This is a genomic window from Pseudomonas sp. FW305-E2 (assembly GCF_058782925.1).
Genome location: NZ_JBYSYE010000031.1, coordinates 1 through 54,216, shown reverse-complemented (window position 1 = coordinate 54,216; position 54,216 = coordinate 1). Strand labels below are relative to the sequence as shown.

General features: G+C 51.3%; 63 protein-coding genes and 3 pseudogenes (1 of these 66 only partly in view). 44 read left to right on the top strand and 22 right to left on the bottom strand.

Annotation, left to right across the window (positions count from 1 at the left end; translation table 11 throughout):
• Together tal and dusA are read right to left on the bottom strand one after the other, a co-directional pair.
• A protein-coding gene (gene tal, locus AC3WLP_RS20205; RefSeq protein ID WP_088513656.1) for a transaldolase crosses the window boundary here: on the bottom strand, positions 1-758 show its 5' portion. Its footprint begins 169 nt before the window's first position; 758 of the gene's 927 nt are visible here — the first part of the coding sequence; it begins with the start codon at positions 756-758; its stop codon lies beyond the left edge, outside the window.
• A gap of 156 nt (positions 759-914) precedes the next feature.
• Positions 915-1,880 carry a tRNA dihydrouridine(20/20a) synthase DusA gene (gene dusA / locus AC3WLP_RS20200; RefSeq protein WP_088513657.1) on the bottom strand — a complete coding sequence of 322 codons (966 nt, stop codon included), beginning with the start codon at positions 1,878-1,880 and terminating at the stop codon, positions 915-917.
• Positions 1,881-2,035: 155 nt separating this feature from the next.
• On the opposite strand from dusA, the gene AC3WLP_RS20195 reads away from it, so the two are divergent.
• Positions 2,036-3,172 (top strand): tyrosine-type recombinase/integrase, encoded by a 1,137-nt coding sequence (locus tag AC3WLP_RS20195; protein WP_088513658.1) that lies wholly within the window; start codon positions 2,036-2,038, stop codon positions 3,170-3,172.
• A 25-nt stretch (positions 3,173-3,197) separates the two neighbouring features.
• On the opposite strand, the gene AC3WLP_RS20190 is transcribed toward AC3WLP_RS20195, so the two are convergent.
• Positions 3,198-3,434: a helix-turn-helix transcriptional regulator gene (locus tag AC3WLP_RS20190; RefSeq protein WP_088513659.1), complete on the bottom strand. Its 237-nt coding sequence runs from the start codon at positions 3,432-3,434 to the stop codon at positions 3,198-3,200.
• A 16-nt stretch (positions 3,435-3,450) separates the two neighbouring features.
• Here AC3WLP_RS20190 and AC3WLP_RS20185 point away from each other — a divergent pair, with 16 nt between their 5' ends.
• Positions 3,451-3,840 (top strand): hypothetical protein, encoded by a 390-nt coding sequence (locus AC3WLP_RS20185; RefSeq protein WP_143516737.1) that lies wholly within the window; start codon positions 3,451-3,453, stop codon positions 3,838-3,840.
• 111 nt (positions 3,841-3,951) lie between these two features.
• Here the strand turns inward: AC3WLP_RS20185 and AC3WLP_RS20180 are convergent, their stop codons facing one another.
• Positions 3,952-5,271, bottom strand: coding sequence for a hypothetical protein (locus AC3WLP_RS20180; protein ID WP_088513661.1), 1,320 nt, complete (start codon positions 5,269-5,271; stop codon positions 3,952-3,954).
• Positions 5,272-5,701: 430 nt separating this feature from the next.
• Between AC3WLP_RS20180 and AC3WLP_RS20175 the strand changes: the two genes are divergently transcribed.
• The 13 genes from AC3WLP_RS20175 (at position 5,702) to AC3WLP_RS20115 (ending at position 17,421) form a co-directional block, all read left to right on the top strand.
• Positions 5,702-7,951, top strand: a complete 2,250-nt coding sequence (locus AC3WLP_RS20175; RefSeq protein WP_178085911.1) for a DEAD/DEAH box helicase — start codon at positions 5,702-5,704, stop codon at positions 7,949-7,951.
• Positions 7,952-8,083: 132 nt separating this feature from the next.
• Positions 8,084-8,776, top strand: coding sequence for a PDDEXK family nuclease (locus AC3WLP_RS20170; protein WP_088513662.1), 693 nt, complete (start codon positions 8,084-8,086; stop codon positions 8,774-8,776).
• Positions 8,777-8,893: 117 nt separating this feature from the next.
• Positions 8,894-9,379, top strand: coding sequence for a RuvC family protein (locus tag AC3WLP_RS20165; protein ID WP_088513663.1), 486 nt, complete (start codon positions 8,894-8,896; stop codon positions 9,377-9,379).
• A 3-nt stretch (positions 9,380-9,382) separates the two neighbouring features.
• Complete coding sequence (locus tag AC3WLP_RS20160; RefSeq protein WP_088513664.1) at positions 9,383-9,892, top strand: hypothetical protein; 510 nt, start codon at positions 9,383-9,385, stop codon at positions 9,890-9,892.
• Positions 9,892-10,461 carry a hypothetical protein gene (locus AC3WLP_RS20155; protein WP_256596071.1) on the top strand — a complete coding sequence of 190 codons (570 nt, stop codon included), beginning with the start codon at positions 9,892-9,894 and terminating at the stop codon, positions 10,459-10,461. The genes AC3WLP_RS20160 and AC3WLP_RS20155 overlap by 1 nt, the downstream gene beginning before the upstream one ends.
• A gap of 37 nt (positions 10,462-10,498) precedes the next feature.
• The gene (locus AC3WLP_RS20150) at positions 10,499-12,025 is read left to right on the top strand and encodes a terminase large subunit domain-containing protein (protein WP_088513665.1); all 1,527 of its coding nucleotides are present in this window, start codon (positions 10,499-10,501) and stop codon (positions 12,023-12,025) included.
• A gap of 69 nt (positions 12,026-12,094) precedes the next feature.
• Positions 12,095-13,405 (top strand): DUF4055 domain-containing protein, encoded by a 1,311-nt coding sequence (locus AC3WLP_RS20145; protein WP_256596072.1) that lies wholly within the window; start codon positions 12,095-12,097, stop codon positions 13,403-13,405.
• Between the two features lie 13 nt (positions 13,406-13,418).
• Positions 13,419-13,736, top strand: a complete 318-nt coding sequence (locus AC3WLP_RS20140; protein ID WP_088513666.1) for a hypothetical protein — start codon at positions 13,419-13,421, stop codon at positions 13,734-13,736.
• Between the two features lie 12 nt (positions 13,737-13,748).
• Positions 13,749-14,300, top strand: coding sequence for a hypothetical protein (locus tag AC3WLP_RS20135; protein WP_088513667.1), 552 nt, complete (start codon positions 13,749-13,751; stop codon positions 14,298-14,300).
• 101 nt (positions 14,301-14,401) lie between these two features.
• Positions 14,402-14,770 (top strand): histone-like nucleoid-structuring protein, MvaT/MvaU family, encoded by a 369-nt coding sequence (locus AC3WLP_RS20130; protein WP_088513668.1) that lies wholly within the window; start codon positions 14,402-14,404, stop codon positions 14,768-14,770.
• A gap of 63 nt (positions 14,771-14,833) precedes the next feature.
• Positions 14,834-15,478 (top strand): 3'-5' exonuclease, encoded by a 645-nt coding sequence (locus AC3WLP_RS20125; protein ID WP_088513669.1) that lies wholly within the window; start codon positions 14,834-14,836, stop codon positions 15,476-15,478.
• Between the two features lie 80 nt (positions 15,479-15,558).
• Positions 15,559-16,974: a DUF2971 domain-containing protein gene (locus tag AC3WLP_RS20120; RefSeq protein WP_088513670.1), complete on the top strand. Its 1,416-nt coding sequence runs from the start codon at positions 15,559-15,561 to the stop codon at positions 16,972-16,974.
• 69 nt (positions 16,975-17,043) lie between these two features.
• Positions 17,044-17,421 carry a hypothetical protein gene (locus tag AC3WLP_RS20115; RefSeq protein ID WP_088513671.1) on the top strand — a complete coding sequence of 126 codons (378 nt, stop codon included), beginning with the start codon at positions 17,044-17,046 and terminating at the stop codon, positions 17,419-17,421.
• A 233-nt stretch (positions 17,422-17,654) separates the two neighbouring features.
• Here AC3WLP_RS20115 and AC3WLP_RS20110 read toward each other — a convergent pair whose 3' ends face one another.
• The 4 genes from AC3WLP_RS20110 to AC3WLP_RS20095 form a co-directional block, all read right to left on the bottom strand.
• A complete protein-coding gene (locus AC3WLP_RS20110) occupies positions 17,655-17,984 on the bottom strand; it encodes a hypothetical protein (protein ID WP_088513673.1) in 330 nt (109 codons plus the stop codon).
• 242 nt (positions 17,985-18,226) lie between these two features.
• Complete coding sequence (locus AC3WLP_RS20105; RefSeq protein ID WP_179198353.1) at positions 18,227-19,153, bottom strand: DUF4238 domain-containing protein; 927 nt, start codon at positions 19,151-19,153, stop codon at positions 18,227-18,229.
• Positions 19,154-19,721: 568 nt separating this feature from the next.
• A complete protein-coding gene (locus AC3WLP_RS20100; protein ID WP_088513676.1) occupies positions 19,722-20,237 on the bottom strand; it encodes a hypothetical protein in 516 nt (171 codons plus the stop codon).
• 45 nt (positions 20,238-20,282) lie between these two features.
• Positions 20,283-20,831: a hypothetical protein gene (locus AC3WLP_RS20095; RefSeq protein ID WP_088513677.1), complete on the bottom strand. Its 549-nt coding sequence runs from the start codon at positions 20,829-20,831 to the stop codon at positions 20,283-20,285.
• A gap of 284 nt (positions 20,832-21,115) precedes the next feature.
• On the opposite strand from AC3WLP_RS20095, the gene AC3WLP_RS20090 reads away from it, so the two are divergent.
• The 8 genes from AC3WLP_RS20090 (at position 21,116) to AC3WLP_RS20055 (ending at position 27,986) form a co-directional block, all read left to right on the top strand.
• A complete protein-coding gene (locus tag AC3WLP_RS20090) occupies positions 21,116-21,505 on the top strand; it encodes a hypothetical protein (RefSeq protein WP_143516738.1) in 390 nt (129 codons plus the stop codon).
• Positions 21,506-21,517: 12 nt separating this feature from the next.
• Entirely contained in the window at positions 21,518-21,853 is a 336-nt protein-coding gene (locus tag AC3WLP_RS20085; RefSeq protein ID WP_088513679.1) for a hypothetical protein, read from the top strand.
• A 98-nt stretch (positions 21,854-21,951) separates the two neighbouring features.
• The gene (locus AC3WLP_RS20080) at positions 21,952-22,746 is read left to right on the top strand and encodes an ATP synthase subunit B family protein (protein WP_088513680.1); all 795 of its coding nucleotides are present in this window, start codon (positions 21,952-21,954) and stop codon (positions 22,744-22,746) included.
• Between the two features lie 126 nt (positions 22,747-22,872).
• Positions 22,873-24,042, top strand: a complete 1,170-nt coding sequence (locus AC3WLP_RS20075; RefSeq protein WP_158249202.1) for a major capsid protein — start codon at positions 22,873-22,875, stop codon at positions 24,040-24,042.
• Between the two features lie 88 nt (positions 24,043-24,130).
• Complete coding sequence (locus AC3WLP_RS20070) at positions 24,131-24,442, top strand: hypothetical protein (protein ID WP_088513682.1); 312 nt, start codon at positions 24,131-24,133, stop codon at positions 24,440-24,442.
• Positions 24,442-26,223 carry an ICP22 family protein gene (locus AC3WLP_RS20065; RefSeq protein WP_103340231.1) on the top strand — a complete coding sequence of 594 codons (1,782 nt, stop codon included), beginning with the start codon at positions 24,442-24,444 and terminating at the stop codon, positions 26,221-26,223. Before AC3WLP_RS20070 ends, AC3WLP_RS20065 begins: the two co-directional genes overlap by 1 nt.
• A 49-nt stretch (positions 26,224-26,272) precedes the next feature.
• Positions 26,273-27,613, top strand: a complete 1,341-nt coding sequence (locus AC3WLP_RS20060) for a hypothetical protein (protein WP_143516739.1) — start codon at positions 26,273-26,275, stop codon at positions 27,611-27,613.
• Positions 27,600-27,986, top strand: a complete 387-nt coding sequence (locus AC3WLP_RS20055; protein ID WP_088513685.1) for a phage tail assembly chaperone — start codon at positions 27,600-27,602, stop codon at positions 27,984-27,986. The genes AC3WLP_RS20060 and AC3WLP_RS20055 overlap by 14 nt, the downstream gene beginning before the upstream one ends.
• Before the next feature lie 172 nt (positions 27,987-28,158).
• Here AC3WLP_RS20055 and AC3WLP_RS20050 read toward each other — a convergent pair whose 3' ends face one another.
• Positions 28,159-28,416 carry a hypothetical protein gene (locus AC3WLP_RS20050; RefSeq protein WP_088513686.1) on the bottom strand — a complete coding sequence of 86 codons (258 nt, stop codon included), beginning with the start codon at positions 28,414-28,416 and terminating at the stop codon, positions 28,159-28,161.
• Between the two features lie 268 nt (positions 28,417-28,684).
• On the opposite strand from AC3WLP_RS20050, the gene AC3WLP_RS20045 reads away from it, so the two are divergent.
• The 8 genes from AC3WLP_RS20045 (at position 28,685) to AC3WLP_RS20010 (ending at position 33,352) form a co-directional block, all read left to right on the top strand.
• Complete coding sequence (locus AC3WLP_RS20045; protein ID WP_256596073.1) at positions 28,685-29,149, top strand: lysozyme; 465 nt, start codon at positions 28,685-28,687, stop codon at positions 29,147-29,149.
• Positions 29,146-29,604: a lysis system i-spanin subunit Rz gene (locus AC3WLP_RS20040; RefSeq protein WP_088513688.1), complete on the top strand. Its 459-nt coding sequence runs from the start codon at positions 29,146-29,148 to the stop codon at positions 29,602-29,604. The genes AC3WLP_RS20045 and AC3WLP_RS20040 overlap by 4 nt, the downstream gene beginning before the upstream one ends.
• Positions 29,604-30,548, top strand: coding sequence for a minor capsid protein (locus AC3WLP_RS20035; RefSeq protein ID WP_088513689.1), 945 nt, complete (start codon positions 29,604-29,606; stop codon positions 30,546-30,548). Before AC3WLP_RS20040 ends, AC3WLP_RS20035 begins: the two co-directional genes overlap by 1 nt.
• Before the next feature lie 129 nt (positions 30,549-30,677).
• Positions 30,678-31,043 carry a phage protein Gp36 family protein gene (locus AC3WLP_RS20030; protein ID WP_088513690.1) on the top strand — a complete coding sequence of 122 codons (366 nt, stop codon included), beginning with the start codon at positions 30,678-30,680 and terminating at the stop codon, positions 31,041-31,043.
• Between the two features lie 3 nt (positions 31,044-31,046).
• Entirely contained in the window at positions 31,047-31,520 is a 474-nt protein-coding gene (locus tag AC3WLP_RS20025) for a phage virion morphogenesis family protein (protein ID WP_088513691.1), read from the top strand.
• On the top strand, positions 31,517-31,963 hold the full coding sequence (locus tag AC3WLP_RS20020) for a hypothetical protein (protein ID WP_088513692.1): 447 nt from the start codon (positions 31,517-31,519) through the stop codon (positions 31,961-31,963). Before AC3WLP_RS20025 ends, AC3WLP_RS20020 begins: the two co-directional genes overlap by 4 nt.
• A gap of 44 nt (positions 31,964-32,007) precedes the next feature.
• Positions 32,008-32,784, top strand: a complete 777-nt coding sequence (locus AC3WLP_RS20015) for a phage tail tube protein (protein WP_088513693.1) — start codon at positions 32,008-32,010, stop codon at positions 32,782-32,784.
• Positions 32,785-32,848: 64 nt separating this feature from the next.
• Positions 32,849-33,352, top strand: coding sequence for a hypothetical protein (locus AC3WLP_RS20010; protein WP_143516740.1), 504 nt, complete (start codon positions 32,849-32,851; stop codon positions 33,350-33,352).
• Between the two features lie 78 nt (positions 33,353-33,430).
• Here AC3WLP_RS20010 and AC3WLP_RS20005 read toward each other — a convergent pair whose 3' ends face one another.
• A complete protein-coding gene (locus tag AC3WLP_RS20005) occupies positions 33,431-34,075 on the bottom strand; it encodes a hypothetical protein (protein WP_143516741.1) in 645 nt (214 codons plus the stop codon).
• 31 nt (positions 34,076-34,106) lie between these two features.
• Positions 34,107-34,451: a hypothetical protein gene (locus AC3WLP_RS20000; RefSeq protein ID WP_088513695.1), complete on the bottom strand. Its 345-nt coding sequence runs from the start codon at positions 34,449-34,451 to the stop codon at positions 34,107-34,109.
• Positions 34,452-34,560: 109 nt separating this feature from the next.
• On the opposite strand from AC3WLP_RS20000, the gene AC3WLP_RS19995 reads away from it, so the two are divergent.
• The 7 genes from AC3WLP_RS19995 (at position 34,561) to AC3WLP_RS19965 (ending at position 44,578) form a co-directional block, all read left to right on the top strand.
• A complete protein-coding gene (locus AC3WLP_RS19995; protein ID WP_088513696.1) occupies positions 34,561-34,968 on the top strand; it encodes a phage pre-tape measure protein in 408 nt (135 codons plus the stop codon).
• Between the two features lie 309 nt (positions 34,969-35,277).
• A complete protein-coding gene (locus AC3WLP_RS19990; RefSeq protein ID WP_088513697.1) occupies positions 35,278-38,049 on the top strand; it encodes a coiled-coil domain-containing protein in 2,772 nt (923 codons plus the stop codon).
• Between the two features lie 35 nt (positions 38,050-38,084).
• On the top strand, positions 38,085-38,957 hold the full coding sequence (locus AC3WLP_RS19985; protein ID WP_088513698.1) for a hypothetical protein: 873 nt from the start codon (positions 38,085-38,087) through the stop codon (positions 38,955-38,957).
• The gene (locus AC3WLP_RS19980) at positions 38,954-39,895 is read left to right on the top strand and encodes a hypothetical protein (protein WP_088513699.1); all 942 of its coding nucleotides are present in this window, start codon (positions 38,954-38,956) and stop codon (positions 39,893-39,895) included. The genes AC3WLP_RS19985 and AC3WLP_RS19980 overlap by 4 nt, the downstream gene beginning before the upstream one ends.
• Positions 39,892-41,424, top strand: coding sequence for a hypothetical protein (locus tag AC3WLP_RS19975; RefSeq protein ID WP_088513700.1), 1,533 nt, complete (start codon positions 39,892-39,894; stop codon positions 41,422-41,424). Before AC3WLP_RS19980 ends, AC3WLP_RS19975 begins: the two co-directional genes overlap by 4 nt.
• The gene (locus AC3WLP_RS19970) at positions 41,381-42,181 is read left to right on the top strand and encodes a phage BR0599 family protein (protein WP_088513701.1); all 801 of its coding nucleotides are present in this window, start codon (positions 41,381-41,383) and stop codon (positions 42,179-42,181) included. The genes AC3WLP_RS19975 and AC3WLP_RS19970 overlap by 44 nt, the downstream gene beginning before the upstream one ends.
• Before the next feature lie 30 nt (positions 42,182-42,211).
• Positions 42,212-44,578, top strand: a complete 2,367-nt coding sequence (locus tag AC3WLP_RS19965; protein ID WP_088513702.1) for a phage tail protein — start codon at positions 42,212-42,214, stop codon at positions 44,576-44,578.
• A gap of 6 nt (positions 44,579-44,584) precedes the next feature.
• On the opposite strand, the gene AC3WLP_RS19960 is transcribed toward AC3WLP_RS19965, so the two are convergent.
• From AC3WLP_RS19960 to AC3WLP_RS19950, 3 genes are all read right to left on the bottom strand, one after another.
• Positions 44,585-45,235, bottom strand: a complete 651-nt coding sequence (locus tag AC3WLP_RS19960) for a hypothetical protein (protein WP_088513703.1) — start codon at positions 45,233-45,235, stop codon at positions 44,585-44,587.
• Positions 45,235-45,558 carry a hypothetical protein gene (locus AC3WLP_RS19955; protein WP_088513704.1) on the bottom strand — a complete coding sequence of 108 codons (324 nt, stop codon included), beginning with the start codon at positions 45,556-45,558 and terminating at the stop codon, positions 45,235-45,237. The genes AC3WLP_RS19960 and AC3WLP_RS19955 overlap by 1 nt, the downstream gene beginning before the upstream one ends.
• 72 nt (positions 45,559-45,630) lie before the next feature.
• Complete coding sequence (locus tag AC3WLP_RS19950; protein ID WP_256596074.1) at positions 45,631-46,602, bottom strand: hypothetical protein; 972 nt, start codon at positions 46,600-46,602, stop codon at positions 45,631-45,633.
• Between the two features lie 176 nt (positions 46,603-46,778).
• Between AC3WLP_RS19950 and AC3WLP_RS19945 the strand changes: the two genes are divergently transcribed.
• A complete protein-coding gene (locus tag AC3WLP_RS19945; protein WP_088513705.1) occupies positions 46,779-47,228 on the top strand; it encodes a hypothetical protein in 450 nt (149 codons plus the stop codon).
• Here AC3WLP_RS19945 and AC3WLP_RS19940 read toward each other — a convergent pair.
• From AC3WLP_RS19940 to AC3WLP_RS19925, 4 genes are read right to left on the bottom strand one after another with little or no spacing between them, the layout of a single operon-like run.
• Positions 47,220-47,639 carry a hypothetical protein gene (locus tag AC3WLP_RS19940; protein ID WP_088513706.1) on the bottom strand — a complete coding sequence of 140 codons (420 nt, stop codon included), beginning with the start codon at positions 47,637-47,639 and terminating at the stop codon, positions 47,220-47,222. The genes AC3WLP_RS19945 and AC3WLP_RS19940 overlap by 9 nt on opposite strands.
• Positions 47,636-47,911 carry a hypothetical protein gene (locus AC3WLP_RS19935; RefSeq protein ID WP_088513707.1) on the bottom strand — a complete coding sequence of 92 codons (276 nt, stop codon included), beginning with the start codon at positions 47,909-47,911 and terminating at the stop codon, positions 47,636-47,638. The genes AC3WLP_RS19940 and AC3WLP_RS19935 overlap by 4 nt, the downstream gene beginning before the upstream one ends.
• Positions 47,908-48,207: a hypothetical protein gene (locus AC3WLP_RS19930; RefSeq protein WP_088513708.1), complete on the bottom strand. Its 300-nt coding sequence runs from the start codon at positions 48,205-48,207 to the stop codon at positions 47,908-47,910. Before AC3WLP_RS19930 ends, AC3WLP_RS19935 begins: the two co-directional genes overlap by 4 nt.
• Positions 48,200-48,484, bottom strand: a complete 285-nt coding sequence (locus AC3WLP_RS19925; protein ID WP_256596075.1) for a hypothetical protein — start codon at positions 48,482-48,484, stop codon at positions 48,200-48,202. Before AC3WLP_RS19925 ends, AC3WLP_RS19930 begins: the two co-directional genes overlap by 8 nt.
• A 63-nt stretch (positions 48,485-48,547) precedes the next feature.
• On the opposite strand from AC3WLP_RS19925, the gene AC3WLP_RS19920 reads away from it, so the two are divergent.
• Positions 48,548-49,015: a 3'-5' exoribonuclease gene (locus AC3WLP_RS19920; protein WP_088513709.1), complete on the top strand. Its 468-nt coding sequence runs from the start codon at positions 48,548-48,550 to the stop codon at positions 49,013-49,015.
• Here AC3WLP_RS19920 and AC3WLP_RS19915 read toward each other — a convergent pair.
• The 3 genes from AC3WLP_RS19915 to AC3WLP_RS19905 form a co-directional block, all read right to left on the bottom strand.
• A complete protein-coding gene (locus AC3WLP_RS19915; RefSeq protein ID WP_088513710.1) occupies positions 49,005-50,159 on the bottom strand; it encodes a relaxase/mobilization nuclease domain-containing protein in 1,155 nt (384 codons plus the stop codon). The two genes, AC3WLP_RS19920 and AC3WLP_RS19915, sit on opposite strands and share 11 nt — an antisense overlap.
• Complete coding sequence (locus tag AC3WLP_RS19910) at positions 50,156-50,449, bottom strand: plasmid mobilization protein (protein WP_088513711.1); 294 nt, start codon at positions 50,447-50,449, stop codon at positions 50,156-50,158. Before AC3WLP_RS19910 ends, AC3WLP_RS19915 begins: the two co-directional genes overlap by 4 nt.
• 356 nt (positions 50,450-50,805) lie before the next feature.
• On the bottom strand, positions 50,806-51,747 hold the full coding sequence (locus AC3WLP_RS19905) for a hypothetical protein (protein WP_088513712.1): 942 nt from the start codon (positions 51,745-51,747) through the stop codon (positions 50,806-50,808).
• Positions 51,748-52,254: 507 nt separating this feature from the next.
• Here AC3WLP_RS19905 and AC3WLP_RS19900 point away from each other — a divergent pair.
• From AC3WLP_RS19900 to AC3WLP_RS19890, 3 genes and pseudogenes are all read left to right on the top strand, one after another.
• Positions 52,255-52,395: pseudogene (locus AC3WLP_RS19900) on the top strand (site-specific integrase); the annotation flags it as partial.
• Between the two features lies 1 nt (position 52,396).
• Positions 52,397-52,562: pseudogene (locus AC3WLP_RS19895) on the top strand (site-specific integrase); the annotation flags it as partial.
• A gap of 83 nt (positions 52,563-52,645) precedes the next feature.
• Positions 52,646-52,954, top strand: a complete 309-nt coding sequence (locus AC3WLP_RS19890; protein ID WP_047604592.1) for a chorismate mutase — start codon at positions 52,646-52,648, stop codon at positions 52,952-52,954.
• Positions 52,955-52,999: 45 nt separating this feature from the next.
• Here AC3WLP_RS19890 and AC3WLP_RS19885 read toward each other — a convergent pair whose 3' ends face one another.
• Positions 53,000-53,617, bottom strand: coding sequence for a LysE family translocator (locus AC3WLP_RS19885; protein ID WP_088513734.1), 618 nt, complete (start codon positions 53,615-53,617; stop codon positions 53,000-53,002).
• Positions 53,618-53,791: 174 nt separating this feature from the next.
• Here AC3WLP_RS19885 and AC3WLP_RS19880 point away from each other — a divergent pair.
• A pseudogene (locus AC3WLP_RS19880) lies at positions 53,792-53,908 on the top strand (IS5/IS1182 family transposase); the annotation flags it as partial.
• Positions 53,909-54,216: the final 308 nt, after the last annotated feature.

The following is a 54,216-nucleotide window of genomic DNA, read 5'->3' as shown; positions in this document are numbered from 1 at the left end:
TGCGGCAATTCACCCTGGTCATCACTCAGCTGCTGCAGCAGCTCGGGGCTGATGGTGAGGCGGTCACAGCCGGCCAGTTGTTCGATCTGGCCGATATTGCGGAAGCTGGCGCCCATGACCACAGTGTTGTAACCATTGGCCTTGTAGTAGTTGTAGATGCGCGTGACCGACTGCACGCCTGGGTCCTCGGCGCCCACGTATTCCTGGCCGGTGCTCTTCTTGTACCAGTCGTAGATACGGCCCACGAACGGCGAAATCAAAAACACCCCGGCATCGGCGCAAGCCTGGGCCTGGGCGAAGGAGAACAGCAGGGTCAGGTTGGTCTGAATGCCTTCCTTCTCCAGCTTTTCGGCGGCGCGAATGCCTTCCCAGGTGGAGGCCAGCTTGATCAGCACACGCTCTTTTGCCACTCCGGCCGCCTCGTACAGGGCGATCAGCTGACGAGCCTTGTTCAGCAGGGCTGGCTCATCGAACGACAGGCGAGCATCCACCTCGGTGGAGATACGCCCCGGGATGACCTTGAGAATGCCTGAGCCTACCGCCACCGCAAACTTGTCGCAGGCCAGGTCGACATTACCCATGGCGTCGGCCTTCACCTGCTTAAGCAGGTCGGCGTAGCCCGGGATGGCAGCAGCCTTGAGCAGCAGCGACGGGTTGGTGGTGGCATCGACCGGCTTCAGGCGGGTGATGGCGTCCAGGTCCCCGGTGTCGGCGACCACGGTGGTGAACTGCTTGAGTTGTTCCAGCTTGGAGGTCATGGGCGTGCTCTGTCCTGTGCATTTACTCGACATTACCCGAGCCCCGACAGCCGCTCAAGGGCCGCCGAAACCCTGCGGACCGGCTGGCCCGCACCGGGCTGTACGAAAGGTGAAGATTCGAGTCGCAAGCAAGCCCGAGGTTCCCTCCCTCTGAGGTCACCGCCCCTGCAACAACTCCACGGCCTGGTCAAACACCGCCAAGGGTTCAGCCGCCTTGTGAATGTCTGCCGACAGCAACTGGCGGAAGCGCCGCGCCCCTTTGAATCCTTGGGCCAGCCCCAGAATATGCCGGGTAACGTGGTGCATCGCACCGCCACTTTCCATATGCGCCACGATGTAAGGCCGCAGTTGCGCCAATGCCTCGCTACGGCTGACCACCGGCGCATCGCTGCCAAACAGTTGCTGGTCCACCTCGGCCAGCAGATAAGGGTTGTGATACGCCTCGCGCCCCAGCATCACGCCATCGAAGGTTTCAAGGTGTGCCTGGCATTCGTCCAGGGTCTTGATCCCGCCGTTGAGCACGATCTCCAGGTCCGGGAAGTCCCTCTTCAACTGCGCTGCGATGTCATAGCGCAGCGGCGGGATCTCGCGGTTCTCTTTCGGCGACAGCCCTTCCAGAATCGCGATGCGTGCATGCACGGTAAAACTCCGGCAGCCGGCCTCACGCACCTGGCCGACGAAGTCGCTCAGTTCGGCGTAGCTGTCACGGCCGTTGATACCAATGCGGTGCTTCACCGTGACAGGCGTCGATACGGCATCACGCATGGCCTTCACGCAGTCGGCCACCAGCGCCGGGTGAGCCATCAGGCACGCGCCGATCATGTTGTTCTGCACCCGGTCGCTCGGGCAGCCAACGTTGAGGTTGACCTCATCGTAGCCCGTTTCTTCAGCCAGGCGCGCACACGCGGCCAGGTCGGCCGGCACACTGCCGCCCAGTTGCAGGGCCAACGGGTGCTCAGAAGCATCGTGGCGCAGGAAACGGTGAGCGTCGTTGTGCAGCAGGGCACCGGTGGTGACCATTTCGGTGTAGAGCAGGGTTTGCCGGGAGAGCAGGCGCAGGAAGAACCGGCAGTGCCTGTCGGTCCAGTCCATCATCGGTGCTACTGAAAATCTTCTGTTCATAAGTCCTTGATTTATAAGGGTTTGAAGGCGAAACCGGATTGGTTTTCGTGTTCAAAAAATGGTGAAAATTCGCTGTATGGGTACACCTGGTGTACACGCCGAGTACCAAAAAGGTATGCTTTGGGTACTGAAAAATGAACACGGAGTGAACACGCATGGCCTCGATTCAACAGCTCCCGAGTGGCAACTGGCGCGTGCTCATTCGCAAAAAGGGTCACAAGACCATCAGCGAGACCTTTGCTGATGTGAAGCTGGCTCGAAAATTCGCTAAGGAAAAGGCTAAGCAGCTGGAGGAGATCAAAGCCACTGGCAAGATCTCTGCGCCCAAGGACTCCACTGTTGCGCATTATATCGACGATTACCTGGAGCACATACAGCCCGGACGAACGCTCCAGCGGAGTGCCTTGTTCATCCTCAAGGCATTGAAGAAAAGGTTCGGCAAGATCGGAATCGAGAAGCTGTCACGCAGCCACCTGGACGCCTTCATTGAAGAGAGGAAGAAAGCAGGTGTTCAGGGACAAACCATCGCCGGCGACCTTTCGATGCTATCGAGCGTGCTGAGGCACTGCTCGGAGACTAGGAAACTGAATATCGACGGCGAGATGGCGGACAACGCACGGAAGTCGATTAAGACAGATCACAAGCTTCGCATTAAGAGCCGTGAAACTGAATGCATTCCAACCCAGGCTGAGATGGATGCGATTCTTCGACAGTACGAAAAAATGAAGCGGCAGCAGATTGATATGCCGGCAGTCATTAATTTCGCGCTGGCCACGTCAATGAGACAGGCTGAAATTTGTGGCTTGAAAATCGAAGATCTGGACTTTGAAAACAAGACCGTGATTATTCGGGATCGTAAGCATCCGACGGAAAAAGAGTACAACGACCAGACTGTGCCTCTTCTTCCCAAAGCGTGGGAGATCGTCCTGGCTGCTGTAGGGACTCGCACAACCGGACAAATATTCCCCTACAAGTCAAAGTCAGTAGGTGTTTCCTATACCCGTGTTCGTAAAAGTGCTGGAATCAAGAGGCCAACCAGGTTCCACGATATCCGGCATAAGGCGATCACTGATTTCTTTGCACTTGGCCTCAACGTACCACAGGTAGCGTTAATGAGCGGGCATAAAGACTGGCAGACGTTGAAGCGTTACACACACGTCAAGGCTGTCCATGTTCATTCCGCCTATGAAGATCTTAGCGCGAAGAACCAAGATGCCAAAACGCTTTCCCAAAATATGGCCTTCCTCGCTGAGCAAATTTCTGAGCTCAAGGCTTTGACGGAGGCGAAATAAAAAAGGGGGCCGTGGCCCCCTTATTTTATTTGATGCATCTCATGATGAAATCATCGTTGACGCTGTCGATTAAGCCAGATATGAACTCGATGACAGCACTCTTCGGATAGAGGTAAGCGTTGCCAAAGTGAATGGCCTTTGGGCCTTTTCCCTTCTTCCTCCAGTATTCCAAGGTCTCAATCTTTACCTTAGCTAACTCGCTGAGATCCTCTGCGGTGTAGCAGTTCACTTCGTCAGCAATCTTTCGTCGCAGGTCACTCATGTCAGGCAGCTCCACCTTGAGTGAACCCAAACCCTTTTACCCTAGCCATCAGAAACGTGCTGATTCCCTGCACAGGGTAAAAAAAGCAATTGCCGGCGTAAGCGTAGGCCGGGCCGGTGCCATGCCTGCGCCAGTTCTCCAGCGTGGGCCGAGTAACGCTGAACAACTGAGCCACGTCGTCTTCAGTCAAAAAGCCCATGGCCTGTGCGATTCCTTTTTGCATATCACTATCTCAGAAGTGCCCGCCGTCATGACCGTCAGCGCTTCCTGCTTTCTCTCTGAGCCCGGCGTCGTACCTGCGGCTTGTCAATACATGAGAAATTATTTTCCGGACAGCCGTCAAGGCGCAAAGCCCATTTATTTCAAAGTATGCGGACAGCATACCCTTAACTATGAGTATGCTTAGAAGAGACTCTGATCGGATCTCGGGACGAAAAAAAGCCCCGCTGGGAGAGAGGCCAGTGAGGGGCTAGGGGGTCATGCTAGGAAGAAAAGGAAGGAAACTTCAAAGCATTACTTATAATACCACATTCTTATGTTGTGTGTGGTTTGTTGTCAAATGCAAATCGCCAATTTCATTTTGAGGTGGGAAGCCGTTAGTTCCTGGGTTTTGTTTAATTCTGGCCAGAACTATATGCCCTTCGGCTTTGATTAAGTCCTTCAGTTGCTGCATGTCGGTTTTTGTAGCTTTGGCGATTTTGTATTGAATCGATTTACTGATCTTGATGGCCGTGGGATGACTGCCTTCTCCGTAGAAGCGGTGCCAGAAATGCCGGCCTGCGTGCTCTCCTGACATCACCTGCAGCTCGACAAGGGCTGACTGGCCACCTTTTCTTGTGAGTTGGCTTTTGACAGACCTAACTTTGATCATCGCATCGTGAGTCGGCATCGGCTCTCGGGACTGCGCCTTCGCGTTGACGATCTGCATGTCTTGCTTGCGGAATTTGCGCTTTAGAGAGTTGATGTGAGACTTCGTGAAGATCTTGCATGACCGCCATGCAGCAGCCTCTTGTGACTCACCTAGGCGCGGGCGGTTTCGGCTGTACTGCCGGTCGCGGAAGTATTCATTGCCGGCATGTTCAGCGTTGTCGTACTCAAACAACCGCTGTGCAATCTCTTCTTCTGTTGATGACGTGATCATGCCGCCGACGATGCGGTTCAGCTGGTATGAACGTCCGCGTGCGCCTGTACCACCTGTGGCTTTTCGAGCGGCACCCGGCTTGTATTCGACATCCAGGCCGTAGGTGGAGTTGTGTAGCAGGTACTCAAGTACGTCTGCTGGCCTGCCAGGATTGTAGAAGCTGATTGCGTATTGCCTGCGGTCAGGGTGTGCGGTGTACACGTAGAAGCAGTGCGAAAGGCTCTTCCAGCATGGGTCTAGAGCTCGCAGCATTCTTCCGCCTAGGAAGTCATCGATCTGTTCGAGGATGGCGGCGTAGAACTGATCATGCTCTTCTGGGAGCACCGGGCGTGATGGCGTGAGGATGATCCGGAAGCGTGGAGCTGCCTGGGTGTGCGAATGGCTGGTGTAGACAATGTGCTCAAGACACAAGTCGATCAGGGCATCCTCAATTTCTTCGAGCTGGATCATGTCGTCGTCGTAGCCTTCGCCCAGCTTCTGGTCAACATCGAATACGACCAGCGTCGAAGAGACGACGTTGTCTGCGTGACGGGTTGGAATGCGGAATAGAGCTGGAACGAAAGTAGATGCTCTTTCTTTATCTTCAAGAACAAGTGGTTCTGCGAAATGCTTTTCGTAGAAAGAGAATAAGTTGCTGGCGTTAGCGGCTGTCAGGCTGTTCGTTGATGCCCAGGATTGTGTTGAATAGTTGATCATGATGACACTCCTTTTTTTCGAGTCTCTCGCTCATCTGCCCCTATTAAACAAATGGAGCAAAGGGTGGCGCAATACTGTTCGTGAAATAATAATTTTGACTGGGTTTTGGGCGTGTCTTTATGAGGTCGTTGATGGGCTATGAGTGTTTATTTTTGAAATGGTGTTGACTGAGAAGTTTCTCTGAATCAATCATGTTGCCAGCCGGGATACCCCTACTACCCATGCTCAACTCTTCTTATTTCTTAAATAGAGAGGTGGTAGTGAGGGTGCTTAGGCCATTTGGTTCAGAAAAACTTTTTCTTTGAATTTCGGTATATCTGGTTAATTTATTTTGGCTAATTTCACAAAGGGGTATTGCAACGCCTTTTGCTCATTTTTAATACTGTGGATACAGAGGCAGGAGAGAGCCTCGCATAAAAGGAAATGTAGTATGAGTAACGCATCAAAGGTGGCTACTGATTCTAATCCAATTGTCATCGAGAATAACGAGGACGCTCTTGAAGTTGCCAGAGAGATTAAAGAGTACGGTAAGCAGAGCCGACTGATCTCAATTGAGGGCGATGTACTGAAAGCTGTATCCGTGGCGTACAAGACTGCTTCGGGGTTGCACAGCTCTAGCGAAGGGCAGATCACAAAGTCGATCTACAACATGTCGAAAATGGCTATTGCTCTGATGATCGTGAAAGCTGACAGCAGTGACAAAGCTTTCGACGCGGCAGCATCCGAAATCGCTCGTGACGTTTTCGTCTCTGGAAAGACCGAAGAGAAAGCTAGGGCACTCGCTGAAGCAACTGGACGCACTCAAGAATCCTGCTTTTCAGCTATCAACGGCAAGCTCGAATTCCTGACTGCCCGGATGAACTCCAAAACGAACACCCTGGCCGACACTCGCACCTCAACAGAAAGCCCGGAGGAAATCCGCGACATCATCCTGTCAGAAGGTGGCAAATACCTGGTTAGCCTGCCCACTGGCGAGGGCAAGTCGACGCTCATCAACGAGCCTGTTATCCAGCACTATCTTGATGCAGGCAAAAAAGTCTTGGTGATCTCTCACCGCCGCTCGATCAACAAGACCCTTGCAAACCTGCCCGGCATAGTGAGCTACGACGAATGCGATCATCCCGACGTTTTGCTCAACGCTAAGGGGCTAAAGATCGTCGTCAACTCACTCAACGCCTTGAAGTTCAAGCGCTTCATCCAGTCAGTCGACCTGGTTGTCATTGACGAGGCATCTCAGGTGCTCTCGCACGTTCTCGGCGGCGAAGTCAAAAACCGGCAATCCGTTTGGGAAGCGCTAAACCTTGTCGTCAAAAACACTACAAACGTCATCATGTCTGACGCTGACATCGACGCACGCTGTGCCGAGATGGTTGGCGCCGGGCACAGGCTGTTCAGAAGGCCTGCATCTCACAGCAAAATCAGCGTGCAGGTTGGTGAGATCAATCACGTGCGCGCACTTGCCATTGCTTCGGCTTGCAAAGTGACCACGCTGATCGCTTGTGATGCGGTCAAAGAAGCGCATGCGTTGGCCAAGGCTATCGCAAAGCAGGGCGGGCCAGAAGCATTGGTGATTACAGCTGATAACGCTCAGTGGCAGGAGCAAGCTGCTTTTATCGCTAACCCGAATGCCTCGTCTCATCGGGTCGTGATTTACAGCCCAGTCATCACGTCAGCTCTATCAATCACCTCCGAGCACTTCAAAAACCATTACGGGATTTTCCAGGGCCAGGTGGTGCCGAGCGATGCGATACAGATGTTGCGCCGCGACCGCACCGCAGACACCTTCACGGTGGGTATCAAGCAGCCACAGTACAGCAAATCTGAGGCCGTCGAGGTCGCTTACAAAATCAAGCCGGTGTGCCTCGAAGATCTCCTGGCCAGTGAGTGCTTCAAGGGTGTCGACAGAGCTAAGGCTGAAGCACAACTTAAGCTGGAGCTGGGCGCTCTACAGTTCAATTTTCTTGAGTATACGCACCGCAGAAACGAAGCCTGGTTGCGCGACAACATTCAAAACACCCTGCCTGCAAGCCTCCTTGCGCGTGGATTCACAGTCGAAGTTCTGAAGCACGACGACGAACTCTCGCGTAGCGGCTCTAGGGCCGACAGCCAGGCAAAAAAAGCGGTGAAGCGTCAGCTTGCTAATGGTCTCAATCACGCCTCCAAGGCTGACTCAGCGACGACACAGCGCGTTAATGAGTACGGCTATACCAATGAGCAGGAGCTACTGGAGGCAATCCGCGCCCGTGCAATCGAGGTTATGCAGGTGTCGGACTTTAACTTGGACGACGCCATGGTATGGGGCCGTGGAGAGGGTGAGTCTAAAATCATCAAGTTTCGCGATCTGTTTAACGCTACAGATGAGCTCAATCCCATGGATGATCGTAATACAAAAAAAGTGATGGCTCTCTTGAAACCAGCTCTGATTGTTATGACTTATAGCAGTGCCTGGACGGGATCTGAAAGTGTCGCGCTGTTTGATAAGCTCAATTCGATGCGCGCGGATGTCCTGGCAATGGGCATAAAAATCAGCTCAGCAAAAAGTGATCAGGCCAAGAAGGCTGATATCGCAAAAATCTTCAGTCAGTTTGGTCTTGTGGTCAAGAGGCATGAGAGGGCAAAAAAACAGTTCTTCTACACGGTTACTGCAAAGTCACTTATTCAAATGACTCGCTACATCTGACACCCTAAGCGCCAGGGAAGGCGCTGCAATATACCCAATATAAATATTTTGACAAACTTGCTCTGCGCTATTGAACGGCCAAAAGCTCATATTTACTATGGAAGGTATAGCAATAAGAAAAAGGAAAAAGCTATGACCGCAGCATTAAATATTCCCGAGCTCATAAACATGGGCGAAGTGATGGAGATCAGAAATCTGTTTATGAAAATGAATGGATACAGGCAGGCTGATCTGGAACTCGTTTACAAGACCGGCCTGGCTTGCAGGTACGCTGGACAGAAATTCAACTGGAACGAGCGCAACGAACAAGTGTTCGGGAGAAAGCCTGTAGCTCTAGAAGACGTATTATTTCCCCCTGAACTACCACCAGTGCCGAAGCCCTTCAGGAGCTGGTTAGAAGTAATGGTGACGCTGTTTGGCGGCCTGAGGGACTGCGACTACGAACCAGAGCATTACAAGCTGAGCTATGTCACTCAGCACACTTATCAGCCAGACTGGATCGATTCGCTCAACGATAGGATTATATGGGAAGGCAAAGGTGTCATCCCTGATCTGGTCGATGCGAGAAAATATAAGTGCGTAGCAAAGCAAAATAATGTTCATTTCATCTTTATTTTCCAGTGTAAAAACATCCATTGCCCCTGGGTGCGTCCTCGCCAAGACGGCACGAAGATGACATTGGAAGAATGGTGTAAGAAGGCTGGCTTCGACTACACCTACGAAGGCGAAGAAGAAGAGTTCCGAAAGTCCAAGCGCTACCTTGATCTGGTCAAGAATTTTGGCAAGTCACAGAGCAGTCTGCTGGAGCAGCTGAATAAGAAGTAACGATCATCAGCAAGATGCAAAGAACACAAAGGGCCACGACGGCTCTTTTTTTGCGCACAAACAAAGCTGTTAATAGTGTTACAATGTCTGCATAAGAATAATAAGAACGAGTGCGACATGCGAAAAATCCTGGGGATTGATCCTGGACTCTCTGGCGGTCTATCTATCATTGACGAGCAATTTAACTTAATTGCTTGCATTCAAATGCCAACCTGCTTTGTTGACGGCAAAAAGCGTCGGGTAGACCCGCGTCCGGTTTTTGACTTCATTGAACTGCACAAACCAGAGCTGGCTGTTGTAGAGCTAGTGGGGGCAAGGCCTGGCCAGGGTGTTACTTCGATGTTCAGCTTCGGTGATGCCTTCGGTGCTGTCAGGGCTGTCGCGGAGTGTCTGTGCCCGACTGTTAGGTACTCCAGGCCCCAGGAGTGGCGTGGCTACCAGAGCCTCTCAGGCCTCTCGAAGGAACAGATAGCTGAAGTGGCTTTCGAGGTTTTCCAAGCTGAGCAGATCTATGGCAAGCCCCGTGGCGGCAAGCGTGCTGTGCGCGACGGTATATCCGACTCCTTAATGATCGCCAAATACGGCGTGCGATTCCTGGAGTGACGGATGAGCCGGACACGCATGCTCGATAAAAAGCTCCTGAAAGAGATCGTAAAGGGCGTCGAAAGGACGTCAACGGTCGAGCTCGCCTGCGCTATCGCAAACATTTCCGAAGCGGCCTTTTACAAGTGGCAAGCGCGTGGCCGTGAGCTCATCGAGGCGATTGAAAACGAGGAGACCGTAGAACAGGCGGACGAGATCTACGTCGAGTTTGTGGAGTCGGTTGAGCGTGCTCGGTACATCTCCTGTCTGCCTGCCGTGGACACCATCCAGAAAGCCATCAAGATGGGCGACGTCAAGGCTGCGGAAAAATTCCTATCCCGTCGCATGCCTGGTCAGTTCGGTGACTACGAGCGCAAAGAAGTCACCATCAAAAGTGATTCCAACGCTGATGACGGCATTGGTATCGCCCTGATTCCATCCATGGGCAGCGACAACGACCTAGATCAGCTCCTCCAGCAGCAGCAATCCGACGCTCTGTTGCTCGCAAAGACAAAAACAAGCGAGCTCAGCTGATGATCAAACAACGCACCCCATTCGACTGCGGCATCGCAACCCTGGCCAATGCCTTGTCGGTCACTTACGAGCGTGCCCTGGAATTGTACGGCCACAACAAACAACGCGATGGCGTAACGATCCAGCACACCGCATCGATCCTATTCAGCCTGGGCTACGCACCTGTGTATACCGCTTTCCCCGGCTTCGTCAAAGCCAGCGGCATCGCCATGTCGACAGCCAGCCCGGACGTCCTTGAAACCCTCGGCCACCCCGCAATCCTGCAAATCCTGACCGCCTCTGGAGTGCTCCACCAGGTCTTTTTTGACGGCAAACAAATCCACGATCCCAGCCCCTCAGTCACCGGCCCCCAAAGCGTCAGCGAGTACGAGTGTGTCGATGCGGTGATCCTCTACAAGCGCTTCCACGCGGGCGGTGTGATCTCCAGCAAGCCAGGAGATGCCATTCCCCAGATCATCAGCACTGACTATCCAGAGCCGCGTAAACGGTTTGTGATCAAACAAGGCCAGGCGCTTGTGCGCAAACAGAGCCTCTCTGTACTGCATGCGGTACAGGGAGGTGCGTTGTGATCCGTATACGGGATATTAACCCCGGCGAGGTGGCTTTATGAGCTCTGCTGGGAACATTAGGCAGATCGCCAAAGCTGTCCGGAATGTCCTGTGGGAACCGATCCCCGGCGCAGGTGGTGGGCTCAGCTCGCAGGGCATGCTGCTCATCACTGGCCAGCCTCGAAATCTGGTCAAGGAGGTTCTGTTCCACGGCTCCAGGGGTAATGGGAAGTCTGAGTGCCTGCTTATGGCATTCGGGCAACACGTTGGCCAAGGATGGGGCAGCTACTGGCGCGGGGTGATCTTGCGTCGTCAGTTCTCATCGCTGAAAGACCTGATCGTCAAGAGTCACAGGCTCTTCCCGAAGCTCTTCCCTGGTGCGACGTACAACAAGTCGATGCGCGAGTGGACTTTCCCGACTGGTGAAGTCCTGATCTTCGATTACATCGAGAAGAAAGAGCAGTACGAAGCGAAGTTTCATGGCCAGGAGTATAGCTTCATCGGATGGGACGAGCTCACGACTTGGGCGACTGACGAAATCTATGAGTCGATGATGTCGACACTCCGGACGTCGTACCAGCCAACAAAGGCCCAACCGCTGATGCCACCCCTGCAGGTCAGGTCGACCACGAACCCGTGGGGCGTCGGCAAGCGCTGGGTTAAGGCCAGGTTCATTGACGGCAAAATCAGTGGTCAGATTGAGTACAAAAACGGCCAGCGCGACAAGTGTGCAATCTTCGGTACGGTCTTCGAAAACCCACACCTGAACGACGAGTACAAAGCCTGGCTGAGCACGATCAGCGACCCAGCGAAACGGGCAAGCTGGTTGCTTGGAGATTGGGAGGCAGTCGATGACAGTGCGATGTTCGCTGCGCTATGGAAAAAGGATGTGTTGCTCATGCAGCCGTTCACGATCCCGGCGCACTGGAAAGTCGAGCGATCCTTCGACTACGGCCAGTCGACTCCCTTCTGTTGCATCTGGACTGCAGAGGCCAACGGCGAGTCAGTCTTAGTCAACGGCAAACCGTTCTGCCCACCAAAGGGATCGATCATTGTTGTCGGAGAGGATTACGGCACACCGCTCAACCCTGATGGCACACAGCAGAAGCGCGACCTGGGCCTTTTCCTTAGTGCCGGCAACATCGGAAAGCGACTCAAGCAGCGCGAGCTCAAGCTTCAGGAAAGCATCCTGAGAAACCACGCCAAAGTCACTCCAGGCCCTGCGGACAATCAAATTTACAACGGCTCCAAGGTTGACCAAGGCAATGCACCTACCGTTGCAAAAGACCTGGCTGCTGAAGGCATGACCTTTGTCACTTCAGATAAGTCGCCTGGCTCACGTGTGACGAGTGCGCAGCTGATGTTCAGCCGTTTGCAAGCAACAGTCGACCAAGACCCCGGTAAGCCACATATCTACTTCTTCACTAACTGCAAGTTCTTGAACTCATCGATTCCTGAGCTGCAGCGAGACGAAGATCAACTGGATAGTGTTGCGAAAGCTGGTGATGACCATGCCTGGGATGCCTTGGCCTATAGGCTTACCTGGAAGCGACCAGTAACTTCAATTCAACAAGGTATTCGGTAACGCCACAAGTTTGCCGTCAAACAAAGTACAATTGTTGTAGCCAAATAATAATAAGAATAGGCGCTAACCATGTCAGTAAGTCAACGCACTTTGCGCTGCCAAAAATATTACGATGATAGAGAGATTATTCGAGACTTGCTTGGTGGCACCAAAGCCATGCGGGCCGCAAGGACTAAATATCTTCCCAAAGAACCCGGAGAGTCTCCTGAGTCTTATAAAAGACGGATTGATAGGTCGTTCCTAGTCAATTTCTTCGACCGTATTGTCAAGAACTTAGCGGCCAAGCCGTTTACCCGACCAGTTGGTGTGAAGAGCGACTCCCATCAAGAATTCGCTGACGAGTATGCCGTTGACGTCGATGGCAAAGGTACGAGCGTCAGCGGCCTGGCCTCGGCAATTCTAGAAGATGCAATCCGGATGGGCACAAGCTTCCTGTGCGGGGACAAGGCAGTGAACGGAGGTAGGCCTTACCTCTACCACCTTTCCGGGGAGCGTGTACTCGGGTATCGAATGGATGAGGACGACAAGCTCACCGAGATCCGAATCAAAGAAGCAGCGGTGGTTGCCGATGGTGAATGGGGCGAGAAAGAAGTGACGCGAGTTCGCGTGTTCAAGCGTCTCGGGGAGGTGGTGACTTGGTCTTTATACGATGGAGACGACGGGTCGCCGATCCTGCTTGAGCAGCCATTTGCTCTCAAAGAAATTCCTGTGGTCGCGGTGCATTCTTCACCTGTCGTCGCGAGTGGAGAGCTCATGGCTGCGCCGCCGCTGATCGACCTTGCTTATGGAAACGTACAGCACTGGCAAGAGAGATCAGATCAGTTGAATATCCTCCGAATTGCCAGGATTCCTGTGCTTTTCGCCTCGGGCGTTGCTGAAGACGCCGCCATTTCCATCGGAGCGGAGTACGCCATCAAAGGCGACATTGGTGCCGACCTCAAGTATGTGGAGCACTCAGGAGCAGCGATTGATGCAGGTCGTGATTCGATTCGTGACCTAGAGATGCAGATGCAATCCTACGGCCTGGACATGCTAGAAAATACGGGCGTTGCTGAGACGGCCCAAGGGCGAACGCTCAGAGCTGGTGAGACGAACAACAGAGTCGCGATGACAACCCTGAACCTCAGTAGCGCTCTCTCCCAGGGGTTTGGATGGCTCGCATACTTCAACCGGATACCCGACGCTGACTTTCATGTCGATATCAATACAGACTATGGCGTCACAAGCGATGCTCAAGAGCTATCGACCCTAAACACGATGCGGACGATGGGTGACATCTCTAGGGAAGATTACCTGCAGGAAATGAAGCGCAGGAGTGTTCTGGGCAACGAGTTCAACCTTTCTGACAATGCTGATAGGCTCTCCACAGAGCTTGCATAGCCAGGAGATGCCTGTGAACGTACATGAGCTGCACGACCGGTACAGCCTTGCGGCTCACAGGCTTGTAGCCAAAAAGCTACTGACTGATCCTGGCCTGCTGGATGTAGCGAAGGCCAATCTCGAAAGGATTGCCGCCGAACTGCCCGAGTCATCGGTGGCCGTCCTGGAATGGGGGATCGTGCTGAAGTGCAGTGTCGAAAGCATTTCCGAATTCATCGTTCAAGACAACGATCACCTTCAGGAGCTCCGGCAGTCATCGCCTTTTTCAGGTCTGATCAGCCAGGCTGAGCGAGCTGCTTTGCGTGAGGCAATCTATCTACGTCACCTCTAAGGAGAGAATCAGATGTCGCAGCTTCCTTCGCACTTCAAGGATCTGGTAGCTCCTCTCGGCCTCAACACTGAAGTGCAGTGGGGGCCGGAGCTGTATAAGCGGCTGCGTACAGCCTGGGAAGAGGTATACACGAGAGCGCGAGAGCTTCAGAAAACACAGAAGCAGCTCACAGCATTCTCTGCGCTTATCGTGTCTTCAGATAGAAAGAGGATGCAGCGGGTTGGCGCCACTTCGGAAGCAAATCAAGAAAATATCTTCAGGATGCTTTGTGAGATGTATCCCCGCTATTTTCCAAATCCGAAGCCCAATAGATCATCAAAGGCCAAAACCAAATCCATTGTCTTCCGTGCGAAAGGGCCGGCCACTACCCCCAAGAGATCTGGTAATAAAAAAAGTGGGATAGTCCAAATTGGCTTTGGCTTGGCATCGACATACAAGCCTAAACGGATTGATCCAGAATCTGTAGTCGTGGACGAGAACACCAAGCCTGATGTGAAACCCGACAAGAGCATCATTTACGTTCCCGGTTGGTCGATCAGTGGGGCGTTTGATGACAAGTCATAGCTCGCTACGGATAAGCATGAAATATAGCTGTTTGCCTTGACAAAAAGTCAACAGTAATCAAACATGCAGAACTGTCTTCAACGAATCATTAAAGGATACCTATGTCGCGTCTTGCTGAATTCCGCGCTCTCGAACAACAGCTCGCTGCTCAGCTGGCTGAGCTGGAAAGCCTAAAAAACGATGATGGCCTGAAGCGTGAAATTGAGTTCGAAAAGAAGCTCCGCGACTTGCTCGGTGAGTATGGCTACAGCTTGCGCAACATCGTAGCTATCCTCGACCCCCAGGCTGCCTCTCGCCGTGCCGCTCCTGCTGTCCCTGAGAAAGTCAACCGCAAGCCCCGTCAGGTCAAGCAGTACAAAAACCCGCACACTGGTGAAGTCATCGAAACCAAGGGTGGCAACCATAAGCAGCTGAAAGAGTGGAAGGGCCAGTACGGTGCCCAGGAAGTCGAGAGCTGGCTGGCTCAGTAAGACTTTTTGAGTACAAACATAGGGGCCCCACGAGGGCCCCTTTTTCATTTATGGAAGAAGAAAATGCAGATCAAGAAACCGCAGCACCTCCAGGCGTTTCGGGAGCTACTGGCAGATAGCCGGTATCTCCTTTGCGTCGACCTGGAAGCCACTTGCGATGAGTACCCTGAAGGCCTGAGCGACGAGCAGAAGCTTGAGCACAAGCTGGCTGTTCATCGCGACGAAATGGAAACTATCGAGGTCGGCGCGGTGGTTCTGGATCTGCATCAAGACGCCAGGATCGTCAGCGAGCACACATGGTTCGTTCGCCCGGTGCTGAACCCTGTCCTGACAGACTTCTGCAAAGGCCTGACCACGATTGACCAGGTTGACGTCGACAGTGCCGGCACCTACGACCAGGTTCGCCAGGCGCTGAATGACTACCTCGCTCCGTTCAAAGCCGAGGGCCTCATGTGGTGCTCATGGGGTGATTACGATGCCAAGCAACTGGCAATGGACGCCGAGCGGAACAGCTGCGAACGGATGCTCTCCGGCTTGGCACACACGAACGCGAAGAAGTGGCACTGGAAGGTGCTGAACTGCCGTGCAATGGCCCTCCGACCAGCCGTGGAGGACTGGGGTATTGAATGGTCAGGCCAGTATCACCGGGGGATTGACGATGCCAGGAACCTCGGCGTGCTGGTAGGTGAGATCCTGCGAGCTGGCTGACCGGGCTGGGCTGGAGGTATGATGTCAGTTTGACTGCAAATGGGCCCTGCGGGGCCCTATGTCCCAGGAGCGGAGTATTCATGGAGAAGCATCTGTACAGGTTCAGGACTGCAGACAGGCTGCTAGGAAAAGATGCAACGGAGGATTCAGCCGCTGCTCCGGGGGAACTCGAGAACCTGGAAATTTACTTTGCGCCACCTGAACAACTGAATGATCCGCTTGAGGGGTATAGAGAGATTTTTTGGTCGGGAGATAAAATCGTCTGGATGAATTTCTTCAGACACTATCTTCTCGTGCTTGCTCTGCGTAGCTGGCAGATTGATGATGTTTCTCGTGGTGTCCCACTTGAGAAGAGTCTGCCGGTATGGCAATACCCTAAGCAACTTGATGGGATATTTCTATCTGCTTATCAAGAAATGGACAGGCTTCTACAGAGTGATAGTGTTTTTCATGCATACGCTGAAGCATTTGCAGTCAATCATAATAAGCACTATAAGCCACAGTTAAGTCATTATCTTTTTGGTCTACATGATAGATTTTTATCAATTGTATTGACAGTCAATGATCAGCATAACATGACCGATGTCAGGCACAACAGCCCACCTTTTGATCCTTTGCAAGAAGTGGAATTTCATAGTCCGATAATCGCAGGTATTGAAAAGTACGGCGACTTAGGAAAGGTCTTTGAGACTTACCAAAAAATTGCTTTGACCATGTCTGGTTATGAAATTAAGTGCCACTCTTTACTGCCGGAGTCCAACAAGAAATTTCTAGAGCTTACGAATATATTTTCGTCACGTTACTTGGATCAAATACAAATTTTGATGCACCCTCAATGGTATGTCGCATGCTTCATGAAAGAATGCGATAATTCAGCGATTTGGGGGAGCTATGGGGACAACCATAAAGGGATTTGCTTAAAGTACAGTGTCTCGGGTTCAGAACCAACCCTTTCCATGGAAATGAATAAGCCGGTAGGCCTCGGAATGAGGGGTATCACTACCAGCTTTCAGCATATGCCTTTTATGGAGGTTCACTACGATAGGGAACACTCTGAAATAGATTTTTTCAGATCATTAGGCAATGTTCCTAACGAGGCCCTGGGCGGTTTTTGGTACACAGATAAGGAGAAGAATCTGAGCACCACCAGTGAGTGGTATCGAACTGACTCTGAACAGCTACGCACTGAACACTGGGAGAAATTCAATTTCTCACTTACTTCAAAGCTGCCACAGTGGGAGTCGGAAAAGGAGTACCGCCTTGTGCTTCAGTCAGGTATGGATCTAACGGATAAAAAGCACAGGGTACTGAAGTATCGTTTCTCAAGTTTAGTGGGAGTTATTTTCGGGATTAAAACGCCGATTGAGCATAAGATGAAAGCTATAAGTGTCATTCGAACTCATTGTGAACGCGAGGGGCGACAGCACTTTGATTTCTATCAAGCTTACTACGACCCTGGCACCAAGTCTATTCAGCATGCGCTACTTCCGCTGTAAGTGTCGGAAAATAATCTGCTCTCGAATTTTTTCAATAACAGTTTATGACTAATGGTAAGGATGCTAATAATGCTAAAAGCTCGTGTTGATTATAAGCTTCTAATAGATATTGGCGATTCATTGGCCTCTGATAATGGTGTTTCCGAAGCGGCTGCGTCTAGGGCTATAGCTTCAGCCTCAGCTACACATCCAGACGTGGTGCCGGTAATCAGGGCGTGCCAAGAATGTCCAGACTTTAGATCGCTCGTTCTAGATATCATTATGAAGGACTTCAAGGAGCATGAGAAACACAACCCGCTTGCGATATTTGAAAGCATAGCAATGGTTTTCAATGCTTTAATTGTTCTGAGCGAAATGAGTGCTCTTCCGCCGCCAAAAGATTTTTTTGAAGAATATCGCGTTCTTATCGAAGCGCAGATAGATCGCTCACCAACTGTAGCCGCTTGATGCAGGGTGTTTGTTGTCAAGTTATTTAATGGCCAGACCGCCTCACAAATTCTTTGTATCGCTCCCGGCTGGCCAGTACCTGATCTCGAATCTCTGAAACGTCGATTCTCATAATGCCCTCTGGGGTGGCGCGGAGGGTTTTGAGGGAGTTGACGGCTAAGATGAACTGCTCTTCCCGGATGTCCCAGATCGTCTTAGCTCTTTTGTGTCTTCCCAGTAGCGTAAGTATGAAGTTAATCATTGGGTACTACATTCACCCATTCTTCATTCTCCATCAGTCTTGTCAGTCTTGATATCTCTCTTAGGTTGGTGAGGTCGTAAATCGATGCAACTAACTCTGTCTCGGTATTCTCACGATACATGATGGTCATGTCTTCGTCGTTGGAAAAGCTGCAGCGTGCATAATATTCGCCGTCGACAAGATCTACTGCGACTGAAAAACCACCCCTGTTAGGCCATCCGCGACTTTTGTAATCCTTAATCGCATCAATAACAGCGGCAGTGATTGCGCAGTCATAAACGCGCTCAGTAGTTTCTTGCTTGTTTGGGATCTTGTCGTTCATATGCACATCTCTCTTTCGTTATTGACCGCTGAGCAGTCGTTGCATGTGATTAGTATTGCAATTGAGATAAGATCTGATCAATCAATATTTTTTGCACCATGCACCTTGAAAACGAGAGAAAGAGCGAAACCCCCGCTGCAACCCCTGAAAATACAGATGGGTATATCAGTGGCATACCCATAAAATAATTTCACATTGCCCTTTGCTGACAGACCTCAGGCAAGGAAAAAGGCCCGGAGGGCCTACGCTTTTGGAAGCTTTGTCTGTTTTATGATTTCCATACTGTCGCCATACACGGTTTCATCACACCTGATAAGCATCTGCCTGTTCAGTGCCACAACCATCTCATTGGTGGCTTCTACTTTGCCCTTGCCCCAGTAATCTGAGTCATTGACCATATAGCCGAGGGTTGGTGAGATGGGGAAATATAGGTCGGTATGTGAAGGTGGTATACCATTGGGTTTGCGATTGAGCACTTCGGGATGCACGTTGATCACAGGATTATCACTTGTTATAAATCGAGTATCTGTATTATTTATGAGCCAAACCACATTTTTAGTCTCATAACACATCGCCGTGCTGTAGCCCATGTTGACGCCAACCAGGATTGCCAAAAACCAGTTGTTTTTTATCATTAGTTCATTGATGGTCTGATTACCTGACCTGGCCGACGAGTCAATAATATTGCGGAAGACTTTTGTTCGTGAAAATTGATGGCCCATATAGCTAATCAAATTATTGAGTGCATTTTCTTCTTCTAAAGCCAAAAAGTTACCATTTCTCAATGCGTCGAGCGTCGGTCTGACGTCGTTTTCAATTGTTGTGTGTAGCTCTTCAATTGTGTTGAATGTTATGTCGTCACGTTTTTCTTTATCTTTGACAGGGTCAAGCACGGCAAGAAGGCATGAATATACAATCATCCTCCTTAGAAAGCCGTAGTGAAAATTCTTTATTCCAGGATCGCATTTGCTAATCCAGCGTTCAAGAAACTCGACATCGACGTTGTCTAGGGGGGTTAGCTTATAGAATTCATATTCTCGACCGAGCCCTTTTGTGCTGACCGCCTGGATGTTGCCCTTTTTTGTTCGATGAAACACATCTCTCTGGTTATGCGACCAGCCACGAAGGTAATGCGCCCAGATGTAGTGATTACCACGCTTGATGTCCATTTTTGCTCCTTGTCCTGAAGGCATCTTCTCTGCGGACAGGTTTAGAGTCAAACCACGTTGCCGGGCACACATGGCGATGGTAGGTTGCAAGGATGAATCAGCCCCTGTTCGACCTCGACCTGCATCGAGTTACTCGTGAGCATTACATCACTGGTAAGTCTGCGATCAACTTCCCTTTTCCTGGGGTTAGCTCGGGTGGTTGGCATGTTCTGGCGTACTGGGATCGTGAGACGGGGGTTTGCAAAGTTTCTCTTGCTGGCATCCACTTGCCTGATACCTCTGCGTTCTTTGGTGATGTGGGAGTCCTCGATGTCACCGAGGTGCTGGCCGAGCGCAGCTGGCGTAGTGACGGAAGATCTGTCTGGATGGCTGATCATTGCAGGGCTGCTGCAGACATGATCGTCCGATGGGCTCTCAGCGACTCTCAGCATTGCAGTGTGAAGATATCCGACTGGTTTCCATCATGTGAGGATCGACAGCGCTTTCTTGGCCTGTTGGAGACTGGCAGCGCTCGGCTTCATAAGCTAGGGAGGCGTGAGCGGGTTGACCGTTGGCTTTCGACTCAGGATTAACTGAAGCCAGCTGCGGCCCTCGCATCAATTTTGTTGAGCGAGTTCACGTACTCGACTGATATCTCGTAAGCCACGCTGAGCGGCAGCTCATGGCTGGATAGCAGCACCAATGGCAAGCACTCACCCCACGGCTTGGCCAGTGCTGTTTGTAGGTCTTTGTCGTCAAACCTGCTGATCTGGCTGCCGGCGAGCTGGTATGCGTTGTGGCCCTGGGCCATGGCGTATTCAAGCTGGGTTTGCCAGGAGAAGCGACCGCCTACTGTGTCGTTGCCTGCGCTCAGGAGGATTGCCCGGTGTTGCTGCAGGAGGTAATCAAGGAGCTGGAGTTTTAGGTCTGGGAGCGCCTGGCGGTGCCTGGGTGCCAGAGTCATCACAGTGACAGGGTAGACAACCTCTGTGTCGCCCAAGGGGTAGATCGTGCAGTGGCAGACGAGCTCACGGGCTCGAGTGGTTTCGACGGCAAGGACGGTCGTGCCGTGACCCCGTGTCGTCGTGACGTGGTAACCGTTCACGCTGAGCTCCAGGAAGGCCGCTCAGGGTGAGCGGCCCGCACCACTTTACTGCAGCGGATTGGCAGTAGCACCAAGCGAAGACTGATAGCAGCCGCAGCCGTACTCTTTCCAGTAGGCATCATCGCTCAGCGAAGCCAGGGTCGCCTGCTTCTGTTTGTAGTTCTCGATGCGGCTCAGGTTCTTGGACGTGAACGGGTGATTCGCAGGGTCGAACGAAGTGTCGCCGCTCTGGATGCGGAAATCGGTGAACTCCTGGTTCTTTTGCGTCAGCTCGTCGATGTCGGCTTGAAGCTGGGCAGTGGCGCGCTCTTTGCCACGCTGAATGAAGAACTTCTTGGTGTCTGCCACTTCAGCATTGAATTCGTCCATGTCCTTGCCGTTCAGGACTCTGGCGAACTCCTCACCGGCATAGCGAGAGTGAAGCATCTTAATGTTGCCAGCCATCTCAAGATATTCGTTATCTTTCATGCCTTTCATCATCGCCTTGAGCGACTGATCAGCAGAGGCCGAGGTAGTGCCATCGACTTCGGTTACCTTGGATTCACCGCAAGCGGTCAGCATGACAACGGCAAGAGCGAGCGCAATCTTTTTCACGTACAGCATTCCTTTGTGTTTGTATCACGTATGTGGCGGAGAATTTTTAACACAAGGGTGATGGCAATTCAACATCGCAGCTGTGCGCTAGTTAAGTTTTCTAGTGGCACGGAACTAATGTGTATTTCTGATGTCGCGGGCCCTTGCTCTCAAGAGGCTTTGGTGTAACGCGAAAAATGGATTGTAACAGCGGCTGTGTTACATGACAAAATTTACGTTACAAGCCTGTCTTAATGAACGACCAATCCGAAGACTAAAAATATATTTGATCCAGTTAAAGCTCCATGGATAAAATACAAATATTAGAAGAAGAGCCGAAGCTCTCAGGTAGTAATATGCAGACAGTCACAATCCGAGCTTTGACACCGGAAACAGAAGAAATTTGCGCTATCCGCCTGGTAGGTGGGTTTGATTCAGAGCGTAAACATTACCCGGCCTTGGGTATTTTTCGCTTTGACAAAAAACGGCACCTTGAACTGCTGGCTGATTATGCCGAGGCGGGTTGTCCGGAGAGTATGGATCTGATTGAGCGTCTTATAATGGGCGAGTTGATTCATGCTAGGGATCTCGTATTTGACGGAATCCGTTTTGTGTTTGATGTACAGAGTTTTACTGAGCCAAAGAGTTTGAGATGGCTCGCCTGGGAAGTATTGGCACAGATCATCGAAGAATAAAAAGGAGAAACGATGAGTAGGTTCGCTCAGCAACATGAAATCTATATCCAGGCTCAAGAGGCATTCCGGCTTGGGGATCATTCCACCGGGCTGAGAAACACTCTGTATCTCATGGCTAATTTCATAGTCGGTATGAAGGGTTACGACCTGTATAGGCTGTGGGAAGCATCCGTCATTGGAGGGAATCCATCGGAGGAAATCTTCGGGGCGATGGTTGATGGTGACATGATTGTATCGGTTCTACAAGATGCTAAGGATGGGAAGGTTCAGATAGTCAATGACTTTTTGGCCGCTGTGCAGGGGATAGAAATCAATGAAAGAGAACGAATTTTGAAAGCAGTGGTTTAGTCAAGAGTTAATTTCCAAAAAATCCCCCATGCCATTTTTTATGATATTATGGCTTTACAACATAAAACAATAATAAGAATCCTCGGGGGATTTAATCAATGTTGCAGAAGCACAGTGGTCTTGTCCTTTTCAAAGCTTATGGCGAAGAAGGCAACCCAGAGCCAGGGGCTCAACCAACACCCATCACCGAAACTCCAGAATTCCAAGAAACCCTTCGCGCCGAACTGGCTAAAGCTGTCGCAGCTGAAACTGGCGGTTTGAGGTCAAAGAATGCTGAGATTCTGGCAGAGAAGAAGAAAGTCCAGGATCAACTGAATGCAATTCTTGCTCAAGCAGAGGATGAGGCCGACCAGGCTGCATTGAAATCAGGGAAGCTGGATTTCCAGGCACTTTTGGATAAAAGAGTCAACGCTGCAAATGCTACGTGGCAAGAGCGCCTCCAAGCCGAACAGGCTGAGAAAGAAGAACTGCGTAAAGCTGTTGAATCCGAGAAAGGTCGACTGAAGCAATTTCAAATCAAACAACTCATCGGTAATGAAGCACTGAAGAATGAGTTCTTCCAACCGTCCGCTATTGATGACCTGATCAACCTGGCCGGTGGCTCGTGGGAGCTTACTGATAATGGCGAACTGGTTAGCCGTGACCAACACGGTAATGTTGCAATGGGCAAAGCTGGCCGTGCGCTGACTCCGAAAGAATGGATTGAGGGCCTGACTCAAACTAAGCAACACTATTTCAAGTCCATGCCTGGGTCGGGTGGCAAGCAAGGCACTGGTGGCACTGGCGTAACGATGTCTCGCGAAGAGTGGCAGCAGAAACTGATGCTGGGTACTGCTCAAGAACAAACTGAACTGTTTGCCAAAAGGGCTAAGGGCGAAATCGTCATTAGCTGAGTAAAGAGTTACACCCTGGGGCTCACCCTGAGTCCCAGTTCCCAAGCTGGTCGGGCCAGCGGCTGTTTTGCTCTGTGAGCAACAGATATCTCAAAAATACCAAAACAAAAATAACAATAAATGGGTATGCAAATGACGCAAAGTAATGCACTCGTTGTTCTTCCAGCTTATGGGAACGATTTTGAAGCACTGATCAACGAAACTATCCTCCCTGTAGCTATGTCACGCCTTCGTGGTCAGTTGACTATGCCCGGATTGATTACCGTAAACACGGCAGACGAGTCGAAAAAGGTCGGTGAGTCGATTCGGATCAACAAGCCTGTTGAGTTCGATGAAGCAGATGAACATGGCGTTGGTGGATCTGTTGCTACAGATCTCGAAGTCGAGAAGGTCGACCTGAAGCTGGATCGACATATCTATAAAGAATTCAAGATGTCCGACCGAGAATTCACGGGCATGCAGCCTGGTGTTATTCCTGATGCTCTCGGTGCCGCAGTGGACGTCCTGGCCCGAACCATCAATGAAGCTATCTTCGATCTCGTGAAAGAAGTTCCGTATCACTCTGGCGTTCTTGGGTCGACCAACCCACTAGATAAAAAAGACGTTATCAATGCGCGCAAAACACTTCACAACGCCAAAGTGCTTGGAGAGAAGACATTCGTCCTGACCTCCGACGGTGAGGCTGATTTGCTGGGTGTGTTCACAACTGGCAGCGACCAGGTGGCTGAGAAAGAAGGCGTAATCGGGCGTAGGTTCGGCCTCAACTGCTACAGCGATATCCAGGCACCGTTCCACTTTGCAGGCACAGCTTCAGAAAGCCAGTCCGCCACCATCTCGACCGCCGCCTCCGTTGGTACGAGTGTACTTGTGATCAAGGGCCTCGATCCTGCTGCGACCTTCGTTAGGGGTGACGTTATCAAGGTAGCTGGTGTCGAAAGTCCTTTCTCTGTTGCTAATGACGTTGCTGCAGATGGCACTGGCTCTGCAATCGTCACGATCCACGAAGTCATCAAAACGGATATTCCTGCAGGTGCTGCTGTCGCTGTAGCAAAAGACCACGGCTTCAACATCGCTTTCTCGAAGTCAGCGTTTGTCATCGCATTCCGTCAGCTTGAAACCCCTGCTAACGCTCCTGGCGTAACCATGGGATCAATGACAGACCCCGTGACTGGCGTAACCATGCGTCTGCTCAGCTCGTACAACTTCGCTACGGAATCGACCCACTGGAAGCTGGAAATCCTGTTCGGATGCAAAGCTGTAGCTCCAGAACGTGCAATCCGCGTCGGCAGTCACTGATACACCGGGCTCGCGAGAGCCCACCCGCAATATCAAAGCCCTCGTTCGCTTCTCGGCAGCGGGGGCTTTCACATTTCAGGAGCAAAACATGAGCGAAGTAACTGCAACAATCGAACGCAATGGCGCAGTCCTGCCAATCGTTGTACCTGGCGTCTCTCGCGGCAAAGTCGGCCTCACCCAAGGGAACGCCTTTACGAGTCAGATCATCCAGGGCCAGGCTATCTACATCTTCTGTAAGTCGTTAATCCACCTTGCTGAAGGCACCTCAGTCACTGAATCCGACGCGCCAGTCGACGCGAGGGGTGGAATTTATTTGAATGCAAACAGAGGGCGTCCGGTGAGTGTGCGGCTGCTCGATGGAGAGGATGGTGCGACGGTCTGGATTCACGAGGTTCGCTGATGAATATCCCTGGTCGAACTCTGCTATCCCTCACTGTTTATCACCTGCGCCGCGTTGTGAAATTGGTGATCGGCTCGCCAGTGATTGATGGCATCACTGTGAATCCTGATGGGGCGGTGACTGTTGGCGGTAGTGGTGGGGCGCCTGGGCAGACAATTGTTGTGACGTTTCCGGATGGTTCGGTGGGCACTGGTGTGGTCGGTAATAGCGGCGGTTGGTCGGTGACGTCACCGGGTGCGCTGACGCCTGTGCCTGCTGCACCTGACCTGGTTGTTGACCAAGTGCCTACGCCTGTTACTCCTACGACTCCTGAACCTGGCGAAGTGAAGCCTGGAGAAGGTGGTGGCACGGTAATCGGAGGTGGTGGAGCAACCCCTGGTGATGATGTCGAGGTGACGCTGCCTGGTGGGGAGACTGGCTCCGGCGGTGCGGACGACAATGGTGATTGGGAGGTCGAGTTTCCCGATGTTCCGTATGATCCAGATCTCGATCCAGGCGATATTGGTGTTGGTACGACTCCAAAGCCTGGGGAGCCAGTCGTGGATGACATCACTCCAAACCAAGATGGCTCTGTAACCGTTGGCGGCAGCGGTGCGAATCCAGGCGATCAGATCACGGTCACGTTTCCTGATGGATCGACCGGCACCGGCACTGCGGATGACAATGGTGACTGGTCTGTCGTATCGCCGGGTGAGCAAGATCCTGCGACCAAACCAGGTGACGTGTCCGTTGAGGCGAAGCCTGACCCAATGGCTGGATCGGTCTCTGCCCCCGATGCGATTTACGCTGATATCGCTGGCCTTGATTTCGTCGAAGTGGATGACGGCGGCAACTACATCGCTTGGGAGCAGTTCGTTGAGCAGCTAAAGCGTGTCATTGGCATCGACGAGACGGCTACCAAATCCATCAGCTTCGGTGGCGTATACGGCTTACCCAAGCGTGTCTTGAAGCATGGCGATACGTTCGTTGCAGCGTTCGACGGCAGCTACGTGATCTTCAATAGTGAGCAGCAGCTTGCCGAGGGTACTGCAAGGGTCGTGGAGAAGAACTACATCTCCGACCGCGCTTGCGACGTATTCAAAACTGAGCTGGGTGCCTACTACCTGCGAGGTGACAGTGGTGTTGATCGACTCACTGGGATCAATGGCACAGACACCAACCTGATCTTCGATATCGCTGGCACATACGGTGACACCAAGCTCCCAGCGATGGCCACATTGGGCGACAAAGATTGGCTGGTAAATACGGACTTCACCATCTCGTACCTCATCGATCCGGATAACCTCCAGGTCACACCAGGCCCAGTGCTCGACGATGTGACACTGCTGATCGACGGCACGGGCAATGAAGTCGTCTCGTCGGGCGGTCGTGTCTTTGCGAGCATCAAGCGTCCAGACGCAACTACAGCGGTAGTGGAGCTTACCGTCGATGGCTACACCTTGGTCAGTGAGGGGGGCGGCAAGCTCATAGCTGGTGACGACTATCTGTACATCCTTTCCGGCCAGGATGTTCGTAGGGTCAAACACAGCGATGGCTCAGAAAAACTAATAACCTTGGACAGTGTAGTTACGCATGGGTATACCAGAGGCGACTTCGCCGTCTTCCTCAACGCCGATGTCTCACTGACAGTCACCTTTGACGCTGGGGCTACATTCGAGAAAGTATTCCCGGTCGAGGGTGATTCAAGCCTGAAGTGGATCGACGTGGAAGATGATAGCCTCGTGCTCACTCGTAACTACAGAGACTTTGATCTGCTCGAATATAAGCTTGTAGAAGAGTGATACAATATCAACACAATAAGATTTGCATTCAAAGCAAACGGATTCTGAAATGACTACTAATAAGAAGAGGCCCAGCGATCTCGATACTGCTTGGGACGGAAATCAAAATGCTGTAATTCATGTGCATCGGCCTGGTAACTCTCAAAGGGCTAGTATTAAGCAAATTGTGGATGCTGCGGTAGCTTCTGTCTCAATCCTGGAGCCGTCGGAGCCCATATCCGGTGGTGGCCTTGAGACTGGCACGATAGTAATGCTCCCTGAAAGCACCTATGAGGATTATTTTGAGTGTGACGGAAGCATTAAGGAAAGCTCTTTGGCCTCCGAGCTGGCCGGGCTGATCAATGGTGGCACTCCGAAGTACCAAAGTGTTCTGACAAGCAGCGTTGCACGGCTTTCTGCTACTGCGGGTGAGGTTCTAGATGCCGTGTACTTTAAGGGGCTACTTTTCACTTTAAATTCTGTAACGCCATTTATTACTGCATACGATAGCTCGTTCAATCTGGTCTTTTCGAACGCATCAGCTCTTGGCCACAAGCGGTTTGTTGTTACTGATAATGCATTGTACTTTTTGAACGGTGCTTACAACATCTATTGCATTCAGGCCAACGGCTCTGCAGTTACAGCAACTTACGCTGGTGAGTCATCGCAGTCGACTGGCGGGGGTTTCAGTGCGGTTAGTGTTTCTGCTGACGAAGATCTGTTCTGCTGGAAGTCGTTGCGTAGACTCTATACCCCGGCTGCTAACACCAAAAGAAACTTCGCAGGGAGTTTTACTATAGGAGGGCTCGACCAAGGATCAACGATTGTAAGAACTGATTCGGGCCGTGTCTTCTTTGTCGGAACCGTTGGTGGCAGTTCACCTGGCCTTTATGAAATGCTAATAGATCTAGCTACTCCGGGTGTTGCTTCGACTAGGCAAGTTGCATCGTTGTATCCGGAACCAGATACGATCCGCTGTGCAGGAAGTCTGATCTATTTCGGCTTAGCTGGCATCCAATATAAATATAATTCCGATACTGATAGGGTTTCGTCGGTTACGACTCCGTACTTTGTAAATTCTACAGCTGTCACCCACAGTATTGCCTGTCACAACAACTTGCTTTTCGTGAACGGATTGAAGGCTACGGCCAACAATTTCGGATGTGTATCCTTCGATAGTGGAACCACCTTTTCTAAATTGCCTGCTTTCAACACCAAACTCGCAGGGATGGTGATTGATGCTGCGGCACACAAGGTTGTCTATTATGGAGACAGTGGAAGCGTTGGGGCGGCTGACGGAAGCTCCGGGAATATGGAAGTGCATCAGCTTACTCTGTTAGATAAAAGCTATTTCAAACTGCCTTTGGTAACCGGGGCTTGCGAGGGGTACAGATACTATGTCAAAAAATAAGCTGCATTACGACTGCGCTGGATATGTGTATGGTTATGGTGATCTTCCTGGAGATCAATACCTTGAGGTCGATAACTTTGAACAAGCCCTCCAGGCATTTGCCACGAAAAAATCTCTTCGGATCATTGATGGCGAGTTAGTCATTGAAGTGTCCAGGGATGAGAAGACGCAAGAAGTCCTCAAGGCCCGAGATGAGCTTTTAGCTGAATTCGATGAGCTTAGAGTGCAATTGCCTGATCAAGAGGACATCAGCGGTGTGGTTGATACGGCAGCGCGGCAGAGGCTGGCGGTCTACAGACAAGCACTGAGAGATGTAACGCTACAAGACCCATTTGCGGTCAATTGGCCAACATTGGGGGCAAACAATGAGTAAAAATGCGGTGTGGCTGGAGCTGGCCGGTGATCGAGTGTTGGTCGATGTAGGGAGTGCTGCGGACGGGTACTGGCGTGGTCTTGGGTATGGAGAGCCTGGGGCTTCCCTGCTTGATGAACCTGTTGCTGTGGAGAAGCCTGCGAGGAAGTCGAGGACAAAGAAATCGGTTGAGCTAAATCCCGAGATCGTCTTCTAACTTCATTCCCTTGATGATGTTCTCGTCTGCGAGTATCTCAAGAGCCTTTTTCCGCACGGCTTCAGCGATATCTGTGATTGGCTTTCCGTTGACGATAGCGAAGTGTTGATGCTGAGTAGCTCGCTCGATCACGCGGAGGTATACGCTTTCTCCATGTTTTTGGAGAGCTTGGTGGAACGGATTGGTGGGATCGAAATTTTTGACTGCTGACCCAAGTGCTGATTTCAGGCTCACAACACGTCCTTGATTAAAGTGTTACAATAAAAAGATAGACTCACATAATAATAAGAAGAAAGTCTAATGTCAATTTCTCAATCTGTGGCCATTGAGTCCACAAAGCTATCTGGCGTTACTGCGTCAGGACTCATAGTCTGCGGAGTAACTCTAAGTGACTGGGTTCTAATACTCACAGCTATTTCCGTCGTTCTCGGTGTCTATTTCTCATTCAGGAGGCATGTTAGAGAAGAGCGCGCTAGCAAACGTGAAGTGGCGGAGTCAAAAGATGGCGATTAGCAGGCTGCGGGCTGCGATAGCAGCTGCCACTTTATCAATCGCCACTATAGTTGTTTCTACTCATGAAGGTATCGAGACAAAGGCTTATCTAGATCCTGTAGGAATACCGACAATTTGCTATGGTCATACAGCGACAGCTAAATTAGGACAGAGCAAGACCAGCGAGCAATGTGAGGCGCTACTCCAGAAAGATCTCATGGTGGCGATAAGGGATGTTGAATCTAGGGTTAAAGTCGATCTAACTATCGAGCGTCGGGCCGCACTTGTCTCTTTTGTTTACAACGTTGGCGGCACGAAGTTCGGTAGCTCCACACTGCTGAAGAAGCTGAATGCGGGTGATCCTGCAGGCGCATGTGCTGAGTTGTCGAAGTGGGTTTACGCAGGTGGTGTGAAGCTCAAGGGCCTGGTAAGTCGTCGCGCCGAAGAAAGGGCTTTGTGTGAGGTCGGGCTATGAGCAAGTACCTGATGATCGCTCTGTTCACGTTGTTGGCTGCCTTGGGCGGTGTATTGCTCAAGCGGGACAGGGATTCCTTGCAGGTCGAAATTGCCGATGCTCAAAGTCAGGTGGCCCGTTTGCAGATGCAGGTGCAGCAGGCTGCTCAGGCTCTGCAGGCCAGGGATGACTTAGATAAACAACGCTTTCAGGAAATGACGGATGCCAAGAACCAGATCGACAATTTGCGTAATGAGCTCGCTGTTGGCACTAAGCGCGTGCTCGTCCGTGCCACCTGCCCAGCTGCAGTGTCAGCCGCTGCCGGCACCACCAGCTTGGATGATGCAAGAGAGCCCGCGCTTACAGCCACTGCTGGACAGGATTATCTACGTCTCAGAGAGCAAATAGTCACGACCGAGGCACAGCTTGCAGGGCTACAGGAATACTACCGTCAGGTCGGCCAGGGGGCGAAGTAATGGCGAGCCTGGTGGACAAAACGATCAAGCATCAAATCGCTATGCGGGGGCAGTTCACCCGGATCGCAAAGCAAGCCGCTCTGCACCTCCAGGCGTTGAAGGCGTCGGTGAAAGCTGAGCTCGACGAGGCAATGACTGCTCGCAATTGGAACGCCGTGGCGAGGCTACGCAAGACTTTTGTGACAATCGACAAGCTGATTGCTGATGAATACGAGCTGATGTCTGAGACGCTCAAGCGCGAGCTCGGTGACCTCTTTGTCTACGAGTCTGCGTTTACGAGCAAACTCCTAGGCTTCGATTTCAGCAACGACATGGTCACCGAGAAGCTGGTTGAGTCGATTGTCAGCAACGATCCCTTTGACGGCAAAATCCTGGGCGAGTGGCTGGACGAGCAGAAGCTTGCGACACAGATCAAAGTGAAGCAGACGATTAGGCTCGGTGTGCTCAATGGCCTGTCTACTTCGAAGATAGTTGATGCTCTGTATGCCGAGCCTGGCAATCCGTTCCTGGGTGCGAAGCGCAATGCCGAGGTGATGGTTCGGACAGCATCTGCGCATGTCACCTCGCAAGCATCACTCAAGACTTTTGAGCGTGTCGGCTTCGAGCAGTATCAACTGAGTGCAGTGCTCGACTCACGCACCACCCCGGTGTGCAGGGCGCTGGACGGGAAGATCTACAAGACGACGGACAAGGGCCGAAAGGTGCCTCCTTTCCATCCGGGGTGCAGGACAGTGATGATCGCGGTGACCGAAGAAGATCCGCCGTTCACAGATGGGTATGAAGATTGGTTAAGCACGCAGAGCGCCGCTGAGCAGGAGGCAATCCTTGGGCCTGCCCGGTACAGGCTTTGGAAAGCTGGACAGCCGCTGGAAAGCTTCGTCGATCTCGATACACATCATGTCATTCCTCTCGATCAGTTGAAGCTCAAAGAAAGTTTTTCTTAACCAACTGGTTTACAGCCCCGTGACCCATGGCTACCCCCACTACCTATTCTCTCCTTTATATAAAAAGAAACAGGTAGTGAGGGTAACCCCAGCAACCAACTAAAATATTTGGCTAAGAGAAACTGTTCCATGAATTACGCAAGCTATGAAGATTACAGAAGCGAGTTTGGTGACGACGATCTGCCGAGTGATGCTGAGATCAGAGTCAGCAGAGCAATCGAGCGGGCGTCAAGAATGGCCGACAACTACATCAGGTCGCACGGTATCAGCGTACCCCTGACAGACCCAGCAGCCATCCTGGACGTGCGTGGCTCGGTGCTCGATATCGCTCGATACAGCGCATGGCCTGACACGGACAGTGAGAACCTCCGGAAGCGCTACGAAGACGCTCTCGCGTTTCTGGAAGGCATTGCGACAGGCAAGATCCACCTCGTATCAGCAGGGCAGACGAGCACGGGTTCAAAGCTCACCAACATCAAGATTTTTAGGGCCTGACCCATGATCCCCATCATCGCCAGAGCCCTAGCAGCCTCGCCCGGTGCCGACAGGTCAGTTGAGCTCGTGGCAAACACCAGGCAGCTCCAGGCCCTGGCGGCAAAGGTCAAAAAGCTCGGCCCCGGCAACCCTCACATTCGGGCAGGCCTGCAGGAAGTGGCGGCTCTATGGGAAAACCGAATCAAAGCCAACTTCCGCCGTTCGATAAACCCCTATGGCGAGAAGTGGCCAGACATCAAGCACCGAAAAGGCCAACCGCTCCTCGACACTGGAATGCTCCGCAACAGCATCAGTGGGGAAGTTCGCGGGCTTAGCATTGTCCTGGGATCACCGCTGGAATACGCAGATACCCATCAAAATGGAATCCGAGTTAAACAACGCATGTTCCTGCCAAGCAAAGAGCGTGGCCTCCCGGACAAGTGGAAAAATGAATATGTTAGAATACTAATAAAGAACGTCGAAAAGGCGCTTGCATGAATATCTCTGACCACCTTGAACTAATTAAAGCTCAGCTAGAATCTTTGCCGTCAAACCCAACCATAAAATTCTTCTCAGGCGAACTCGAAGTAGACGACCTAAAGAATTTGAAACTTGATGGCAAACGACCATATATACTGCTCTCCTGCGGCGGAGGCAACGTCCCTGACAGAAGCACCAGAGTGAAACTAGAGCTCGACGCAATGTTTGGAGCCTGGATTATCGGCAAGATTGATCCTGCCACGCATGGGATGTCATCCATCGCCGCTGACACCGCCGTCGAAATCGCAAAAATGATTGAGAACTTCCGTGGCGACCCGAAAACAAACACTAAGATTCCCGTGCTACAATTAGTCAAGGAAGCATTTAATGGCGTCACTGACGGCAAGTCAGACTTTAGCGCTTGGTCAGTGATTTGGTCGCAGCGAATAGTGCTCGTTTGAGCTCAAACCAAATACCAACAACAAAAATAATAATAGGTAAATATATGTCTCTTGGATTTAACGCGCCAGATACCACGATTGGCTACATTGGTAACAGCGGCGTCCTTGTTTCAAAGCTCGACGCTAATGATAGACCTGTTGGTGGGTTCTTTAACGTCGGCCAGATTTCTTCCGCAGTCCTCTCCCTTTCGACGGACAAAGTCGAAATGATGGACATGGTGTATGGCACTGGCGGTGTTGCCAAGTCCAAAATCATCAAAACATCTGGCGAGCTCACCATTAATATGCGGTCGTACTCCCCAGAAGTGATGGAGATGGCCCTGTTTGGCAAAGCAACCGCTGACATTGCGGAGACCGGCGCACAATTCACCGGACAGGTATATAAAAACAGGAGCATCAACGTAGACGGCGTTATCAGTTCGGTGACAAGTGTAACCGTCGAGGGTGCAACTGATCCGCTCGAAGATGGTGTTGATTACGTCGCATCGAACGGCACCATTCACTTTTTTGACACTGCCGCGTTCGAGGATGGTGACACTGTAACCGTCGTTTACAACAAAGCAGCCGTTCAGCGTATTGAAGGCATGGTAAACACGTCTGTTAAAGTTATGATCGTGTTTGATGCCAGGAACACTGAGGAATCGGACGTACCGGTTAAGGTTACCTACTACAAAGTTTCCCTGTCTCCAGCTGCTGCTCGCAACCTGGTTTCCTCTGACTTTGATACTCAGGAAATCAAAGGCACTGTTGAGGTTAGTAGGTTTGTCACTGGCTCAGGCTTGTCCAAAATGTTCAAAGAAGAGCACGTAGTAGCTCATTAACATCCAATTGCCATTACATCGGCGCTAGTATAAAATTCCGAGAATTTTTCCTTACGAGGTGAACATGGATTCCAGGAAGGTTGTACTAGCGCTAACAATTGGCTTGACTCTCGCTGCGTGCAGTCAGGAAAAAACACCGGATTTTGCTGGGGTGTCGATGAAGTCTGATCGGGCCGACCTGGAATCCAAGGGATTTGTATGCAAGGATGTTACGCTCAAAGATAAGCAAATACTATCTTGCAAAAACTTCGAAATGACCGCATCCGTCTTTGGACACGATGTTCGCGGCGTAGAGGTTATATTCGCTCAGGGTCAAAAAAATCCATATCGCATCGCTGTGAATGCAAACAAGCAAATCAACAGCACGGAAAAGATGCTGTCACTATTCTCCGAACTTGATAAATACTATGAGAGCATTCCAGACAAGAGCATAACCATGCCAAACGCGGTAAGCCGGCAATGGAAAACCAAAGACACCAATGTTTTGCAATTTATGTATATCCAGGGAGTTCCGGGACTCCTTGAAAGTAGCGTAATGCTGTCGCTTAACTCGACGAAAAATCACTAAAACTTTTTTATTAGCTGCACTCCTGGAAGAACTGGTCGGTCAGACGCGAGCAAGCTCTGCACCGACCTTTTTTATTGCTTACAAATGACCGCCATGGGACAGGATCCGTTTTATTGGCTCTGCCGAAATAGTAGCACTCATGTTCTGCCACCCCAATCGGTATTTATACCCCTTGCTATATGAAACATATGCCTTGAAGTCACCCTGGATATCGCTTGAATAATCGGCACTAGAATCACGAGTAGCTAAAATAATCACAGAGTTACTAACTGGTGGCTGGGATCTCCAAAATTTGCTCCACCAAGAAAACGACTTTGCGACATCGTAGATCGGAGCACCTAGGCTAATATAACTATCTAGCGTTAGATCCTTATTCCATTCCGCAATGTGCGCTAACTGATAATATTCCTTGGCAGAGTACAGCGATAGCGGCTCCGTAGTATTTATTTGGGTAACTACAATATCGCCAGCCGATGACCTAAATGCAATACCGGGCATCTCTCGTATATTAAACACCGACCCCTGGACTCGTTTTTTCTCAACGAAATCCGCTGCAGACTTAAAGGAGGCGTGCATGCAGCCTTCCGAATATGTTGTTATCCAGGTGGAGTGCCAAGCATTCCTGCCGGCATACCCATAATAAAGTCGAACAGGAGATATTGACTCTACCTTAGCTTCGGCAAAGTCCGGAAACCACCCTTCCCAATATGTTGATAGTGCCACTTATGCCTCCTGCAGGTCACAAAAAAAAGAACTAACCAACCAGCTGCTCCAGCTCATCCCTCGCCGCAGCCTCAGCAATGCGGAACAGGTGGTCAGTCAACTGGTTGATATTCTCTGCCCCAACCTCCTGCAGCATATTTTCCATGGCCTCTTTAGCCTCAGTGTCATCACGCCGATGCTGTAGGACAAATGCAATGCAGTTAAACACGCAGTCCAGCACATCAAACCTATACCCTGGAACCGAATCGGAATCCAACAGATAGTCGAGCGCCATTTCCTCCGGCATGTCATACCCGCACGCCCTGAGCACCGCGATACTTTGACGACAAACGTAATCATCCCGCTCCGCAGGCGTTAATTCCGATATTTTCTGCATTCCCGGCCTCATGCCTTTGAGCTCAAACCATTCTTGACCAGGGCCACATTTGTGTCAATCGAAATGATATGATTGCTATATAAGAATAATAATAAGAAAGGCCAATTCAATGTCTCTGCTCGACCTCGTCGTACCCTGCAAAAAAGTTACCGTTACACAAGCAATTGAAAAAGAGCCAGCAAAGGTTCTTGATGTCTACGGATTAACTACGGAAGACTTTATTCGTCTCGCTGATAAGCACGCAAAAATCCTCGCGGCAATCTTTTTCCATAATGCCAAGGAAAATAAAGAGGCCAGCGACAACTCAAAGGTCATCATGCTTCAGTTCCCTGCCTTTGGGGCTTCTTGCATTGCTCTTGGCTGCAAACAACCAGAAGCGGCTGAGCACATCAGAAATCTCCCACTGATGACTCAAGTAGAGCTGCTATCTACTGTCCTATCTCTGACATTCCCTGAAGGACTAAAAAAAAGTCTGGAGAAGCTCGCTCCGACAATCGCACTGCTGCTCAAAAAGTAGCCGATTACGAGCGCGAGAGAAATCGACAGGAAGAGCAGGGAGAGACAGACAAGGTATCGGACTACCTGGATGTCTTGATATCTAGTTGCGAGTTTCTGGTTGGCTGCGGTCACAACTCTATTGATTTCAATCCTTATATGTATTCAATCAAAAAAGTATTTTGCCTTGTTGAAGTTCAACGCGACTTGCGCCGCTCAGAGCTTGCTGGAGAGCTTTATGCTCAGCACTTGAGCCGTATTGCTTGTGTGTCTGGAGATGCGAAACCGTTCAATGAGTTGATGCAAAAAATAGCCGGAGAATAAAAATAAAATGGCTAGTAGTGCAGTAATTAATTTAATCCTTAGAGCTAAGGATGAGGCATCCGGCATTCTTACAAGTGCCACCGCTAAAGTAACGGCACTCATCGGTGCCTTCGCAGGCGCTGCAGCGATCAAAGAAACCGTCCACCAACTGACGGAACTCGACGCAGCAGCTAAGCGCCTGGGATTCTCGATGGAAGATCTGACGGCAGCTCAGTACGCGGCTTTCAACGGCGCAAATGTTCAGCCTGATCAACTGTTGGATGCCCTCGACGAGGTAAGGATCAAAGTCGAAGAGTTCAGTTCCATCGGCTCTGGTGGCGGTGTCGACTTCTTTGAAGTCATGAATGTGGATGTTGCCAAATTCAATAAGCTCAATCCACTGGAGCAGTTGCAGAAGATTTCCGAAACCCTCAAGGGCATGTCGGACAACTCTGCATTTACTTTCCTCGATCAGATCGGCTCTGACGCCCTGCGAAATCTTCTACCCGTTTTGAAGAACGGCGGGGAGGAATTCAAGAGGTTAATGGAGGAAGCCAAACGCTTCAATTTGACTCTGAGTGATACTGAAACTATCGCTGTTAGCAAACTCGGGAAGTCGTTCACTCAACTTGAAAAAGTCGGCAGCACAGCGTTCAGTAAGATGCTTGCCGACCTGTCGCCGCAAGTTACTGCTGTAGTACAGCTAGTGACTGAATCGATAGTAAATATTTCCTCTGATGTCGAGGCTCCAGTTAAGAGCATTGGCGACAAATTCACAGATATGTTTGCTGGCATCTTGGGCGGCTTGGTATTTGCCGGAAAAATTAAGGACACATTCGACGTCGTATTTAGCTTCCTAGGCGAGGGAGCACTCTTCACCGCTGAGCTTTTCCTGCGAGGCCTGGACACCATTGATGCTGGCTTTGTCAAAACTGCAAACGGAATGGTCAGTGTATTCCGCTCAGCGTTTGGAACAACCATCGGTCTTCTAAGTACGGTTCTTGTTACGCCATTCGAGAAATTTGCAGATTCGTTTAATCTGGATGGTGCGTCTGGAAAGATCAAACAGTTCCAAGGCTATGTTTCGGAATTAAAGGCATCATTAAAGAAGCCAGTTGAAATTGCAAAGAAAAGCGACATCGACCAGTCAATCCAAGCAGTCCAAGGTCTCAGGCAAAAACTACACGAGGTCGGCCAGGAAAATTTCCGCATCCTGGATACGGACGAAGACCAGAAAGCTGCCGATGACTTCCTGAATAAATACAAGATCCAATCAATTAAGAACGAAGAGGATCTTCAGAAGGAGCTTGCAGCACGGAAAGATAAAGCCAATCAGGAAAACCTCGCAAAGCTTCAGACCAAAAACGCTGAAGCCTCAGCAGCAATTGCAGCTACCCAGGCCCAGCTCCAGGCCGATCTCGCTAAAAAAGAAATCGACATCACGATCTCGAAGATCGACACGAAAAAGCAGGTAGAGCTGTCCGGCCTGCAAGAGCGTGCCCGCCTGGAGAATCTCTCGGCAGTCCAGATCGCTGAGGAAAAATTCAGAATTGAAACGGAAGCCGCGAAGAAGCTCAGCGAGCAGAAGAAGCGCTCTCTCGCCCTCGACATTAAAGCTCTGCAAGGCAGCCTGACTGGGCAGCAAAAGCTGTTGGCGGTCACCCAGAACCCAAATGACAGGCCTGGCATCCTCGCAACCATCGCTCAGCTCGAAGCTGACATCACTAGCAAGCGTGCTGACCAGGCAACAATTGGCGCTGAGCTCATCAACCAAGAAGCACTCCTGAAAGCTGAGCGAGCTGCCCAGCTTGGCGTCATCAAGCAGCAAATTCAGCAGATCAAAGACGACGCACAAATCGAGCTTCTCGCAATCGGCGGCGATCAATTCAGCGCTGACATCAAGAAGATCGAAGCCGACTTCAAAGACAGCATAAAAAATATGGAGAGCCTGGGCGACGACTCCACGGCAATCCAGAAACTCATCTCCGCGAAAAAAGCCCAGGCCGAGATGGCTGAGATCGAGCGCCAGTACGCCAATTTGAAGTCAAAATTGGAGAAGCACCAGATCTCGCCCATGGACTACCTCGATCAAGCTAACCAGCTTGAAGAGCGCGGGAACAAAGCTGCGGAAGTCACCGGCAATCCAGCGGATCTCGAAAAAGTGCAAGCTGCTGCAAAGGCTGCCAGGGCCGAGGTGTTTGACCTCGCAACGCTGACTGACACCGTGTCGGATAGCCTCCAAGGCGGCCTGGAAGGTCTGTTCACTGACTTTATCTCCGGTACGAAATCGGCGAAAGAGGCTTTCTCTGACTTCACTCAGGGTGTGCTGACGGAAGTGTCGAAGATCATTGCGAAGCTGCTGATTCAGCTCGCGATTCAGTCCATGCTGTCAGCCTATACCGGTGGGGCGAGTAATGGTGCTGGTGGACTGCTGGGGATGATTGGCGCAGGAGTTAAGCATAGCGGTGGTGGAATCGGTGATGCTGGACGTTCACGCAATGTTCCCTGGAGCTTTTTTGCCAATGCTCCGAGATATCATACAGGTGGAATTATGGGCCTGAAGCCCAATGAAGTTCCCATCATTGCGGAAAAAGGTGAGGAAATGCTTACTGCAAGTGATCCTCGTCATCGCAATAACCTCGGCAAAGGAAGTGGCGGGCAGGCGGATAAAGCGCCAAGGGTTACTGTTAATAACATGATTGATAGCCAGTCTATTGCAAGCGTCATGGAGGGTAGCCACGGCGAAGCGGCAATCATGAACGTGATTCGCGCAAACCGAAATGAGATTAAAAACATGTGATAATATATAACTACTGATCTAAAAGAATAATAACAATGACAGTAGCTATATCTACTTATGCCAGCGGCGCAGACTGGCTGACATCCCTTTGTACTGATCTTTTGCCGTCAAATGACTGGGCGGTAGTCCGTGACACTTCTTCGGAAAAGGTTTTTGGGCTTCCGGGTGGTGCTGGCTTTGTGGCGTTCCTGGTTGGCAGCGGTGTTGTTGAGATTCAGGCGTTCAAGGACTTCGATCCTGATCAACCTGTGGCCCTGCAGGCGGGTGGATTTAGCTATGCGTATTCGCCTTTCTTGCCTCGCTTTGTCCTGCCTGCCGGCGAAGTGAAGGTGTGGACGTTGGTGAATTCTCGCCGGCTGTGCGGGGTCATTCGCTCTGGCTCAAACTACTACTCGTTTTATGCTGGGTTGATCCTACCTTTCGGCTCGAACAGGGCTTATCCGTTCCCTTGCTTTATCGGCGGGTCGGGTGAGCTGGGTGGCTCCAAGGAGTCTTCCTACCCTTTTATGTCCGGTGGCAACCAATACTGCCCGAAGGTCTGCCTGCCGACCGGCGCGTGGCAGATCGTGGGTGGGAATTCAGGCGGCAACAGCGCATTCACGAACGAATTTCCTTACTCATATTCCTACGCCTACGTGCATCCCTTTGACGGGAAATTCCACCGGCTAAGGGGCAAGATTGACGGCGGCGCGGTCGTGTATCCGGCTCTGGTAGTGAGCTCAGGGCGAGCGTCCGATACCGATGCACTGAATTCTGATGATGGGGTTTGGCTGGGTTACCTGGACGGTGTGGTTGCGATTCCGCAGGGGCGCGCGGCTGAGTCTGTCATTGAGATCGATGGCGTGGATTACCTGGTGGTGCCTAACGTCAGTAAGTCGACTGAAACTTACGGGCTGAGGTTGATATGAAGCATTACTCATCTCGCTACACATCTGCCGACGACCTCGTGGCCGTGATCAAGCAGCGCCTGGAATTTGAAGGTTGGGCTGTGAATCGGTACGGCGGCTTTGATGATCCGCGTATTGGCATCCAGCTCATGATCTCTCGTGGTGATACCTACTTTTGTCTAAGGAGCTTTGGGGTGTCGAGTCCTTACGTCGATTACTACGCTGTGAGCTCGATTGGGCAGCATGGGGTGATCGTCTCGGCTGCGAGTGGCTATAGCGATAGCGCTGGCTTCGTCAATCAACCTGGCTTTCAGTCATCGCCGAAGTGTTATGTAGAGAGCGGCGACGGCGCGGGCACATGCCATTTTTTCGTATCGGATGACCTTGTGGTATTAGTCACAGAGCGTGCTGGCGGTCTTTATTCATGCTTGTCCTTCGGCGTGCTGCCAGTGCTGTCCGCTGGAACTGGTGGGCAGTTTGTGACGTCGACGGAGAGCTATCTGAGCACGCAAAAGCAGCCATTGTTCTCCAATGCCTTTGCCACTTTCGGGGTTCGCCTCTCTCATGCTGAGTGGAGTGGCTGGGATGTTGGAGGTAGGACATGGGGGCCGCTGCGACCTAACGGACAAGGCACTCTGATTGGTGTTCCGCATTTTCACCAGAACGGCACAAGCTACGGGAGCGTTGGCACCGTCTCGCGTGCAAAGGGATTGATCGGCGGTCTGGATGGTCTGGTGCCCGTTACGCTTTTCACAGAGTTCGGCGGCGGGTTTGCTCCCTATGCAGAGCTGCCGGAGATCTTCCTAGTGCCACTGGATTCTTTTGAGCCTGGTGCAGTGTACGAGCTCGGTGCTCATCAGTTTCTGATCTTTCCGCAGTATGCCAAGACCTACCCGGCTGATCGCGATTACCCACACTTTAACCTCGGCATTGCCGTATTGCTGGACGCTGCGTCATGAACCAAATCGGCAGAAGCTTCGGCACGTATTTCTTCGACAACGTATTTCTGACTCCAGCGGAGATCGATGCCGGAGTCGTTGTGCCAGGTGCAGAATTTTCGTTCGAGCTATGGCACTCGTTCACCTCGCCACGGCAGCTGGTTGGCATCACACAGACGGGTTCATATGGCATCGAGCTCAACGGCGCCAAATCAGGCTCACTGGCGTCATTTGAATCGTTTGATTACAAGGTTTCTCTGAACCAAGCGTTTGGGCTAGTCGACTACCTGGCCAGCTTTGACTTCGGCACAGGAGCTTTGCATGGCTTCAACCTGACAGCCGCGATGGCTCTTGTAATGCCCGAGCGTATCGACTGGTCGACGCAGCCAGAAATGACCATTCAATACCTGACGGAAGTCATCGAGTCATTCGACTGCACCGAGCAACGCATCGCCTTGCGCGACACTCCACGCATGTCTCTAAGCTATCTGTACAGCATGACTGATGAGCAGCAGTACCGTTTCGATAACAAGCTAGCTACGTCTTCGGGCAGTATGATCGTGCCGTTGTGGCCTTTGCAGTGTCAGCTGGCACGGGCAGTGCAGCCTGGGAGCGCATCCATTGTTCTAGAGACCATCAACCCTCACGTAGGAGCTTCCGATACGCTCCTGATTTCCGAGGGTGACGAGTCTGAAGTGGTCAGCATCGACTCCGTGAACGGCATGACTGTGATCCTAAAAAACATGGCTAAGAAAACCTTCTCCACCAGTGCGGTCGTCATCCCGGCCCGCATCGCGTACCCGTCCGATGAGTCGAACTCTACCTCTATCCTGCGCGGCTTTGATCAGCACTCAATTACCTTCGACCTCGACGAGGCGCAGATCCATAAGCCAACACCGGTCGACGACTTCGAGTACCTTAATGCCAGGCCAATCTTCCCGTTCCACCCCGACTGGTCTAACGACATCACCACGAAGTACAGCCGCCTTCGCGAAACGCATGACCCCCTGATTGGTGTGCGGAGCCGATACGACCGGATCAAAGGGTCAGTGAAAATCCTAAGTCAGACGTTCAGGTTCTTCTCTGAACAAGAGCGTCAACGCTTCGAGGATTTCGCTGAATTGATCAACGGAGCTCAGGGTGAATTCTATGCTGCCGGCCCAGGCCAAGCGTTTGAGCTCAGCGAAGACATCATCGGCCCAACATACAAATTCAAGATCAAAAGCAGTGGGTACATTAACTTCACCAACAGCAACTCGCTCGCCCCAATGGTTGCAATTAAGCTGTACAATGGAACTACCTTTTACAGAACAATCCTGAACGCCACTGGCAACGCGGATGGTACAGAGACAATCACAACAAAAGAGCTCACGAACAACCTTGACGTCAGCGACATCGAAACAGTCGTACCGCTATACCTAGCACGATTTGAATCTGACGAGTTTCGCTACATCTTCGACACCAGCGAAGTGTCGACTATAACTAAAAATATAAGACAACTACTTCATGCTGACACTGCAATCGATACAGAGAGCGCTATCACTATCTAGACCCATTGAGCTTTTCCTGTTCGAGCACGGTAAGGAAAAGTACGCCTACACCAGCGGTAGCAGGCAGCACCTTCACACTGACGGTCTGATCTACATTCCCTTGGCCATTAAACGTGAAAAAGTGCAGCGTACTGCCGAAGATTTCAAAAACAAACTTACCATCAGCCTACCCGGTAACTCCCCAGTCCCGTTGCTCTTCCGCTCCCATTTGCCGTCAAATCACGTCTCCATCAAGGTTTTCCAGACCCAACGCGACCTTCCAGGCGAATCCATCAACCTCTTTGCTGGCGAGGTTACGAGCGTCACATGGAGCAATAGCACCGCCTCAATGGACTGCAACCCAGTCTCACGGTCTCTGACCAGGCAAGTGCTCCGCTGCGGCTATCAAAGTCAGTGCAACCACCACCTCTACGACAGCAGGTGCGGCCTCCAGATCCAAGACTGGCAAGAAGACACCACTGTAACGGCAATCAAAGACAATGGGTTCACCGTAGAAGTAGCCTCCAAGGCCAACGCTGACGACTACTACATCACGGGCTTGTTATCAAAGAACGGAAGTGACTTCCGTATGATCACATCCTCTTCCGGAAATTCTTTTAAGCTAATGTCTCCGATTGACGGCTTGAAAGTCGGGGATGCTATTCAAGTGGCAAAGGGGTGTGATCACTCTGCTGCGGCATGTCAGTCTTTCGATAATTTTGACAACTTTCTAGGCTTCCTGACGATCCCTGCTGACAACCCGTTTCAAGTCTACTGACCACTAATAACAAGAAGAAAGGTATAGACAATGGTCTATTTCATGATCGCGCTTTTTGTGCTGTCCATGGTGATGGCCGCAAGGATGCAACCCAAAGCAAAGAGGCCTACTGCAGCTGGCCTGGAGGACTTTAGTTTCCCGTCCGCTGCCGAGCGCCCGATCCAGGTGCTGGCTGGCACTCGCAGGATTTCTGGCCCTAACGTGCTGTGGTATGGCGACCTTCGAAACTCAGCGATTAAGCAGGTGCAGAAAGGCCTCTTCAGCTCCAAAAAGACCGTGGTCGGGTACAGATATTTTATGGGCGTCCAGCTCGGTATCTGCCACGGCCCAGACGTGCTGCTGCGCGAAATCAAATTTGGCGATGACGTTGCGTGGACAGGGCTGAGTTCCGGTGGGCCAATTGCCATCGACAAACCCTCGCTGTTTGGGGGCGACACTAATGGCTCTGGTGGGGTGTCAGGCACACTCAGATTCCACCCCGGCAGTTGGACTCAGGTTGCTAATGAGTACCTTGTTGGGAAGGTCGGCGGTGAACTCGTCTCGACCATCCGTGGTGTGTCGTACTGTGTCCTCGAAGGAATGTACATTGGCAACTCGGCCAGTCCACAGGCGGTCAGTTTTGTAGCTAGCCGTTTCCCCAAATCTCCTGACGAGCGATACACGCAGTACGAGCAAATCGGTCTCGACGCGAACCCAGCGTTTTTTATTTATGAGCTGATTACTAACGGTCTCTATGGCGCCGATCTGGGCTACTCCAGCATTGACTTGGACACCTTCTTGGCGGCTGCGAAAACCCTCTATGACGAGGGCATGGGCATCTCAGCAGTTATCGACTCGTCCACCACAGCAGGCGACGTCATTGATGACATCAAACGCGTTATTCAGTGCTCTCTCCAGACAGACCCGAGGACAGGTGCCCTGAAGCTGAAGCTCATCCGTGAGGATTATGACTTTGATGCACTCCCTGTCTTCAACGCATCAATCGTCAAAAATCTCAGTGGCTTTACCAGGGGGTCACTCGACACAGCAATCAATGAGGTAAAGCTGAAGTACACAAGCATCGATGATGACTTCACTGAGCGTACAGTGATCGCGCAGAACAACGCGCTACGCATTCATAAGGGCGACTCTGACGGCCAGACGGTGCAGATGCCTATGGTTAGCTCAAGAGACCTCGCTGCCAGAATCGCGATGCGTGAAATGTCCAGCATCTCTGTTCCTCTCGCAACATGTACAGCCGAGTGCTTCCGAGTCGTGTCTGATGCCGAAGTAGGAGATGTCGTCCGCCTCTCGTGGCCTGCAGTGGGTGCCGATGATTTGGTGATGCGCGTAACCGGAGTTGACCTCGGATCGCCTGGCGATAGCCCAGTAAGGCTCACGCTCGTCCAGGACGTTTTTGGGGTATCTATGAGCGTCTACGCAGATGGTTCCGAACGCCAGTGGACGAAGCCAACCTTCGAACCGACCGACATCTCCAGATTTGACATCGTGGACGCTCCGGTGATTTTGACGACAAACCAGACCACCGGGAGCGTCTTGGTCGTGGCTGAGAATCCGGGTGTGGCAATGGATTACCAGCTGCAGGTTAGGGGTGAAGTGGATAGCGATTACGTCGATGCTGGAGCGATGCCTTTCACTCCGTTGTTCTCGACTACGAAAGCTATGGGCACTGGGTGGACTGATGCGAGCCTGGTGCTGTCCGGGCCGTCTGCGGAGCTGTCGTCGCTTACTGGGGATGAGGTGCGCCAGGGGCTTGGTTTGATGCTGATCGTGAGCGCCTTGGGGAAAGAGTGGATTTCGTACCAGACCGTTGCTGCTGGCAATTCAACGACCGTGACTTTGGGCCTGATCAATCGAGGCTTGTTCAATACGAGGCCGTTGGCACACCCTGCGGGAGCTCGCGCATGGGCTGTATCAGAGGGTTATGGGGTGACTGATTGGCACTATGCGAAAAGTGAGTCTGTGTCGATCAGGATGCTTCCGAGAACGCAGACAGGAGTGCTCGATGTCGATGATGCTCTCGTGCATTCGTACAGCGTTGCCGGGGCGAACGTGTCTCCGTGGATGCCTGGGCGTTTGCGCGTGAACGGAGTTGAGGGTGGGCAGATCTCAGGTGTCGCAACTGCAACCTGGAGGAAGCGCGAGGGCTCGGTGCCGGCTGTAGTGTTTTATGGGGATGATGTCGATCAGGCGAGTGATGCTACGTACCAGGTTGTTGTGCGCGCAGAAGGCACGGTTGTAAAAACAGTGAGCGGCATTTCTGGCAACTGTTGGACGTTTGATGACGAGATAGCACTGAACGGTGGGGTTCACTATCAAGCCCTGACCTTTGAGATCTCCGCTCAAAAGCCAGGGTATTCAGTGTCGCCTGCATCGGTCGTATCCGTGACCAGGTAGTAGCTGTTAGCCGCGAGCGCTCAAAAACTTCGGTAGATCGTTCCTGTCGTACCTGAGCTTCATCAGCATTCTCTGAACAAAGCCGATCTCGGAGTCTCTCGTCAGGCTTGCGAATACAAATGACGATGAATTAAGCCCGGACACCGCGATTTGGATGTTGTCAAAGTCGATGATGCCAACGTGCATTTCGTGGCAGTTTGGCGCGTCCGGGGCGTTACGGAAAGCAAGGTCAAAGGCGTAGCTGTAGCTCGTCAGCCAGCCATCGTAGCTATTGTCATGCCCGGCAAAGAACTCACGATTCTTTGTTGTCCTGGATTTGTATGGAGAACAAGCAGATTTAGTATTTTCGCCCAGGAAGGTCGGATCTATACCTGCCTTTTTGAGAGTATCTAAATCATCGCCACTGAAATTCAGTCGAATGCTGCCAGTTCCCAAGTTGCCATAGAGGGCCGCTCCATCCACCAAGTAAGCATCCAGTTTTGCTTTGAGTGGAACGGGTTTTGGAAAGCCATTTTTTTCGGTTACAACATACACTTCCCCAGTGTATTTATCTCCGAGTGGCTCCCTTATTAGTCCAAGCGCTACTTCCCCGATAATCCAAAAAGGAATCAGGAACTTCATCGCTTGTTTGAAGCTTCGAGGGCCGACGAGCGCCATTATTCTTTTACCCCTTTCTTGTAAAAAGGCGGACGAATATTCAAGAAAGCCGCAGCAAGGAGAATGACACCAACACCTTTCCAAATCATGTCCCCAAAAAACGGCAACAGGGAACTAGAGCTCGGTAGTATTGTGGCGAGAGTGGCGATTGGGTAAGCAACGGCAGCGGAAATTATATCCGGTACATAATAGCTGCCGAGAAGGTGTGCCGCTTCATTAGCGATTTCGCCCAAGCTGTAGAACTCAGTCGAGGATGCAAGCATGAATGCGGGGGCTACAATCAAGACCATAAAGATGGCCCATACCACTCGATAAATCGTCATAAAACATCCTTTTACAGGTAAGTAGCAAAACTAACTTACCATTGCCAATAACGAGTTCCATAGGGTTTTCGGTCATGTCGTAACATAGCCGATTGTTGTTTTTTTAATCACTCCCAGGTTTTCGGCAGTCCTGAAAATTTCACATGCGCGTAGGTTGCCGATCCTGGCTTTTCTCGCAAAATCCTTGAGTCTGACTGGAGTGCCCGGTGTCAGCGTTTCCACTTGGGTTACCAGCGATTTCAGGATATCGTCGTTCGTTCCCAACAGCGTTTTCGGGGTTTCTGGCGTTTCTGGCGTCTCCTCTGGCAACTCAGCCCCAACATTTTTGTGTGGTGGCGTTTCGATGGCTGATGAGGCTACAACATGCGTGCTAGAGCGTCTAGCGGTACGAACGCCAGTCAGAATCAGTGCAGGTACGATCTCTAGAGACATGGCAAATCCCAGGCACAGCAATTGAGCCAGCAGGGGCGGCAAGCTGGATGCTTTTGCGACTGTGGACTTGATCTGTGCGATTTCCAAAGAGCCAGAATTGATCCGCGCCAGAGCCTGAGCACGCTGAGCTGCTGCACGAGTGCTGACAGACTCTTCGAGCTCAAGGGCTTTAGAAACCATGCCACGGACGCGCAGGTCACTAGCTTGGGCAGTCGCATCAGAGATCTCTCTATCTAATTGAGCGATAAGAGCAGAGTCTTTCTGAGCCAGGGTGGTAAGAGCAGTAACACGCTCAGTAGTCATGGCTTCGTGTGTGGCTTTGCTGATGGTGATCGAAGTCATCAAACGATCATAAGTGGCCCATCCACTAACTACGGACAGCATCAAGGCGCAGGCAATTGTAAGAGCCGCGCTGCTGCCACGTAGTACACGAATAGCCACAGGCCAGGCCAGATACTTAAATATATCTAGGAGCACCGCTGCGCCAGCAAATAGAAGCGCTAACTTCTTGTCGTCGATCAATGCGTACATTGCAAGCGCAACCGAAATTGCAGTTACGCTGGACAAGAGAAATGCGATTGCGACAAGTAATGTCGACAGCTTCTTGCTCATCTTGAACCCCGAAAATCTCTCTATAAGTCCATTATATAAAGGGTTTCCTGGCATGCAATAGCTGGTCGGGGCTATTTGACATCAAATTACCTTCATGTAGATTGTAATTATTTATTGAGTGGGTCAGTCCAATTCAATATGATGTTTAAATCGAGACCCCAAAAAAGGAAAATAATATGGGTATCAAGAACTCACTTCGCATCAATGTAGATCAGATCGCCAGGGCTTTAATCAAGTCGGGTCATCTAGATAAAGAATGTGATTGCGGTCTGGAGTACGAGCATGACGATGCGGTTGATGTTGAAGATTTGATTGATATTGCGATAGAGAGTATCGGAGCTTACGGCGAAGCCGGGCTAAGAGCTTTAATTAATAGAGCAACTATTGAAGTTGAAAAGATAGATATAGAAATTCGTGCAACGCAGGCTACAGAGCGTCAGGAAAGGCAGATGATCCAAGCAAGGCTCACAGACTTCGATCAGATCGCTCTGCTGAGCGCGGTAGGGAGGATTGGCGGAGACATGCATGAGTACGATGCCGCCGCCTTGCTGCTGCTCACGGGAGCGTACACAGCCTCAGAGCTATGCCGCCTGCCTTCTGCTACGTTGCGAGATCTATTAGCATAGGAATGCTTCGGCCAAGAGGGGGGCTAGTTCTGCAGGGGATTGACCTTTTTTGAGCTCCCTGACTAGAAACGTTTTGCCGTCTCGCGAACGCACTTCTAACCCCTGCTTTCCGAGCCTGACGTCGTAGTGGAGCTCAGCGAAAAGCCCAAATGCGGACATGTCGCCGTCGACCTGTCCGTACATCCACCCATCCTCGACGGAGACATCAGTCATGTCGTGATCTGTAGATCGCATAGCTCTCTTGATCATCCTCCCGATTCGCCTGGCTCCTTTCCTCATGAGCAGCACCAGGCCAACAACTGGCATAACCAGGCTCGTGAGCAGCAGCCCAATCAGTGTGTCGAGGACTGAGAAAACCCACTTCAGGAGCCTCCAGAAGGCTCGTAAGGGCACCATCAAGTTGATCCTCATGCATCACCTCCAGCCATTCTCAGAACGTCGTCATAGGCATCCGTTGCGTCGGAGAAGTCGGCCTGCACCCTCGAAAGAACCTGGTAGGTATGACCATCAGTGCCTTGGAAATACAAGTGGGTTGCTTCGAGCCAAGCCTCGTGAACCTTGGTGTGATGGCCCGTGCCGCTCTCGATGCCGGCTGAAATTTGATAGGCAAAGCCAAACACGGTGATGCCCCCGTTCCAGTGGGCAAAGACAGCATTTTGGAAGCACCACATCTCACCACTCATGCAGACCCTCCATACAGGTAGGCCAAGCCAAACAATAGATAAAGATTTTTCGTCATTAACTGGTGCATTTCATCGTAGTCAATGACCACATAGCGATTACCATGACTGTCAAGCAAGCCGAGCCCCATTTCATCGATCCAGGCCTTGCTCAGACTATGTGTAACTTTACGGTCACCATCCACGGGTTTACCGTCGACAATTCCGTATGTGATACCTTCAACGTAGATTTCCCCATTTGTGTGGCGAACTCCAGCTTCGTATATATTCGAGCCGACCGTTAGATTCATTTCACTCATGGGGAGTTTCTTTATTCTTCTCATGATCCAAGTATCGCTCCACCAGCGCGAATATGTCTTCCTGAGCTAAGATGCCTTTTCTCCCAAGGCTAACTAGCAAGCGCTCAATTCTATCAAGTTCAACATCATCACCAGACAGCCGTGTGAAGGTGCTGGCAATCCTGTCAATCCTGTCAATTTCACCAGTTATACCGTGCTCCGCTGCAAGCTTTTCAACGAAGTCAGCAACTCCGCTTTTAGGGATTTCCATGTCTTTACCAGGCTGGACTTGGGTCATTAGATTGTACTACTTGTCAAGTTTGCCAGCAAACACTACTCTTGGTAAGCCTAGGAGGTGCCTATGAAAATTGTCGTCGACTGCGAGTTTACTCAGCTCAATCAAAATTCCAAGCTCATATCTATGGCCCTTGTGTCCGAGGAGGGTCATGAGCTCTACTTTGAGCTTAACGATAACTACAGGCATGAGGACTGCAGTGAGTTTGTTGTTGAGCGTGTAATCCCACAGTTAAGTGGTGGATCAGCCCTAATCTCTACAGAGTCTGCTAGGAATAAACTCTGGAGCTTTCTGTCACAATTTGACAGCGTAGAGATCATGTCGGATGCCCCCATTTGGGACTGGGAGTTCTTTTGCTCCATTGTCTACCATCAAGGCAAGTGGCCAAGCAACGTTGCAAATACACCAATAAATCTTATTGATCTTTTCAATGAGAAAGGTGTGGATGGCGAAGAAGCGCCGGAGCTTCCGCATCACGCGTTGCTCGACGCCCGCTTGCTGATGAGCTATTACAAGCAGTATCTCAAAGAGTAAGCTCCTCTTCATCCCGGATGCTTAGTGGAGTGCCAGGGCTGTACTCAATGTAGCTGCGCTTGAGCCGGCACTCCTGAGACTTGAAGGTCGTGTCAAATAAAGCCTCGATTATTTCTAATATTTGCTTGATCAGTTTTTGGACTTGATAGTCTCTTGCTGTGAATTTGATGTAGATTGGCTTTCTTCTCCGGCCCGAGAGTGGGATGAACTCAAAGTAGTAGAGTCTAGCTCTTTCTTGTTCTTCGCTATCTCTTCTTGCAATCTCAATCTGAAGTCCACGAATGGTTTCGGGGTCATACTTTATTCCTTCTTGGGTAGTTAGTTTTTGCCACGTTAGTCTTGAGCGCTTGAGCTGTCTACCGGATATATGTTTGCCGTCAAACTCATAGCTGATGCCCTTGGGTTGGCCATCTTCGTTGAGCGTGAGGTGGATGTAGACTTTTTGCTTTCTCAGCGCTCTTACGAAGTCGAACATGTCGCCCTGGACGGCGTTGGTGGTCTCGATTGCTCCGGCGATCTTGGCGATCATTTTGTGCTTGAGCGGAAGGTCGTTATCGCGGATCGATGCCTGGAGCTCTGCGTGAGTGATCGAGACGCCCCAGGTGTCCTTGGGTTTCGGTGCTTTGGTGAGGCCGAAGCGGTCTTCGATCCTTGATACGGACTCCAGGCTGATTGATCTTTCGTTGCTGTCTTTGACCATCGAGAACGTGTCATCTAGGCGGATGCGGTTGGCAACGATGTGTACGTGTTGGTGATCTTTATCTTGGTGCATGACAGCGACGAATTGATTCGTTTCATCAAAGCCCAGATCTGACAGGTAGGTCTGGACAGCCGTGCGCCATTGAGCTGTTGTGAGTGACTCGCCAGGGCGGAGGGAGAGCATTGCGTGGAAGACTGGCTTGATGAGCTTGTCGGAGTCGATAGACATGCGCCGCATGGCCTCTACGCTGTCGAACTCTCGGATCATCTCCAGGACATCCGTTTCATCACCTGCGAGGATGCCAGGGAGAGGGTCTGGGCTTAGGCAGTTCGAGTCAATCGTGCGGATGCCGGTGATCTCGTGATCGTGCTTTGTGCAGCCAAAGATGTAGCGAATGCGCCCCTTAAAAGAGCCAGCTGATTTTGGGAAGATTTTGCCGATCATGCCGCACCTCCGGCGTTGATCTGAGCGATCCTCTTTACTTTTTCAAGTAGTACCGCGCCTGGGTATTCGGCGTTGATCATCGATGCTAAGTTCATGAGCTCCCGAGCGATCTGAACGACATCTCCGCTGATTTTCGGCTTGACGCTATTGTTGACTACGAAGTCTCGAATGAATGCACCAGCAGCTTTGTAGCCAGCCTGGGACATCTTTGCTTCGAGCGTTTCGAGCTCAGACTTAGTTAATCTTATTGTGATCCTTGAATCTTTGTTCTGCTTGATATCATCTTTCATCTGACTCACCTTTATTTTATTGTTATCGAGCCAATTTAACGCAACACCCGGAGGGATGTGAGTAGCTAATCGCCTATGTCTGACATAGACACAACTGGCTAAAAAGAAGCTCTAGGCTTATTGTGCAACTGGAGCTTTTGATGTTTCAATAATAAATTTAAGAAAGTTGAATGTATAACTAAACTTTCGCAAGGTGTGAATGCGAAATCACTATAGGGGAGTGCGGTTTCGCCCCCGGTGAGTGCGGATTTGCTGAGCATGATTGTGACGTTGCAAGGTATTAGAGCGGAATCGCATCAGGGGTTTGCGATTCCGCTTTCGAGGCAAGTGAATTTGAACTTAGTTTGTTGCTTCGATTATTCTGGGTGGAAGCCTTTTTTAAGGTAGTGTCGTTTTAGCGTAACCAAGGACATAGGGAGGGCGATTCCTTTTTTTCCTTGTGCTTCAACACTTTTAATCGATTCGCGAACAAACTTCAGCATCTCTTGCGACGGCGGAATGAATGCGGAAAGTGAATTATTGAAGGCTTCTTGGGCCTGGTTTTCGAATTCTTTACGCATTCCCAGCACAACTACTTCGTTCTCTGGAATCAAGCGTTTTTGCGTGTAGGCAACTAGAACGCCATCATCATCGCGCTTGCTCTCCATTCTGTAAACATAAAGCTCGTGTCGTTTCTTCACCGGACACCAAACGCCAGCTATCAACTCAGTGTGCATTGCTTTGAAATCATCCATCTCCAGCTTAAACTTTGAGGCTGAGGTCAACGCATCGGTGATTGAATATTCGACTGTGCAGGCAATTAGGTCGCCAGTGAGAAGGCCTTCGAAGTCCCGATTAAGGAAAGTATCACCATCCCACTTGGAACCAGAGCTATTTTGCTCGAGAGGGTTGTTTTGGCAGTGCCGGAGCGCTGTGTAGGCGATTGATCCATCTTCAGATCGTCGGTAGCTGATCCTGAGTTTTCCGAGGTGTGTAGTGATGCTGTTAATAATGTGCTGCGCTGTAAGAGTGCTTCCTGCAAAGCTTATGAATATTTTATTGGTTTCAAATACTTGAATGTAATTATGGAATGAACCGCTAGGGGAGAAGTTTGGCTTCCATAGCTTTACGTCGATTTCATAAGTTTTTCTGAATCCATTGAGCAGCGTTTTGCCATTGGCGTCTGTGATTGCACTGTCCGCTACAACGAATAGGCCTTCGAGTTCCATTTCGGGATCGCTGGTTTTCGCTTCGTCGTCTAAGTATTTTGAGTAGTCCACTGACTTGGCGTATTCATAACCTGCAACGATCAAAGTCATTTTGATTACTACCTATCGAATTATGGTTTTCACGGTGAATTTACCTGAATTAGCACAGCTACAGAACCCCGTCTCTCGACCCTTGAGGGCAACTGGTCAGCATGGGCCAGTTCCGAGGTCGAACTTGACCTTGTAGTCAGCGAAAAGGTGCTTAGGAAAGTAGGCAGTGCCAGTCGGTAATGCCATGACTGGACGTGTACATCGCCACTGTCGAGTCCAACAGATCCAGCCAAAATTAGTGATCACGGGTACAGGAGGGGTACGAAAAGCTGCACATAAATTGTACACGAATCTCGTTTTGATCAATGCTTACGGGCTTTGGGTGTCCAATCCATCATGGGGGCAACGCTGAAGCGGCGTGACGGCTCAGGGCGCGTGGTTTGTGGCTTTGAAGCTGATTCTAGGGGCATTCTGGTCTACGCATTTATGCACCATTTTCCGGGGGCGTGTTGGGTTTGACAGTGGTGCGGGCTACCGCCGCCAAACACACTCGTACCACCGGAAATCATGGCAACGATCAGAGCAAGGAAAAAGGCCGATGGAATGGTTAGCTATACCGTCCAGATCCGCCTCAAGAAAAAGGGTGTCCTAGTCTACCAAAGGTCCCAGACATTCGCCCGCCAGCAGGCTGCTCAAGCCAGGGCGAAAGATGATTGGCGTGGACGATCTGCATTTTCACGACAAGCGCCACGCAGGCGTGAGCTGGTTGTTCGATAAGGAGTGAGATATCCCGCGTGCATGCAGTGTTTCCGGTCATCGTGACGGGCCACTCGCTGCGGCGTTACACCCCTCTAAGGAGCGTGAAGCGAACCTAGCATAGAAGCTACACTGCACGACCCAGTCACCCACGACAGCCTGCTCCAATCCATCGCAGGCTCATGAAAAGGAAGTCAAGCAAATGGATGTACTTTGCACCTCTCTGGACGAAGTCCGTCAACGGATCGATGAAATCGACCGCAGCCTCGTTTCGCTTCTCGCCAAACGTGGAAGGCTCGTAACGCAAGCAGCGGGTTTCAAGAAAACCACCGATGATGTGCGTGCACCCGCTCGGGTCGAGCAGGTGATCAAGAAGGTTCGTGAGATGGCTGACGAAACCGGTGCCTCGGCTGAGGTGGTGGAACAGGTCTATCGGGCGATGATTTCGGCCTTCATCGCCGAGGAGCTCAATACCCATGCGAAGCTGGCCGATGAGGCTTCAGCATCGTGATGAAACGCGGGGCTCATACGCAGCCCCGCCGCTTTCTCCTGCTTGCTATCTCTGGCTCAACGCCGCAATCGAGACGCCAGACGCGACGAAGGTGAGGCCTGCGCCCACGTTCAGCCCATTCACCAGCCGTGGCCGCCGGTACAGGTAGCGAGACAGTCCCGTGGCGAAAATGCCCATCAAGGCAAACCCCAATGCAGTGAGTGCAGCGAACCATACGCCGTAAACCAACATCTGCACGCTGACCGACCCGCGTGCGGGGTCGACGAACTGGGGAATGAACGCCAGCACGAACAAACCTGGCTTGGGGTTGAGCGCAGCCGAAAGCAGACCGGTCAGAAAAATGCTGGGCAGCGATTTCCTGGAGGCCGGCTGAAAGCTTATCAGGCTACGAGCGCGCAGAACCTTGATCCCTAGCCAGAGCAGATAGCCGGCACCCATGAGCTTGATCACCCAAAATGCGAGCACCGAGGTTTGCATCAGTAGGGTCAACCCTAACGAAGCGGCTGCAACGTGAAATAGAATGCCTGCGCCTGACGCCATGCCGGATACGGCCGCTGCGACTTTACCCTGGCTGAGACCGCGGCCAATGGCCAACACGTTGTCAGGGCCCGGTGCCAGCACCAACAGCACGCAGGCGGCGGTATAGGCGAACCACACGTTCATGGGAAACACGGCTCTCTCCTTAAGCCTGATGAAGCATCCGTCCTGACGGTGGGGTACGCCAATAGCAAGGCGGAACCTCAAGGGCTGTTAGCACTGGCGGGCTCGGCCCTGCTTGGTTGGTCGAGGATTCTCCGAACACGTCAGGACGGGGCAGACTACCTGTGCTGACACAGTCGTCCGCTCAAGCGCCAGTTCGGTTATGTGAAGGCTCGCTTTCGTGGCTTGGTCAAGAACACTGCACAACGGACCACGTTGTTTGCGCTGTCGGACCTGTGGATGGGGCGCCGGTAGTTGTTGAACGCTGCGCTATCGGCCGAAAAATGGGCCTGGCGCGGTCGAGATGTTGCTCATTACGCGCTCGGGAAAACGTGATCAGCGTTTCCCTGGCAGTCTGTCGGAATGCGAGAACTTTGGTGTCTGTGTCAGGTCCAACTCGCACTTTAGCTACCCACTCGCGCCTCCGGAGCCGAACAAAAAATGAAAAAACCTTTGGTTGCTGTCTTTGCTTGTGCATTGGCACTCGGGATGACGGCATTCTTGCCCGCCGATATCTCCCCGATCAGTTCCGCCTATGCCAAGGGTGGTGGTGGTGGTGGTGG

Excerpts from the sequence above, each read along its gene's own strand:
- dusA (WP_088513657.1), bottom strand. The coding sequence starts at position 1,880 with ATGAACAGAAGATTTTCAGTAGCACCGATGATGGACTGGACCGACAGG.
- AC3WLP_RS20195 (WP_088513658.1), top strand. The coding sequence starts at position 2,036 with ATGGCCTCGATTCAACAGCTCCCGAGTGGCAACTGGCGCGTGCTCATT.
- AC3WLP_RS20190 (WP_088513659.1), bottom strand. The coding sequence starts at position 3,434 with ATGAGTGACCTGCGACGAAAGATTGCTGACGAAGTGAACTGCTACACC.
- AC3WLP_RS20180 (WP_088513661.1), bottom strand. The coding sequence starts at position 5,271 with ATGATCAACTATTCAACACAATCCTGGGCATCAACGAACAGCCTGACA.
- AC3WLP_RS20175 (WP_178085911.1), top strand. The coding sequence starts at position 5,702 with ATGAGTAACGCATCAAAGGTGGCTACTGATTCTAATCCAATTGTCATC.
- AC3WLP_RS20170 (WP_088513662.1), top strand. The coding sequence starts at position 8,084 with ATGACCGCAGCATTAAATATTCCCGAGCTCATAAACATGGGCGAAGTG.
- AC3WLP_RS20165 (WP_088513663.1), top strand. The coding sequence starts at position 8,894 with ATGCGAAAAATCCTGGGGATTGATCCTGGACTCTCTGGCGGTCTATCT.
- AC3WLP_RS20160 (WP_088513664.1), top strand. The coding sequence starts at position 9,383 with ATGAGCCGGACACGCATGCTCGATAAAAAGCTCCTGAAAGAGATCGTA.
- AC3WLP_RS20155 (WP_256596071.1), top strand. The coding sequence starts at position 9,892 with ATGATCAAACAACGCACCCCATTCGACTGCGGCATCGCAACCCTGGCC.
- AC3WLP_RS20150 (WP_088513665.1), top strand. The coding sequence starts at position 10,499 with ATGAGCTCTGCTGGGAACATTAGGCAGATCGCCAAAGCTGTCCGGAAT.
- AC3WLP_RS20145 (WP_256596072.1), top strand. The coding sequence starts at position 12,095 with ATGTCAGTAAGTCAACGCACTTTGCGCTGCCAAAAATATTACGATGAT.
- AC3WLP_RS20135 (WP_088513667.1), top strand. The coding sequence starts at position 13,749 with ATGTCGCAGCTTCCTTCGCACTTCAAGGATCTGGTAGCTCCTCTCGGC.
- AC3WLP_RS20130 (WP_088513668.1), top strand. The coding sequence starts at position 14,402 with ATGTCGCGTCTTGCTGAATTCCGCGCTCTCGAACAACAGCTCGCTGCT.
- AC3WLP_RS20125 (WP_088513669.1), top strand. The coding sequence starts at position 14,834 with ATGCAGATCAAGAAACCGCAGCACCTCCAGGCGTTTCGGGAGCTACTG.
- AC3WLP_RS20120 (WP_088513670.1), top strand. The coding sequence starts at position 15,559 with ATGGAGAAGCATCTGTACAGGTTCAGGACTGCAGACAGGCTGCTAGGA.
- AC3WLP_RS20115 (WP_088513671.1), top strand. The coding sequence starts at position 17,044 with ATGCTAAAAGCTCGTGTTGATTATAAGCTTCTAATAGATATTGGCGAT.
- AC3WLP_RS20110 (WP_088513673.1), bottom strand. The coding sequence starts at position 17,984 with ATGAACGACAAGATCCCAAACAAGCAAGAAACTACTGAGCGCGTTTAT.
- AC3WLP_RS20105 (WP_179198353.1), bottom strand. The coding sequence starts at position 19,153 with ATGGACATCAAGCGTGGTAATCACTACATCTGGGCGCATTACCTTCGT.
- AC3WLP_RS20090 (WP_143516738.1), top strand. The coding sequence starts at position 21,116 with ATGGATAAAATACAAATATTAGAAGAAGAGCCGAAGCTCTCAGGTAGT.
- AC3WLP_RS20085 (WP_088513679.1), top strand. The coding sequence starts at position 21,518 with ATGAGTAGGTTCGCTCAGCAACATGAAATCTATATCCAGGCTCAAGAG.
- AC3WLP_RS20080 (WP_088513680.1), top strand. The coding sequence starts at position 21,952 with ATGTTGCAGAAGCACAGTGGTCTTGTCCTTTTCAAAGCTTATGGCGAA.
- AC3WLP_RS20075 (WP_158249202.1), top strand. The coding sequence starts at position 22,873 with ATGCAAATGACGCAAAGTAATGCACTCGTTGTTCTTCCAGCTTATGGG.
- AC3WLP_RS20070 (WP_088513682.1), top strand. The coding sequence starts at position 24,131 with ATGAGCGAAGTAACTGCAACAATCGAACGCAATGGCGCAGTCCTGCCA.
- AC3WLP_RS20065 (WP_103340231.1), top strand. The coding sequence starts at position 24,442 with ATGAATATCCCTGGTCGAACTCTGCTATCCCTCACTGTTTATCACCTG.
- AC3WLP_RS20060 (WP_143516739.1), top strand. The coding sequence starts at position 26,273 with ATGACTACTAATAAGAAGAGGCCCAGCGATCTCGATACTGCTTGGGAC.
- AC3WLP_RS20055 (WP_088513685.1), top strand. The coding sequence starts at position 27,600 with ATGTCAAAAAATAAGCTGCATTACGACTGCGCTGGATATGTGTATGGT.
- AC3WLP_RS20045 (WP_256596073.1), top strand. The coding sequence starts at position 28,685 with ATGGCGATTAGCAGGCTGCGGGCTGCGATAGCAGCTGCCACTTTATCA.
- AC3WLP_RS20040 (WP_088513688.1), top strand. The coding sequence starts at position 29,146 with ATGAGCAAGTACCTGATGATCGCTCTGTTCACGTTGTTGGCTGCCTTG.
- AC3WLP_RS20035 (WP_088513689.1), top strand. The coding sequence starts at position 29,604 with ATGGCGAGCCTGGTGGACAAAACGATCAAGCATCAAATCGCTATGCGG.
- AC3WLP_RS20030 (WP_088513690.1), top strand. The coding sequence starts at position 30,678 with ATGAATTACGCAAGCTATGAAGATTACAGAAGCGAGTTTGGTGACGAC.
- AC3WLP_RS20025 (WP_088513691.1), top strand. The coding sequence starts at position 31,047 with ATGATCCCCATCATCGCCAGAGCCCTAGCAGCCTCGCCCGGTGCCGAC.
- AC3WLP_RS20020 (WP_088513692.1), top strand. The coding sequence starts at position 31,517 with ATGAATATCTCTGACCACCTTGAACTAATTAAAGCTCAGCTAGAATCT.
- AC3WLP_RS20015 (WP_088513693.1), top strand. The coding sequence starts at position 32,008 with ATGTCTCTTGGATTTAACGCGCCAGATACCACGATTGGCTACATTGGT.
- AC3WLP_RS20010 (WP_143516740.1), top strand. The coding sequence starts at position 32,849 with ATGGATTCCAGGAAGGTTGTACTAGCGCTAACAATTGGCTTGACTCTC.
- AC3WLP_RS20000 (WP_088513695.1), bottom strand. The coding sequence starts at position 34,451 with ATGCAGAAAATATCGGAATTAACGCCTGCGGAGCGGGATGATTACGTT.
- AC3WLP_RS19995 (WP_088513696.1), top strand. The coding sequence starts at position 34,561 with ATGTCTCTGCTCGACCTCGTCGTACCCTGCAAAAAAGTTACCGTTACA.
- AC3WLP_RS19990 (WP_088513697.1), top strand. The coding sequence starts at position 35,278 with ATGGCTAGTAGTGCAGTAATTAATTTAATCCTTAGAGCTAAGGATGAG.
- AC3WLP_RS19985 (WP_088513698.1), top strand. The coding sequence starts at position 38,085 with ATGACAGTAGCTATATCTACTTATGCCAGCGGCGCAGACTGGCTGACA.
- AC3WLP_RS19980 (WP_088513699.1), top strand. The coding sequence starts at position 38,954 with ATGAAGCATTACTCATCTCGCTACACATCTGCCGACGACCTCGTGGCC.
- AC3WLP_RS19975 (WP_088513700.1), top strand. The coding sequence starts at position 39,892 with ATGAACCAAATCGGCAGAAGCTTCGGCACGTATTTCTTCGACAACGTA.
- AC3WLP_RS19970 (WP_088513701.1), top strand. The coding sequence starts at position 41,381 with ATGCTGACACTGCAATCGATACAGAGAGCGCTATCACTATCTAGACCC.
- AC3WLP_RS19965 (WP_088513702.1), top strand. The coding sequence starts at position 42,212 with ATGGTCTATTTCATGATCGCGCTTTTTGTGCTGTCCATGGTGATGGCC.
- AC3WLP_RS19960 (WP_088513703.1), bottom strand. The coding sequence starts at position 45,235 with ATGGCGCTCGTCGGCCCTCGAAGCTTCAAACAAGCGATGAAGTTCCTG.
- AC3WLP_RS19955 (WP_088513704.1), bottom strand. The coding sequence starts at position 45,558 with ATGACGATTTATCGAGTGGTATGGGCCATCTTTATGGTCTTGATTGTA.
- AC3WLP_RS19950 (WP_256596074.1), bottom strand. The coding sequence starts at position 46,602 with ATGAGCAAGAAGCTGTCGACATTACTTGTCGCAATCGCATTTCTCTTG.
- AC3WLP_RS19945 (WP_088513705.1), top strand. The coding sequence starts at position 46,779 with ATGGGTATCAAGAACTCACTTCGCATCAATGTAGATCAGATCGCCAGG.
- AC3WLP_RS19940 (WP_088513706.1), bottom strand. The coding sequence starts at position 47,639 with ATGAGGATCAACTTGATGGTGCCCTTACGAGCCTTCTGGAGGCTCCTG.
- AC3WLP_RS19935 (WP_088513707.1), bottom strand. The coding sequence starts at position 47,911 with ATGAGTGGTGAGATGTGGTGCTTCCAAAATGCTGTCTTTGCCCACTGG.
- AC3WLP_RS19930 (WP_088513708.1), bottom strand. The coding sequence starts at position 48,207 with ATGAGTGAAATGAATCTAACGGTCGGCTCGAATATATACGAAGCTGGA.
- AC3WLP_RS19925 (WP_256596075.1), bottom strand. The coding sequence starts at position 48,484 with ATGACCCAAGTCCAGCCTGGTAAAGACATGGAAATCCCTAAAAGCGGA.
- AC3WLP_RS19920 (WP_088513709.1), top strand. The coding sequence starts at position 48,548 with ATGAAAATTGTCGTCGACTGCGAGTTTACTCAGCTCAATCAAAATTCC.
- AC3WLP_RS19915 (WP_088513710.1), bottom strand. The coding sequence starts at position 50,159 with ATGATCGGCAAAATCTTCCCAAAATCAGCTGGCTCTTTTAAGGGGCGC.
- AC3WLP_RS19910 (WP_088513711.1), bottom strand. The coding sequence starts at position 50,449 with ATGAAAGATGATATCAAGCAGAACAAAGATTCAAGGATCACAATAAGA.
- AC3WLP_RS19905 (WP_088513712.1), bottom strand. The coding sequence starts at position 51,747 with ATGACTTTGATCGTTGCAGGTTATGAATACGCCAAGTCAGTGGACTAC.
- AC3WLP_RS19890 (WP_047604592.1), top strand. The coding sequence starts at position 52,646 with ATGGATGTACTTTGCACCTCTCTGGACGAAGTCCGTCAACGGATCGAT.
- AC3WLP_RS19885 (WP_088513734.1), bottom strand. The coding sequence starts at position 53,617 with ATGAACGTGTGGTTCGCCTATACCGCCGCCTGCGTGCTGTTGGTGCTG.